This window comes from Pseudomonas sp. SG-MS2, assembly GCF_009933855.1.
GTDB classification, from domain to species: Bacteria; Pseudomonadota; Gammaproteobacteria; order Pseudomonadales; family Pseudomonadaceae; genus Aquipseudomonas; species Aquipseudomonas putida_E.
Genome location: NZ_MOMO01000244.1, coordinates 1 through 57671, shown reverse-complemented (window position 1 = coordinate 57671; position 57671 = coordinate 1). Strand labels below are relative to the sequence as shown.

Sequence of the window (57671 nt, the reverse complement as noted above, 5' to 3'; positions counted from 1 at the left end):
TGGATGCGTTTTTCCAGATAAGCCGCCTGGTGCCGCAGCCCGATGCGCTGTTCAAGGATGACTGGCAGGAACGCATCAATACCTTCCTGCACGCTTGGCTGAAGGAGCGCAACTTGTCGCTGCGAACGCTGAAGATGAAAGAAAAGCGCGCGTTGGTGGAGGCGCTGCATACCGAAGGGGCATTCGAGGGGCGCAGCGGGGCGGACTATGTCGCCAATGTGCTGAGCATGGGCCGAGCGACTGTTTACAAGTACCTCAAGGAACTGAGGGACCACCCCGCCTGAATGAATGGTCAGCGCTTGTCGTTTATGGATATTGAGTCTATTGTGGAACGCAAATCCACGAATGGACACTGCCACGATGCCTGCCGATGCCACGAACCTGTCTTCCCTCTACCAAGCGATCGCTGATGCACACCAGGCACTGCGCCCTGAGGTGAATGTCACCCCGCTCAATTTCAGCGTCGGGCTTTCGGCAATGACCGAATGCAGCGTGTATCTGAAATGCGAGCACCTGCAACACACAGGTTCGTTCAAATTCCGCGGTGCCAGTAACAAGCTTCGCCTGCTGCCAGCCGAGCAGCGCAAACTGGGCGTCATCACGGCCTCCTCCGGCAACCATGGGCAAGCGCTTGCGCTTGCTGGCAAGGTGATGGGAGTGCCAGTCACCGTTTACACCACCACTTCGGCGTCTGCCTACAAGCTGGGTGCAATTCGCGCGCTCGGCGCCGAAGTGGTAAGCCTCGACCTGGACCCTTTGGGTGTGGAACTGGAAGCGGCGCGCCAGGCTGCCCTCCAAGGCAAGCCTTTTGTATCGCCTTACAACGACCTTGAAGTGATCGCCGGCCAAGGCACCATCGGGATGGAGCTCTTTGAACAGGCACCGGACCTGGACGCAGTGTTCGTGGCGGTCGGCGGCGGCGGCATGGTTTCGGGTATCGGCGCGGCACTGCGGGCTCTCAACCCGGGCATCGAAATCATTGGCTGCTGGCCGGCGAATGCCCCTACCCTGCAGCGCTCGCTCGAAGCCGGGGAAATCATCGACATGCAAGAGCAAGACACGATCTCCGACGGTACAGCCGGTGGGGTCGAGCCAGGCTGCATCACCTTCCCCCTTTGCCAGACGCTGCTGTCGCGCACCGTGCTGGTCAGCGAAGAAGAGATAAAGGCGGCGATGCGCGATGTCGCCAACCATGAGCGCTGGATCATCGAGGGTGCTGCCGGTGTGGCGGTGGCCGGCATGCAGAAGATGGCCAAGGCATACCGCGGCAAGCGCGTCGCGGTCGTCATTTGCGGTCGCAACATCGTGCTCGATAAATTCCTCGAGGCTGTTCAATGAAAGTGTTCAGCAAGCAACAGATCACCGCCCGGCTCGATATGGAGCTGGCAGTGCAATGCCTGGAGCAAGGTTTCATCGCGTTCTCCCAAGGCAAGGTCCAGGTGCCACCGGTACAGGCATTCGCTTTCCCCCAGGCCAACGGTGACTGCTGTATCAAGTCAGCGCATGTCGAGGGTAGCGACACGTTCACGGTGAAGCTGTCGACCGGCTTTTACGACAATCCATCAAAGGGGCTGCCAAGCAACGATGGCTTGATGCTGGTGGCCTCGGCCAGTACCGGGCAACCCCTTGCCTTGTTGCAGGATGAGGGCTGGCTGACCTGCATCCGCACTGCGCTGGCCGGGCGCATCGCCGCCCGCCTGCTGGCCCCTGCCACCGTGAAAGCGATTGGTATTCTGGGCACCGGCACCCAGGCGCGCATGCAGCTGGAGCAACTGGGTGCAGTCACCCCCTGCCGCAGCGTGGTGGTGTGGGGGCGCGGTGATGCTGAACTGGCTGCCTACAAAGCCTTCGCCAACGGCCTGGGTTATGAGGTGCGGGTAACGCGTAACGCCGAAGAGGTTGCACGCGCCGCCAACCTGATCGTCTGCGCAACACCTTCACGTGAGCCGCTGTTGCAGCGTGAATGGCTGCAACCTGGCACCCATATCACCGCCGTTGGCGCCGATGCGCCTGGCAAGCAGGAGCTCGACCCCGCGCTGGTTGCACGGGCCGACCTTATCATCGTCGACTCCCTCTACCAGTGCAGCCAGTACGGCGAAGTCTCCCATGCGCTGAAGGCCGGCCTGATCAAGGAGCAGCAACTGGCCGAGCTTGGTGCCCTGCTTGAGGGCCGCGCCACCGGCCGTGAGCATGACGAACAGATCACGCTGGCCGACCTGACCGGGGTCGCCGTGCAGGACGCGCAGATCTCAAGCTGCGTGTTGGCGTCCCTCACCGCGGGTTGACGTACGTAGCCGATCCCGGTCAATCATGGCTCCGTCACCTGGGCCTTCCTGGAGGCCGGCTTGAGCGAGGATTTCTTCTCTTGCACCACGATGTAGAACTCCTCGCCGTGCTTGACGGCGCCGTACAGCACCGCCTTTTCGATCAGCTCGCTGCCGCGCAGGTGGCGTAGCATCATAGGGTCCTTGCGCAGGTCACGGTACAGCGCCAGGCACAGCAGCACCATGATCACCACAAACGGCAAGGCCACGACGATGGTCAGGTTCTGCAGGCCTGTAAGCGCCTCCCCGGGGTTACCGGGGTCACCCAGCGCGAGCATGATGGCCGCGACGGTGCCGGTCAGTGCCCCCCAGAAAATCACTGTCGCGCGGGACGGTTGCGTGGTGCCGTGTTCGGACAAGGTACCCATCACCAGCGATGCCGCATCTGCCCCAGAGACGAAGAAAATTGCCACCAGGATCATGACCAGCACCGAAGTGGCCCAAGCCCAGGGGTAGCTGTCGAGCAACTGATACAGGGCATGGTTGCTGTTCACTGCACCGTCGATGAGAGCGAAGCTGCCTTCGCGCAGTGCATCGATGCCGGCGCCGCCGAAAACGCTGAACCACACCAGGCTGACCAGGCCTGGCACCAGCAACACACCGCTGACGAACTGGCGGATGCTGCGCCCGCGGCTGATGCGAGCGATGAACATGCCGACAAAGGGCGTCCAGGAAATCCACCATGCCCAGTAGAACACGGTCCAGCCGGCCAGCCAGCTGTCCATCGCATCACCGCCACTGGCGCTGGTACGCGCCATCATCTCGGGCAGTAACTTGATGTAGACCCCGATCGATGTTGGCAACAGGTTGAGCATCAACAGCGTCGGCCCTACCAGGAAGACGAACAGCGCCAGTGCCAAGGCCAGCACCATGTTGGTATTGGACAGCCACTGAATACCTTTGCCGATGCCGGACACGGCCGAAGCGACGAAGGCAATGGTCAGCAAGGTGATGATGGCGATGTAGAACAGCTTGCCCGGGTGATCGATCCAGCCGTTGTATTCCAGCCCACCCGCAATCTGCAGGGCGCCGAGCCCCAGCGAAGCCGCTGAACCGAACAGGGTGGCGAAGATGGCCATCATGTCGATCACCCGCCCGACAGGGCCGTTGGCATGCTTGCCGATCAAGGGCCGGAACGCGGTGGAAATCAACTGCGAGCGGCCACGGCGGAACGTGCCATAAGCGATTGCCAGGCCGACGATGGCGTACATCGCCCAAGGGTGCAGCGACCAGTGGAACAGCGTGGTCGCCATCGCCACCTGCAGTGCCTCATCGGATTGGCCAGCGGCAGTGCCGGGCGGTGGTGAAACGTAGTGTGACAGCGGTTCGGCGACGCCGAAGAACATCAGGCCGATGCCCATGCCCGCGCTGAACATCATGGCAACCCAGGAGACCGTGCGAAATTCCGGTGCTTCGCCGTCGCGCCCCAGCGGGATTCTGCCGTAGCGGCTGGCAGCCAGCCACAGCACGAAGATGACGAACACGGTAGAGGTCAGGACGAAAAACCAGCCGAAGTTGACGATGACCCAGGATTGCGCAGAGGTAGCGCTCGCGGCGAGGCTGGCTTGGTTGACAACACCCCAGGTGATGAAGGCGATCGCCAGCAGGCTGGTGACGCCGAACACCGCCCAGTCGAGCTTGCCTTCAAGGTGGCGGTCCTGCCTGGCCTCAGCAGTCTTGGACGGGTCGGTGACGCCGAGCGGCGGTGTTTCAACGTTCTCTTGCGTTGCCATCGATGGGCCCTTTTCAGTTTTGCTGCAGGCTTTTGTTGTTGTAATTGCTAGCGATGCCTGCGCAATAACCGGGGCGGCCGCGCTGAAGGCCCCGTGATTATCCTGTGACCGAAACAGTAGCCCCTATTCCAGGACCGTCCTGGCACATCCTCTGAACGACCTGCCGGTCACATTGTGCCGGCCCCGATTGAACCGGCACAAAACCTGAATTGGCTCAGGCAGCCCCATCCAGCCCCATCTGCCAGAAGTCGGCCTCCAGCCGCGAAGCCTGGCCAAAAATTGCCGCCAGTTCCACGAACCGTTGCTCGGTCATGCTGCGCGCTGCCAGTTCATCAAGGTGCTTGCGTGCTGCGGATGCCACGCTCTGGTAACCCTCGCCGGCGTATTCGCCAATCCACTCACGGTAAGGGTGATCACTCAGGTCACCGATGTGCGCAGCCAGCGTGCGGCCGATTTCGGCGTAGCCGATCACGCAGGGCGCCAACGCCACATGCAGTTCGAGCAGGTCACCGGCGGCGCCGCAATCAAGCACGTAACGGGTGTAGGCGACCGTGGCCTGGTGCTCCGGCGCGGCCTCGATATCGGCCTGCGACAACCCCCAGCGGGCGCACAGGCGCAGGTGCAGTTCGGTTTCGTCGAGGATGGCAGCCAGGCCAGCCTGAGCCGCGCGGATGTCGGCCGGCAGCCTGCTTTTATAAGCGGCAAGCGCCCAGGCACGGGCGAACTGGATGAGGAACAGGTAGTCCTGCACCAGGTAAGTCCGGAACGCGTCTTCGCTCAAAGTGCCCTCACCCATCTGCCGAACGAAGGCGTGGTCTACATAGCTCGACCACTGGGGCGCAGTGGCGGCCTTCAGGCGCTCGAAGATATCCATGCTCAGGCCTCCTGATCGTAGATGGCGTCGAAGAAGGCCAGCTCAAGCGCCACGGTGCGCTGGTAGAAGTCACTGGCCAGTGCCGGCTCCTGCGGGCCGACGCGGTCCAGTTCGGCCTGGAGGAAGGCGACGAAGTCCTGGAATGCCGCGTTGTCATGCAGGGTGATCCACTCGGCGTGGACGAAGTTGTCCGGCATTGGTTTTGGTGCCTTCAGCGCCCAATCCAGATACAGGCCTTCGGCAACGTTGAGCACTGCCAGCGCCGCCGCATAGGAACGGGTCGCTGCGGCTTCGCGCAGGATGGCCTTGAAGCCTGCGGTCGGCACGGTGTCCTTGGGTTCGGCGCGCTGCTGCGGGCTTACATCCAGCGCCTGGAAGGCACGCAGGAAATAGGTGTTTTCATCGCTACTGATCATCCCGGCAAAACGGCCGAAACGCAGGCGTGCCTCGAAGGTATCGGCAGTGGCGATGGCGGCGCCGAGCAAGGTCAGGAAGCTGTCGAGAAAACGGTGGTCCTGTACCAGGTAGCGGACCATGACCGGGTCCGCCACACTGCCGTTGCACAGTTCAGTGACGAAGCGGTGGCCGACTGCAGCCGACCAGGTCGCCTCGTTCTGGCGGCGCAAAGTTTGGGAAAAACGTTCGGTCATGATGCTGCACTCCATAGGGTGACAGCGAGGCCGTTACGGTGGGGCATGGAGCGGCCTCGCAGTGAGGCCGGCAAAAAGGCAGGTCGGCAGTCCCATCCCTTCGCCGGCATGATCCGGATCAGGTTCTAAGGGTCACCGCGCTGCAATGCCAGCGGTTTCTCAGCCCGTTGCCGGGCTCCCCTTGGTGGTGAGCAGGTATACCGCACCTTCAAGGGCATTGTCACGAGGCAAAACGCCTGGGCTGGAGCCATTCTGGCTCGCACAGTCAGGCCGGATGGCTTGGCTGCAAACGCCAACGCGCAACAGGGAAAATCATAGAGGCCAATAGCCACCAGTCATTAGCCTGTCATTTTACTGTCGTATTTTCGGGCTTCACCCAGGGTCGGGAATACCAGTCGTGATACGCCGTTTTCTCTCGTCAGCAGGCCTTCTGCGCCTTTTGATCCTGATGCTCTGCGCAGCCACCCTGACCTTTCTCTGGGGGTTGCACTTCAGCCAGAAGACCGCCGCACGCCAGGATGCGCTGACGGCCAAGGCGGCCGAGCACCAGAACCTCGCCAACATTGTCGCTGAAAGCCTGCGCCAACTGGTCGATCGTGCCCAGGCCGTAGGCCGTGTCACCCAGGACGACATGAAAATGATGCGCCAAGGCAGCCTGAGCCTGGCCCGGGTGCTGGCCGAAGACCCGGTATTCAAACGGATGAGCCTGTATGACAGGCACGGTCAATTGTTGTCGGCGAGCCATACCGATGAAGCTCCCCACCTGCCGGAAGAGTGGTTGCAGCAGCTGAAGCTGCACGTCGCGCATTACGGCTTCAAACCCTTCCTGCCACGCGTCGAACCGGGCTTCACCCCGCCCGCCATGCCGAGCTGGCGCCTGCCCTTCCTCTTGCCGCTGCCCAATGTACCAGGCCGAGAAATCGACAACATTCTGGTAGTGCAGCTCGACATTGGCTATCTCGCCGTGCTGTTCCAGCACATCGACCTGGGCGATACCGGGCTGATGCGCCTGCAGCAGGACGATGGCCAGGAACGCTTGCGTATCGATACCAGCGGTGTGGTCGTGGCCGGCGACGATTTCGAACCCGGCCTGCCAGCACCGGGCAGCGAGACGGGCCGGCTGGTGCAATTTGCCGCAGGCCACTCGTATCAGAGCCTTTACCGCCGTATCGACGAGCGCGGTTTCAGCATCATCGTCAGCCAGCGCATCGACGAAATCCTCGCGGCCTCTGCCCTGGCGTATTCGCGCCAGTTCTGGCTGAACCTGAGCATGACCCTGATGATCCTTGCCAGCCTGGCCTGGACCTTGCGCCTGCTGCGCAAGCGCCAGGAAGCCTTCAGTGCCCTTGAGCACGCACAACAGGTCAACCAGCAACTGATCGGGCGCCTGGAAGACGAACACCGGCGTAGCAGCCATGCAGCCGCCACCGACCATCTCAGCGGGTTGCATAACCGCCGCCAGTTCGTCGAAATAGCAGGCCTTGCACTGACCCACCAACGTGGCAAGCGCCGGCTGATGGCGATCCTGTTCATCGACATGGACCGTTTCAAGTCGATCAACGATTCGCTCGGCCACAAGATCGGCGACTTGCTGCTGCAGGCCGTGGCCGGGCGCATCCAGCGCCTGCTTGAGCCTGGTGATGAGGCCTCGCGCTTCGGGGGAGACGAATTCGTGGTGCTGCTGGCCGGTGAGCGCAGCGAGGAGCAGATCAATGTTTGGGTACGCGAACTGGTGCTGAAACTGTCGGCTACCTACGCCCTCGATGGCCAGGAAGTCAATACCAGCCCCAGCGTGGGCGTCAGCATCTGCCCGCGCGACGGTCAGGACATCGACAGCCTGATCCGCTGTGCCGATGCGGCCATGTATTCGGCCAAGCAGGCCGGGCGCGCCCAGTACCGCTTCTTCGACCCATCGTTGAACCTCTCCGACATCCAGGCCTTTGCCCTGGAACAGGCTTTTGGCTGCGCCTTGACCGAGCGCCAGTTCGTGCTGCACTACCAGCCGCAGATTCGCCTGGATACCCAGCGCGTGCTGGGGTACGAAGCCTTGGTACGCTGGGAGCACCCGGAATTCGGCCTGCTCTACCCGGACCGTTTCATAGACCTGGCCGAGCGCAGTGGCTTCATCATCGAACTGGGCTGGGAAGTATTGCGCCTGGCCTGCGAAGAACTGGCGCGCTGGGATGCTCACGGTCGCGATAACCGCCTTGCGGTGAATGTGTCGGCATTGCAGTTGCGCCAAGCCGATTTCAGTACCCGCCTGCTGGCCAAGCTGAAGCTCTACGGCATCGCCCCGCAACAATTGGAGCTGGAGATAACCGAGACCACCATTCTCGACCCTGAAGGAACTGCTGTCGGTCACCTGCACCGTTTGCGCGCAGCAGGTCTGGGCATCAGCCTTGACGATTTTGGCCGCGGCTACGCCGGCTTCGCTCACCTGCAATCACTGCCACTGAGCAAGCTCAAGATAGACCGCTCGCTGATCGCACCGTTGTCCAACAGCTACGACGACAGCCCGTTCGTCTCATCAACCATCATTCTGGCCAAGCGCTTGGGCCTGGAGGTTGTCGCAGAAGGCGTAGAAACCCGCGAACAGGTGGTGTGCCTGAAACTCGCCGGCTGCGATATCGCCCAGGGCTACCACTTCAGCCGACCGTTGTCGCCGGCCCAACTGCGCGACTACCCACCCTTCAACAACAGGGAGGAAAAGCCATGCGTGCTCTGACGGCCCTCGCCGGCCTGTTGTTTGCCCAGTTGCTGGCAACCAGCGTGCTGGCCGACTGTACGCCCCACAGCTTGCGCCTGGCCGTCATTCCGATCAAAAGCAGCGAAGACATGATGCGCGAGCATCAAGTGTTGCTGCAACGACTGAGCCACGCAGCGGGGGTGCCGGTGGAACTGGTGATCGCCGCGTCCTACGAAAGCGTGGTCGATGCCATCGTTTCCGGCGGTGCCGACATCGCCCGCCTCGGTCCTGCGTCCTATTTGCTTGCCCAACGCCGCGACCCACGTATAGAACCCTTTGCCACCTTCACCTTGAGTGGCGGGCCTTACACCGCTGCAGGCAGCCATTACCAGGCACTGCTGCTGACCCGCGCCGGCAGCCTTGAGGGGATCGAGCCTTTGCGGGGCAAGCGCGTGGCCCTCAGCGACCCGGCCAGCACCTCAGGCAGCCTGGTGCCCAGCGTCGAATTTGCAGGCCAGGTGGGGGCGCCATTGCAACAGTTCTTTGGCTCGCTGGTGTATGCCGGTACTCATGACAAAGCGCTGGACGCGTTGCTGCAGGGCCGTGTCGATGCCGCGTTCGTTGCAAGCGAGCGGGCCGATGCCTATCTGGCCCGGCATGGGTTGGCACCAGACAGGCTCACGGTGCAGTGGCGGTCGCAGCCGATCTACTACGACCCATACGTGTTCAGGGCCCGCCTGTGCCCGGCCCTGAAAAGCCGAATCCGCAAGGCGATGCTGGATGACCCCGAAGCCCTGGCGGCCTTCGTTACCGCCCAGGGTGCCAGTGGGCTGGTGCCGGTGAGCCAGGCCCAGTACGCGCCGCTGCGCCAGATGATGGATGCCGCGATACCGCGCTGAGTCAGAGGACAGATCAGTCATTAGGGTTTATTGTGTCGGCAACACACGCTGACACCCCCTCACATGACCGACATCGAGCGCTACGTCCGCGCCGCCACCCGTGACAACACCCGGCGCAGTTATCAGGCTGCCATCGAGCATTTCGAAGCCCACTGGGGCGGGTTTCTCCCGGCCACTGCCGACAGCATTGCCCGCTACCTGGCCGATCACGCCGGGCAGCATGCGGTCAGCACCCTGCGCCAGCGCCTTGCGGCCCTCAGCCAATGGCACATCAGCCAAGGTTTTCCCGACCCGACCAAGGCACCGCTGGTACGCCAGGTACTGCGCGGTATCCGCACCTTGCACCCGACGCCGCCGAAACAGGCCGCACCGCTGCTGTTGCAGCACTTGCAGACGGCTGTCGAGCATTTTGAAGAAGAGGCCAGGCTGGCCCACGAGCAGCATGACCTGCCAGCACTGCGCCGCGCCCGGCGTGACACTGCACTGTTGCTGCTGGGCTTCTGGCGTGGGTTTCGCGGTGACGAACTGGCGCGCCTGCGCGTGGAGCACATCAAGGCCGAAGCCGGCGTGGGTATCAGCCTGTTCCTGCCGCGCAGCAAAGGTGACCGTGAAGCGCTCGGCGTACAGCACCGCACCCCGGCACTCAAGGCGCTGTGCCCGGTCGCAGCCTACCTGCAGTGGCTCGAAGTGGCGGGCATTGCCCACGGCCCGGTGTTTCGCAAGCTCGACCGCTGGGGCAACCTGAGCGACACAGCGCTCAACAGCAACAGCCTGGTCGGCCTGTTGCGGCGCATGCTCGAACGGGCCGGCGTGCCGGCGGCGCTGTACACCGGCCACTCCCTGCGCCGCGGTTTTGCCACCTGGGCCACGGCCAACGGCTGGGAGTTGAAGTCGCTGATGAGTTACGTGGGCTGGAAGGATGCCAAATCGGCGTTGCGCTATATCGACTCGGCTCAGCGTTTTGGCGAGCTGGCCGTATTACCGGCCAGCCAGGGGCAAGTGCTCATTCCTTGAACGCATAGCGGGGAATGCCGCCCACTTCCGGGCGAATCGCATACAGGTCGCCAGCGTCCGGGTAGTGGCGCAGTTCAGTCGGCGACATGCCGACCCGTGCGGTGGTGATGTACAGCGTACTCATACCATCGCCACCGAAACAGCAACTGGTAGGGCGCGGCACCGGCATCACCACCTGTTCGGTCAAATGGCCGTCGCGGTCATAGCGCAGCAGGCAGCTGCCATTGAACTGACACACCCATAACCCGCCTTCACGATCCAGCGCGATACCGTCAGGGCGCCCCAGTTCGGCAGGCGTCTCGGCGAACAGGCTGACCTGCTCCAGGCGCCCTTCGGGCAGATACTCGGCGCGGTAGATCGAGCGTGCAGCGGAGTCGACGAAGAACACGGTCTGGCCATCGGCCGACCAAGCAATGCCATTGGGCAGCGCCATGCCGTCATGGATCACCACATCGTGCAGTTCGCCGTCGAAACGCAGCAGCGCACCGGTCTTGCCACTTGGCCCCTCATCCATCAGCCCGGTGACGAAGCGCCCCTGCGGGTCGCAGGTACCGTCGTTGAAGCGGTAACTCGGGCGGTGATGCACCGGCGCCGAGTACTGGCGCACCTTGCAAGACGACATATCCAGAATGGCAACGCTGGCATCTTCGGTGAAGATCAGGTTGCCCTGGTCGGTCAGTGCCAAGGCACCGATACGTGCAGCGGATTCATAGAGGTTCTCGACCTCGCCATCCGGTAGCAGCCGGTGAATCCGCCCGCCGGTGATATCGACGAAATACAACGCGCCCGTGCGCGCATCCCACACAGGGCTTTCACCCAGGTCGGCACGGGTGTTGGCGACCTTGGTCGGCACGTAGTGACATTCCTTGATGAGGCTCCAGCGTTCGGCCACTTCGCCCAGGCTGGAAGCCTCTACCCGCGCCAGGTCACGCGGGTAGCTCACCCCGCTGTTCTCGCTGAAACGCGTGGCGGTGAACTGGCCATTGCTGGCACGCAGGATGTACCCGGTATCCCGGCAAAGCGGGCTGGCCAGGTACAGAACACCTGGTGTCACCCATTGCGGCTTGAGCTCTTCCGGCGGCTGGGTCACGCCCCACATCCGGGTTTTGGCCACCGGCGAGACCGCATTGACCAGGATGCCGTGTTCCAGCCCTTCCATGCTCAAGGCGTTCATGATGCCCACCTGGGCCATCTTGCCCGCCGAGTAGGCGACCAGGCCTGGCTGGGCATAGCGTTGATACATGGCGCGGTCCGAGGTGGTGAGGACTATGCGTGGTGCCTCGGCTTGCTTGAGGTGCTTCCAGGCATGCTTGGCGAGCCACACCGGGGCGTGCACGCTGATGCCCAGTGCGCGATCGAGAAACGCCTGTTCCTGTGTCTCGATGCCTTGGTAATCGACCCAACCGGCGTTGTGGATGAGAATATCCAGCGCGCCGAAATGCGCGATGGCCAGTTCCACCAGTTCGCGGCATTCTTCTTCGTTTTCCAGGTGGCCGACATGAGCGACCACATCGAAACCCTGGCCCCGCAGGGTTTCGAGTGCGACGCTGACCGCCGCCGGGTTCTGACCTTCGCCCGAGCGGTCAGTGCCCAGGTCGCTGATGACTACCCGCGCTCCCCGCGCGGCCAGCGCCATGGCGTAATCCAGGCCCAGGCCCTGGGCGGCACCGGTGACGATGGCGACTTTATCTTTGAATGGGTCTGTGCTTGGCATTGTAGAGCCCTTCCGATTCTCCTTTTTTACGATAACAATAAAAAAATCAATGACTTAATATTAAAAGCATGCAACTTTGATATCTGCTGGATATCACCTGAGACCCGCCACCTTCCGATGCACCCCGACCGGCAATGTCAAGCCCGGATGAGCCGTTTACAGCAGAGGCTTTGTCGCCGCGATGCCACGCACTATCATGGCCGCCTTGCAGGGTCGGCCGCCGGAGAACGCTTTCCCGGCCCCCGTTCGACTCGATGAAGGAACGTAGAATGATCGAGACACGTTTGCTCAGGCAGTTCATTGCCGTGGCCGAGGAGCTGCACTTTCACAAGGCAGCCATCCGCCTGCACATGGCACAGCCGCCCCTGAGCCAGGCGATCAACCGACTCGAAGAGAAGCTGGGCTTCAGCCTGTTCCTGCGCAACAAGCGCGGGGTCAAGCTCACTGCCGCAGGCATGGCCTTCCTGGAAACCGCCTACCGTACCCTCAAGGAGCTGGAACAAGGCATCGAATACGCCCGCAATGTGTCCGAGGGCATCTGCGGCAAGCTGACCATCACCGCCATTTCCATCGCTTACTACGAGTCGCTGCTCAATACCCTGAAGAAATTCCGCGAAATCTACCCAAACGTGCGGCTGACCATCCGCGAAATGCCTTCGGCCTCCCAGGCCAAGGCATTGATGGCCGGTGAAGCGGACATCGGTTTCATGCGCAAGCTGCCGATGCCCCCAGACACCATCGAATCGAGATTGCTGCTCAACGAGCAGATCGTCATGGCGCTGCCCGCCAGCCACGCCAAGGTGCATCAACCTGTGGTCGACCTGCGGGATTTTGCCGAAGAGGACTTCGTCTTCACCCCGCAAGCGCTTGGCAGCGGTTACCACAGCCAGTTGATTGCGCTGTGCGAATCGGCAGGCTTCTACCCCAAGGTGGTGCAGGAAGCGGCGCAGATCCATACCCTGATCGGGCTGGTGGCCTGCGGTTTCGGCGTTGCCCTGGTGCCTGAATCGATTGCCTACTCGACGCTGCGCGAGCGCGTGCAGTTTCGCCCTCTGCGGCCTATCAAGGACCAGCCCACGCCGACCATGGGGCTGTACATGAACTGGAACATACAGAACGCCTCCCCAGCCCTGGGCAGTTTCATATCCATGCTCGACCTGGGGGCGCCACGGCGGTTTGTCGATACCATCCAGCAACCGTTGATTCTGGATGGCAGCGACAAGCACGAACTACACCGCTAGGCGGTATTCGCGCAGCCAGGCATCCAGTGCCAGAGCGGTCTCCAGGTTGTTACGGCGCAACTGTGAATTGAAATACCCCTCGGGCTGGCGCAGCTCAGCGCCCAGCCGAACACGGTCGATCACCTGGAACACCGGGCTGCCCGCCTGCGCCAGCAGGTGCCGGGCCCGCTCACGCAGGAACCGTTCATAGGCAAGGTTCGCCGAAGTCGGATAAGGGCTCTTGCGTCGCTGCAGTACGGCCGCTGGCAGGATATCGGCGCAGGCCTGCTTGAGCAGCCACTTCTCCACACCATCCTTGCCCTTGATCGACCACGGCACGTTGTACACGTACTCGACCAGCTCATGGTCGGTGAACGGCACGCGCACTTCCAGGCTGGCGGCCATGCTCAGGCGGTCCTTGCGGTCGAGCAGAATCGGCAGCCAGCGCTGCAGGTGCATGTGGCAGATTTCACGCATGCGCCGCTCTTGCGGGCTGTCGCCCGGCAAGTGCTCGACGCTGTCCAGCGCCTGGTGATAGCAACCGTCCTGGTAACTGGCAAAGTCGCACAGCCTGTTAAAGTCCGGGTTGATCAGCTCGGGCTGCAGCAACTGCATGCGTGAAAGCCACGGGAAACGCGGCGCCGCCAGCGCCTGCGGGTCGCGGAACCAGGCGTAGCCGCCAAACACTTCATCTGCTGCCTCGCCGGAAATGGCCACTGTTGAATGGCGGCCGATGGCCTTGAACAGCAAGTACAACGAGGTGTCCACATCGCCGAAGGTGGCCGCCGAATCGTTGGCCCGGTACACCGCGCTGCGCGCAGGGTCGGCCACCAGTTCGCCGTTGTCGATAAGGATGGTCTGGTGGTGGCTGCCAATGTGTTCGGCAGCTGCCAGCGCGTAGGGCTGATCGCGTTCCGGGCGGAAGGTGTCGCTCTGGAACTGCTCGGCCTGGCCGACGAAATCCACCGAGAACGAATTGACCCTGCCCCCCTGCTCCGCCGTCAGGCGCTGTTGTGCCATGGCCGTGAGGATGGTCGAGTCCAGCCCGCCGGAGAGCAGCGAACAGACCGGCACATCGGCGTGCAACTGCTCGCCCAGCGCTTTGCCGAGTAGCGCTCGGGTGCGCGCCACGGTGTCGGGCAGGTCATCCTGGTGCTCGCGCCGCTGCAACTGCCAGTAGCGGCTGAGTTTGGGGCGCCCGTTTGGGCGCCAGGACAAGCGATGCCCCGGCGGCAGTTCGCTGACCCCACGCAAGGCCGTGCGCGCCGTGCCGCGAGAAAGGCTCAGCGCGTCCACCAGCCCGACCACATCCAGCGCACTGGCGAACTCCGGGTGCGCCAGGATTGCCTTGATTTCCGAACCGAACAGCAGCCCCTGCTGGTGGTGGGCGTAGTACAGCGGCTTGACCCCCAGCCGGTCACGCACCAGCAGGAAGTGGCCGTCGCGCCCGTCGAACACGGCGAAGGCGAACATGCCGCTCAGGTGCTCACAGCACTGTTCGCCCCATTCCAGGTAAGCGTGCAGCACCACTTCGGTGTCGCTGCGGGTATGGAACTGGTGGCCCGCCATGCGCAGGCGCTCACGCAGAGCGTCGTGGTTGTAGACCTCGCCGGTGTAGATCAGCGCGACTTCCTCGCCACTGGCGCAGCGGTAGGTCATCGGCTGTACGCCACCGCTGAGGTCGATGATCGCCAGCCGCCGGTGGCCCAGCAGGGCATTACGATGCTGCCAGCTGCCACTGGCATCCGGCCCGCGCAGTGCCAGCGTATCGGTCATGGCGCCGATAACCTCGCCAGCTTGGGTCAGGTTGCGGGTGTAGTCCACCCAGCCTGTGATTGCGCACATGCTGTGCTCCTTACACCTGAAGACGACGGGTTGGAAGCAGACCGGTCAGGGCCTGCAGGCGCTTGGCGATATCCAGCAACTGCCGCTCGCTGTCACGCCGGCCCATGATCTGCACGGCCAGTGGCGCCTTGCCGTCGGCACTCAGGCAAATCGGAACGGTAATGGCCGGCAGGCCGCTGAAACTGGCCAGCGGGGTGAAGCTGATCTTCTGCTCATAACCTTCGTCTGCGGGCGAAGGGATGGTCGAGTCCCCTGGCTGCGGGTTGCGCCGGTCGAATGGCCGGTTGGGGTCCATGGGGAATACCACGAAATCCACTTGGGCGTTGTCGAACCAGGCGTCGATACCCGAACGGATCTTGTCCATGCGCTGGTGGATGCGCCGGTAGTCAGCGTCGCTGACGCCCTCACCCACTTTCAGGGCGCTGAGTGTCGACCAATGCAGCTCGCAGTCGAAGCGCCGGGCCCAGGCAGCCGAGGCCAGCCACGCATCCCGTGCGCACAGCTGCCAGGCGTCGCCACGGCAGGCCCACAGGTCCGGCATGGCAACCTCAGCGGGCGCCATGCCCAGGCCTGCCAGTGCGCTGCGTGCCTGGCCCAGCATGTCGAGCATGGCCGCACTGGTCAGCGCCGGGTCCAGCGCGTGCTCCAGCATGGCGACCCGATAGTGCTCTTTGAGTGGCTGTTGCTGGCCGAGCAGTGGCTCCAGGCCCAGCAACGGGAACAGTAGGTCGAGGTCATCGGCGCTGCGGGCGACCCAGCCCAGTGCGTCCATGCGCGGTGATAACGGAAACACCCCGGCCAGGCTCTCGGCCTTCTGGGTCATGCGCAGACCGACCATGCCGCAGTGCGAGGCAGGCCAGCGCACCGAGCCGAGCACATCGGTGCCCAACGAGATATCGCACAGCCCCGCTGCCACCGACACCGCCGAACCTGTGCTGGAGCCAGACGGATCGATGGTCGGGAAATGTGGGTTACGACAGCCGGCGCCAAAGGCAATGTTCAGCTCGGTAGTGGCGACCTTGCAGGTCAGCGCGATGCGCGGGTCAAGGAAGGCCAGCGCCTCGGCGCTGCGCTGCGGGTAGTGGCGGTAGCTGCGCAGGCCCAGACGGGTCGGCAAACCTTGCACGTCGACAGTGTCCTTCACGCCCAGGCGGTACCACGGTGCCTCGACCTCACGGGTGCTGGTCAGGCAACGGTAGTGGCTGTCGGCATGCACGGACCATTGTGCGTACTGCGCTGCCCAGTCCGCTGCCAGGGCGGGGCTGCGCTGCAGCAGTTCATGGCGTTTGCGCAGGCTCAGACCGAGGTATTCGGGCTGCACACGGCCGTGGGTGGCGTTAGCGCCGCAGTTGCTGAGGTAATGGGCGATGGCATCTTGAGTGTCAACGTGGTTCATGGGTGTATTCCTTGACAGAAGTGGAAGCCGCCCACGGCAGAGGCTTGCCGGTGGCGGATAAAGGCAGCTCGGTGACACGGCGTACTGCAACCGGCCATGGATGGCCCGGCGATAGTTGGCGCAATGCCTCCAGTACCACGTGCTCGGTGAGGGTGTCGCAGCTGTACAACACCTCGAACGCTTCGCCGCGCAGCGCATCGGCCACAGCAACGCAGGCCAGCGCCGGGCAATCCAGGCGCTGAGCAAGGTCACTGGCCAGACGGGCCAGGTCGACGCGCAGCCCATTGACCTTGATCAGGCTGCTGGCCCTGCCCAGCCACTGGAAGCGCTGTGCGTCCAGCGCCAGTACCTGGTCATCGCAGCAATGCGTGGCTGCGGCGTGCGCCTGGCACGGCTGGCGGGCGATGCGCGGGCTGGCCACGTTCAGCGCACAGGGCTGGCCCGGGGGGCTGAGCAGTGTCACATCGCTCAGCAGCGTCCAGGGCTGCTCTGCATCACTGTGCGCATCCAGCTCGCGGTAAGCCATGGCGCCGGTTTCGGTGGAACCGAGCAGTTCGACGAAACGCACCTGTGGCCCGGCATGGCGCTGCACCGTGGCCAGAGCCCCCGGCGGCAGCAACGAGGCGCTGTGCACCACCAGTACCGCACGCTGGGCGCTCAGCCGGGCCAGCAGCGCCGGCAGCACGCGCCAGGTACTGGCAATGGCGAGAATCACGCACGGCCCGTCGCCATCGAGCGCTGGCAGGCGCTGCTGCTCCAGCGAACAAGGGTGCAGCTGCGCGTTCAAAACCCGCGCACCGACCTGGCCAAGGATCATGCCGTAGCTGTGGCTGACTGGCGCAAACGAGAATATCTCCCGTGCATCGGGCGCCCAACGGCCGAGAATCAGCGTTGCCTCGCGCTCCATCTGCACCTGGCTGCGCAGCCATTGCCGGGGCGCACCGGTTGAGCCGGAGGTGGTAAACAGATGCTCGGCGCTCACTCGGTGGCCTGCAGGGTCAGTTGGTCTTCCAGTTTTTGCCGGACGAATTGCTCCATCTTTTCCAGGGTTTCGAACCAGAAGCGCACATCATCGCTGAGGTAGTCCACTTCGATGTCGAAGCAGCCCTCGATGGCGGTGATCACTTCCACAGCCATGAGGCTGTCGAAGCGTTCGCCGAGAAAGTCACGAAAACTGTCGCGTTTATCGATGGCGTCGACGTGCTCGCCAAGCAGCTGGCCGAGGGTGTGGCGGATACGCTGTTCAATGCTGAGGTCGTTCACGAGCCGGTCTTTCCTTGTTGATGGGCAGCGTTGGTCAATTCCGCTCCGGCACTGAAGAACACGTGCTCGGGCAGGATCGGGTCGAAGTGCAGGTAGATGAAGGCATTCGGGTAATGCGTGCGCAGGCAGCCGTGCAGGCCTTCAGCCAGCGCCTGGTGAGCCTGCCGGTCGCGGGCCTGTGACAGGGTGATGCGCACATGGAACTGCGCCGGTGCACCGTCGCGGTCGGCAACGGGCATCGGCATGCCGGCGCTGAACACACTGGCCTCAGGTAACGGGTTGAAGAACACCATGCAATGGGCGGTGTCGGCGCCCAGTTGCTTGAGCTGGCGGGTAAAGGCCAGCGCCAGGCGCTTGCGCTCCAGCGCTTGCAGCGGTGCACAGCAAACAGTGAGGGTGGGCATGGCGGCTCCTTACGACAGCTGCAAGCTGGGCAGTTGCTGGCGCTGGCCTTGGGCGAAGGCGTCAAGCAGGCGGCCCAGGCAGGTGGACAGCGCATCGACCCCTTGCAGGAACAAAGGCGACCAGGCATGGCCGGCAGCGCCGCGCACCTTGTCGAGGAAAAAGCGCAGGTGGGCAAGGTCCACCGGCAGGCCCAGGTCGGCAGCCAGTGCCACGGCCTGGTAGGTGCTGAGCAGGTCAGGAATGCGCTGCCCCTGGTTGGCGAAGCCGCCCTGGCGCACTTTGTGCGCAGCCAGTAACCGGGCGGCAGCCTCAGTGACGTCGTTGCCGATATGGGCCAGGCAGGCCAGTGCCTGCAAACCGGCGCGCAGTGACACTTCGCCACGGGGGAACGATGCGTAGCCATGGGCCTGCCGGCAGCTGACGACATAGCGTTCGATGGCCGCGAGGTCTACGCCGCTGTCATCGCCCAATTGCCGCAAGATCGACACGGCCGATGCGGTGGACACCATGTCCGAGCCGCGCCCCTCCCAGAAACCGAAGCCGCCGTCAGGGTTCTGCAGCGAGGCCAGCCAGCGGCCGATCGCCTGGCGGGGCCCTGGCTGGCCAGCGAAGGCACCTGCTGCAAGGCCCCAATTGGTACAACGCACCTCGGCACCACGGCCTGGCATGTACATGATCCCAGGCTCGTTGGGCATCTGGCAGCCTTCGATCCAGCGCAGGGCCGCATCGCGCGGCTGCTGCGCCAGGCTATCGCCCAGCACGGCAGCCGCGGTGGTCAGCACGTCGGCGGCGGTATCGGCCCGGCGATACGAATAGCCGCCCTGGGGCATCGACAACGTGGCGATGAACGCTGCCACGCCATCGGCCAGGTGCGCCACCGGCTCTCCCAGTGCTTTTAGCGAACCCAGTGCGCAGAACGCCGCCCAGACATCCTCACCGTCATAACCCGCCCAGCGCACGAAGGCACCGGTCGGGCCGCGCAAGGCATCGATCCATTCAGCGCAGCGCTTACGGCCCAGCGGTTGCGCCTGCAATGCCGCAAGGCTGGCGGTGGCGCGATAGGTCGCCCACAGGCACGGCACAGCCGCCGCTTCGCTGAAGCGGAAGCCACCGCAATCCATCTGCTGTGCCTGCAGCCAGCCGATCAGGCGTGGCAGGTGCCATTGCGGCGCCGGCAAGCCCTGGCGCGCCAGCGCTCGCGCAGCCATCACGCCGTAGAAGCAGGCACGGGTGTCGGCCAGGTTGCGTCGGGCGAAATCCGCCGACCAGCTCAGGCCACCATTGGCACACTGCAACCCCTCGAGCCAGGCATACAGGGGCTCGGTGTCCCGCACCTGGCCATGGCACACTTCGATCAAGGTGCACAGCGCATAGTGGCTGGCCCACACGTCCGCCGTCTGGCCCGGGCACATGGCATAGGCGTCGCCATCGAACAGCGTAGCGATCCAGGCCGCTGTTTCGTCGCACTGTTCAACGCCAACGCCCAGGTCGTGCAGGGTTTCGGTGCAATAAAACGTGGCCCAGGCGTCGGAGGGCATCCCCTTGCTCCAGGCAAAGCCGCCATCGCGGTTGCGCCGAGACAGGATGTAGGCCTGTAATACCGGTACATCAACCTGCTCAAGGCGCCCAACCCAGGCCAGGCTGCGTATGGCCGCATAGGTGCACCACAAGTCCGGTTGGCCGTTGCCCAGGCCCTGCCCCAGAGGGAATCGTGGCGGCGTCATTGCTGGCCACCGACAAAGCGCAGGTTGGTCTTCTTCCAGCTCTTTTGCGACCCGCCACTCTTGTTCAGCGCCGACAGGTTGTTGACGAACAGTACGCGGCTCCAGCGCAGCCCCATGTGCTGCTCGCAGCGCTCCAGCAAATGCGCTTGCAGGCGCGCTTCCTGGCTGCTGTCCCAGACGACGTCACGCTCGAGGATAAGCGCGGCGCTGTCGGCCTGGCGGTCCACTTCGATGACATAACCTGTGGCATCGCAACTGCCGTAGACCACCTCCTCGACCGCGCGGATCTCAAGGCCTACGCCAGCCACGCGGACGCTATCGCTGTCACGCCCGTTGATCAGCAAGGCCGGGCTGACCTGGCCTGGCTGCCAAGGCGAGGTGATGGTCACGCTGTCACCGGTGTCCAGACGCAACAGCGGGCGTGCATACAGGTTGAGCGGCGTAACGACGAGGCGGCCCGTGAGCCCCTCGGCCGGGGTGACCAGCTTGCCGTCGGGCAACAGCAGTTCGAAATAGTTGGTGGCAGTGGCCAGGCGCATCTGCAGGTCCTGGCCCACTGCGGCCAACGTGCCGGTTTCGGTACTGCCGTAGCTGGCATCGAAAACATCGCATTGCCACCAGCGCGCCAGGCGTTCGCGCAACGGCTGGGTGTTGACCTCGCCAAGCAGCATGATCGAGCGCACCGACTCGGCGAAGCTGTGCAGCAATTCGCGCTGTTTCAGGTAGCGGGTCAGTTGCACCAGCACACCGGGGGCAATGAACAGGACCGTAGGCCGATACGTGTCGAAGGTGTTGCACACCCGCTCCCAGTCGGTAATACCGGTGGTGAAGGGATAGAGGCGCACGTGGGAAACGTCCAGGTACTCGCAGACGTTGGCGATCAGGTCACCTACCGGCACGATGTCCGATGGCATCAGGTTGGCCACCCGCGAACCCGAGCGCAGCACTGCCCGCCAATGGCTGGCGACACTGACAGCATTCCAGATGATGTCTTCTTTCAAACGCGGGGTCGGGGTCGGCTCGCCAGTCGTGCCGGTGGTGGCGTAATACTTGGCCGCCTCGCCCAGTTCCACCGTGCAGAACTCGAGTGGCTGGCCTTTGAGCAATGCCTTGGCGGTTACAGGCAACTGCTGGAAGGCCGGGAAACTGTAAGGACCTATGTTTGCGTAATGGGCACTGTGTTGTGCTCGCGTCCAAATTGCTTGCAACTTGCGTTCATAAAATGCGGCGTCGGGGACATGCCCCGCCTGCAGCTGAAGCTCGCGTTCCGCGGCCTTCAGCACGCCGTAATCCTGGTCGCTGTGAACTAACATCGACTCGCCCTCTCGAATAAACAGCGCAGAGAATTGGCGAGCGTCCGGCTCAAGTAAAATACTTATTTGAAACCGCCGGTGATAGTCACGAGGTATTATTCTGCAACTTCAGCGGGTAAAAACTGATCAGCAAGTGCGATTTTTCCGAGCGCTATTCATTCCTCGCGCCGTGGATCCGGTGGGATATCAGACAAAGATGTTTTGGGTATTTCCGGGGCATGCCACGGGCTTTTTTCAGCAACCTTGAGACCGAGCGCCGCACACGCGGCGCATCGCCATGGGTTTGCCGCAGACGCTTCAGCGCCCGTTGGCGCAACGCCATACCCGCGCAATATCACTGGCCCGGGCCCGCAACAAGTGCGCGGCATCGGCGCAGGCCTGCTCCAGGGTCATCGGCCCGCTGGCCAGGGCGAATGCCGCATCGATACCGTGCGCATACAGCTGCTGATAGCCTTCACCCAAGGTGCCCGCCAGCACCACCACCGGCACCCCATGGCGCTTGGCGACACGCGCCACCCCCATCGGCGTCTTGCCCCGCAGGGTCTGGGCATCGAAGCGGCCCTCACCGGTAATCACAAGGTCGGCACCTTTCACCAACGCATCGAGGCCGGCCAACTCCGCCACCACTTCCACGCCCGGGCGGAACTGCGCCCCCATGAAGGCTTTGGCCGCGAACCCCATGCCGCCGGCCGCACCACACCCTGGCTGTTCCCGAACATCTTGGCCCAGCACCTGCGCACAATGGTCGGCAAAGTGGCCCAGCGCTTTGTCCAGGGCCTGGACCTGCTCGGGGCTGGCACCCTTTTGTGGCCCGAAGATCGCCGAAGCACCATTGGGCCCACACAGGGGATTGTCGACGTCGGCCGCCACTTCGACCTGAACCTGCGCCAGGCGCGGGTCAAGGCCGCTGGCATCGATACGTGCCAGCCCGGCCAGGGCCAGGCCGCCCTCTTCCAGTGGCTGGCCATCGGCGGCCAGCAAACGCAGGCCAAGGGCACGCAGCATGCCGCTGCCGCCATCGTTGGTAGCACTGCCGCCGATTGCCAGGACGATGCGCTGTGCCCCTGCGCTGAGCGCGGCGTCGATCAGTTCGCCGGTGCCCCAGGTGCTGCTGCGGCAGGCATCACGCTGCGCACTTGGCACCAGTTGGATACCACTGGCCTGGGCCATCTCGATGATCGCTGTGCGGCTTTCGGCCAGCCAGCCCCAACCGGCCTGCACCCACTGGCCGAGCGGCCCGCGAACGGTCTGCCGGCGCAGTTCGCCGTGGCTGGCAGCGACAATCGCCTGCATGGTGCCTTCGCCACCATCGGCCATGGGGCACTCGAGCAGCTCAGCGGTCGGCAGCGCCTCTGCCAGGCCGGCGGCGATGGCACGGGCGACACCGGCAGCATCAAGGCTGTCCTTGAACGAATCGGGGGCGATGACGATTTTCATGGGGATTCTCCTGTCCAGATGGCCGCATGCTGACAGTTGTCCGGCGTCGGGGCCTCGGTCGGATGCACAAACCGGCCGACAGGTTGTTTGGGCAAATGCCTTTTTGCCCAGGTCAATCCGCTGGCAACAGCTGCAACCCCAGATACAGGCTCAACATGCCCTCCAGGCGCAACGGGTCGACCTCGCCCAGCTCGGCAATGCGCTCCAGGCGGTAGCGCAGGCTGTTGCGGTGAATACCCAGGGCATCGGCGCAGGCCTGGCTCTGGCCATCATGCGCGCACCAGGCACGCAGGGTGGCGAGCAACTGCCCGCTGGCATCCTTGGCACGCACGCGGTGCAGCGGCTCAAGCAGCTCATCCAGCGCATCTTCATTGCGGTGGCGCCACAACAACGCGGGCAGACGGTAACGCGCAAGGCTCAACAACTGCTCGCCTGGCAACACTTCGCGGCCATAGGCGAGCAGGTCACGAACCCGCCGGTAACCGCGGCGCAACTGCTCAAGGCTCTGCGCCGGGCTACCCAGCGCCATGCGCTGGATCTGCCAGCCGCTGCGCTGCACGCGCTCGAGCAGGCGCTCCTCATCCAGCACCACCCCGGCCGGGCGGCACCACAGCAAGGAATCGCGTGCCGGGCTCACGCACCAACTGTCCGGGTAACGGCTCATCAACCAGCCAGCCAAGGCCTCGGCCGCCGGGCCGGCACGCAGTTCGAACAAACACGGCACCCGTGGCAACTGCGGCTTCAGGCCCAGTTGCTGCGCTTCGTCCAGCAGCCGCGGCGAGTCGCCCGTACCACCGAGCAGCAACGCCAGCAGGTCATCACAACGCTGGCGCCGCCATTGCTGTTCAACCTGCAAATGGCGCTGGGCCAGCAGCATTTCAGCGGTCATGCGCACCAGTTCGCCGTAGGTGCGCAGTTGCTGCGGGTCACCCGTCAGCCCCAGCACGCCGATCAGCCGCCCATCGAGCATCAGCGGCAGGTTGACCCCCGGCTGCACGCCTTTGAGGCACTTGGCGGCGTCTGCATCCAGCTCGACGATCCGGCCATTGGCCAATACCAGCTGCGCACCTTCGTGGCGGGTGTTGATGCGCCCTGGCTCACCACTGCCCAGGATCAGCCCCTGGCTGTCCATGACATTGACATTGCACGGCAGAATGGCCATTGCCCGATCGACAATATCCTGCGCCAGGTCATGGTCCAGTTCGAACATTCGGTGGTCCTTGAGGGTATTGGGTTGGTCGCGAGCAGGCGCGACACAGGCGACCTTGGCGCAAGAAGCCCGATCATGGCACACGGCTCTATCGCTGACCAAGGCCGAACACGCCCCTCATGAAGCATGGCGCTCCTTCCGGCCGTCAGATCACTGCATCACCCTGTCATCCCAGGCGTCAAATGGTTCCAAGGCCCCCTTTGGAGAATATTCATGACTCAGCACGCCGTGGCTCGCCTCGAGCAACTCGACCCCAAGCGCCCCCTTCGCGTACAAGCCGGCAGCGAAGAAGTGATCCTGATTCGCAGCGCCGGGCAGGTACGCGCCTATCAGGCCAATTGCCCGCACGCCGGAGCGCCGCTGGAAGAGGGCGTGGTATGCAACGGCCTGCTGGTCTGCCCCTGGCACAAGGCCGCTTTCGCCGTTGACGAAGGCGTGGTCTGCGAGCCGCCGGCCCTGGCAGACCTGCGCCGTTACCGCGCATGGGTCAAGGATGGCGAAATCTGGGTCGATGACCAGCCTCTGCCGCACCCCGAGCCACCGCGTCACAGCGATGCGCGCTGCTTCGTCGTCATCGGCGCCGGTGCCGCAGGCTCGGCGGCGGTTGCCACGCTGCTGGCCCATGGGTTCGGCGGTCGCCTGGTGTGGCTCGACCAGGAGCGGCAACCGGCGTATGACCGTACTGCGCTGAGCAAATTCGTGATTGCCGGCGAAATGCCGCCTGACGAAGTGCCAGCGCTGCTTGACGCTGACCAGTTGCGCACAGGCCAACTGGAACGGCGCTCGGGCAAGGTGCGCCTGCTGGATGCCAAAAAGCGCCAGATCACCCTCGCCGACGGCCAGCGTATCGATTATGACGCAGCCTTATTGGCCACTGGCGGCAAGCCGCAACGCCCTGACCTGCCCGGTGCAAGCCTGGCAGGCATCGTGACGCTGCGCTCGCGCGAAGATGCGGCGCGCCTGCTCGATGCCGCCGAACCCGGCCAGCCCGTGGTGATCGTCGGTGACGGGTTCATCGGCCTGGAGGCCGCATCGGCATTGCACACGTACGGCGCACAGGTCCACGTGGTGACCCGCCACGAGGTTCCGTTACGCATGCAGTTGGGTGAACGCATTGGCCGCTCGATTCGTGCGCTGCATGAGCGCGAGGGCGTGATGTTCCATGGCCCGACCGACGTCGAGCGGTTCATCGGTGCGCAACACGTCGAAGCCGTGCTGCTGAGCAATGGCGATAAGATCGAAACATCACTGGTCTTGCTCGGCACCGGCGTCACGCCGGCCACTGCCTTCGTGCAGGGCGTGCAATTGGCCGAGGACCACTCCATAGCGGTCGACGCCGAGCTGCAGGCCGCCGACCGGCTGTGGGCGGCCGGTGATATCGCGACCTTCCCCCTCACCGGCCGCCCGGTGCGCATCGAGCACTGGCGCCTGGCCCAGCAACACGGTGTCATAGCTGCCGCCAACATGCTGGGCGAGCAACGCCGGTATGAAGACGTGCCGTTCTTCTGGACTTATCAGCATGGGCGTACCTATGAAGTACTGGGGCATGCGCGCGACTGGGACCGCATCGAGTTTGTCGGGGCGCCGGAGCAAGGCGATTTCATTGCCTTGCAATGTGCAGGTGAGCGGGTGGAGGCTGTGATCGCCAAAGGCTATTCGGATGCCATGGCGCAGTTGTCGCAGCGTATGAAGCGGTCACTGAGCCTGGCTCAGGCGCTTGAGTTGATCGGCTGAACGCATTCACCCCGCACCAGGCCGGCTGCCGATCATGCAAAAATCAGCTATGGTTTTCCCCACCTCAAATAACAAGAATTTCGTGGAGCGCCCATGGCCGCGCACACCGCCTCACCCCATGCCAGTGAGCTGGCCGCATTCGTCGATTGCCATTTCGCCGAACGTGGCCTGATGCCCGAGCCTGTGATCGCCGAATCCTGGTACCGCAGCATCAACCAGCATCACCTGGACCCTGAACTGCGCCACGTCGACAATATCCTCAGCGCCGCCGAAATCCGCCAGCACCAGGCCCAGCATGAGGCCTACCTGGCCATCGCCAGCCAGGGTGTCAGCGGCCTGGCGCGGCGCGTTGTGGATGCAGGCTTCGCCGTGCTGCTCAGTGACGCCGAGGGTATTACCCTCGATTCCCGCTTGCCGGCCGACCCGCAACGCTATACCCGTTCCGGGCTGATCGTTGGCGCGCGCTGGGACGAGTCGGTGGCCGGCACCAACGGCATCGGCACCGCTCTGGCTAGCCGGCAGGCCCTGACCATCCACCGTCAGGAGCACTTCCTGGCAGCCAACGCCCGCCTGAGCTGCTCGGTGTCGCCGATCTTCGATGCCCACAATCAACTGCTCGGTTGCCTGAATGCCACCTGCCTGTACAACGACGGTCCCAAGCAAGCACAGCACCTGACCTTGCAGTTGGTGACCCTGTACGCACGGCTGATCGAGAACAGCCATTTTCGCGAGCGCTTTCGCGACCGCCTGACCCTGGCGCTGAAACCGCGTGACGAGTTCTCGGACCTGGCGGCCGAGCAGTTGCTTGCGCTGGATGAAGGTGGCCGGGTGATCGGTGCCAATCGGGCGGCCTTCCTTGCGCACAGCGGCAAGTTGCTGGGGGCGCCTGTCGAGCAACTGCTGCACGCCGATATCGACCAACTGCTCGACCTCACCCGTGGCGGCGCCCGCGGTACCCAGTTGCGCGCCCATGCTCAAGCGCTTTTGCTGGACGTCGGCCTGCGCGTCCCCGCCGGCTATCGCCCGCTGCCGGCTGTACCGCCGATGCCCGCACGGGCTCGCCACCCCGGCCTCGAACAATTGGCAGGCCAGGACGCGCAACTGCAACAGGGCGTGCGTCGGCTACGCAAGGTGCTGGACAAGGACATCGCCATCCTCCTCGACGGCGAAACCGGTACCGGCAAGGAAGCTTTCGCCCGCGCCCTGCACCAGGCCAGCCAGCGCCATGCCAAGCCGTTCGTGGCGCTCAATTGCGCAGCGATACCCGAGTCTTTGATCGAAAGCGAACTGTTCGGCTACCGCGCCGGCAGTTTCACGGGTGCCAGCCGCAAAGGCATGAAGGGCAAGCTGGAGCACGCCAATGGCGGCACGCTGTTTCTCGATGAAATCGGTGATATGCCTGCACACCTGCAAACGCGCCTGCTACGGGTGCTGGCCGAACGTGAACTGGTGCCACTGGGTGCAGAAACGCCAGTGGCGCTTGATATCCAGGTGATATCGGCGACGCACCAGGACCTGCAGGCCATGATTGGCGAAAAGCGTTTTCGCGAAGACCTTTACTATCGCCTGTGCGGGATGCGCATGAGGTTACCGGCCCTGCGTGAGCGCAGCGACCGCCGCGAGCTGATCGATGCGCTGCTCTCTGGCTTGTCGGCCGGGTCGGGGTTGCGTTTGAGCGCCGAGGCGCATCGTTGCCTGCTGGGCCATGCGTGGCCGGGGAATGTGCGCCAACTGCTCAACGCCCTGCGCCAGGCGGTAGCGCTGGCCGAGGGCGGTGTGATCGAACTGGCCGACTTGCCCCAGGAGTTGCTGGACGGTGCAGCGCCTGCACAGCCTGCAGCGCTCGAGCAACAGGTGGAAGACCTTCAGGCGCGGCATTTGCTGGAGGTCTTGAAGCGTGAGCACTGGAACATGAGCGCAGCGGCGCAGGCGTTGGGCATTTCGCGCTCGACGCTGTACCGCAAGATGAAGCGGTACGCGATCGTGCAGCCAAACCTGTTGGGGTGACCGGTGCGCCCCTATCGCCGGCAGGCCGGTGCCATGCACCCCAGCGTCTGCATCGCCGGCAAGACAGGGACGCTGGGGTGAAGACTTACCCCTGGATGTACACCACCTGGGTGCGCGTGTACTCATACAACCCATGCTTGCCATCCGCCCCGCCGATGCCGGACTTGCGCGCACCGGCGTGGAAGCCCTGCATGGCTTCGAAGTTCTCGCGGTTGATGTAGGTCTCGCCAAAGTCGATCTCGCGGCAAGCCTTCAGCGCTGCATTCAGGTCACGGGTATAGAGCGATGAGGTCAGCCCATACTCACTGTCATTGGCCAAGGCAATCGCTTCGTCCAGATCGTCGACCACCTGGATCGGCAATACCGGTCCGAAGATCTCCTTGCGCATGATCTCCATGTCCGCAGCACAGCCGGCGAGCACAGTCGGCTGATAATGGAACCCGGCGCCGAGGTCGGCGACCTGCCCCCCGGTCACCAACTGGGCGCCCTGCCCTACGGCCGTGCGCACCATCTGCGCCACCTTGTCGAGGCCGGCCTGGTTGATCAGCGGCCCCATGTCCAGATCGGCCTGGCGCGAGGGGTCGCCATAGCGGATGGCCGCCATGGCCTGGCCTACCTTGTCGACGAAGGCGTCGGCCACCTTGCGCTCCACATACACCCGTTCGGCACAGTTGCAGACCTGGCCGGTGTTGATCACGCGCGAGGCGACGATGGCTTTCACCGCAAGGTCCAGGTCGGCGTCAGCCAGCACGATCGCCGGGGCCTTGCCGCCCAGTTCGAGGTTGAGCTTGGTAATGTTCGGTGCGGCCGCGGCCATGATCCGCGCGCCGGTAGCCACGCTGCCGGTGAAGCTCACCAGGTCGACACCAGCATGGCTCGACAGCCCGTGACCGACGCTCGCCCCTTTGCCACCCACCACGTTGAACACGCCTGCGGGCAAGTCTGTCTCGGCCACCAACTGGGCGAACGCGTAGCAATTGATGGGGGTTTCCTCACTGGGCTTGATCACGATGGTATTGCCGGTGAGCAGCGCCGGCGCCATCTTGCGTGCGATGAGGAAGAACGGGAAGTTCCACGGCAGAATCCCCGCCACCACGCCCAGTGGCTTGCGCATCAGGAAGATGTGTTCGTGGGCGCGGTCGCTGCTGAGTACCTCGCCCTCCAGGCGGCGCGCCCATTCGGCCATATAGTCAAGGTAGTCAGCGGTAAAGTTGACCTCGACCTGGGCCAGCGCCGGCACCTTGCCGCCCTCCTGGGTAATGATCCGCGCCAGGCGGTCGGCATTGGCCCGCACCTTGGCGGCGATCTGGCGCAAGTAGCCTGCCCGTTCAATGGCTGTCTTCGCCGCCCAGCCCTTTTGCGCCTTGCGTGCTGCTGCGATGGCGCGCTCCACCTGTTCGGCCGGTGTTTCTGGCACCCGCCCCAGCAACTGGGCGTTGGCCGGGTTGTAGACCTCGATCAGTGCCTCGCTGGGTACAAACGCGTTGTCGATGAAGTTCTGGTAGGTCGTGTCTGTCATGCTCGTGTCACTCCTGTGGTGTGTTGTCGGCCAGGGGCGGTTGGGCGACGGGCTTGGCGCTGAACCGCTGCCACGCATCGCCTTCGGCCTTCAAGTCATGGGCGCGCTTGATCAGGTACTGGTGCACCTGCTCGACCTGCTCGGGTTTGAGGTTGTCGGCGAACGAAGGCATGCCATCGGGTACCCTGCCGCCATAGAGGATGCCGAGGAACATCTGGTGCTTTTCGGCAGTGAGCTTGCGCAGGTCGGGCAGCACACCACCACTGACGGCGTGGATACCGTGGCATTGCGAGCAGTTGCCGTCATACAGGGCGGCCCCGGCAGCGACCGTTTGCGCATCGGCGGTCAACGCGGGCGGCTCCGGTGCGTCGGCCGGTGGCGCCGGCTCACGCAACTTGGCGGTACCGCCGATCTTGTAGGTCAGCACCTGGGCGAACGGCTGCACCCCGGCGCGCAGCGACAACGCGCCGGCGAAGGTGGAAAACGCCCCGCCCCAGCCGGCCATGAACGTCACGTACTGCTCGCCGTCCACCGAATAGGTGATCGGGGCAGCCATCACGCCGCTGGCGGCGGGCGACTCCCAGAGCTTTTTGCCCGAATCGGCGGCATAGGCGATCACCCGGCCATCGGCGCTGCCTTCGAACACCAGGTTGCCGCCAGTGCTCAGGGTGCCGCCGTTGAAGATGGTGATGTACGGCACCTCCCACGCCGGCGCCTGCTTGACCGGGTCCCAGGCGATCAGCTTGCCCGACCAGCTCTTGGCCATGTCCAGCAGGCCTTCGGCGCCGTCAGGCATCATGCCGGTGCGCAGCCCCAACTGGTAAACGCTCTTGAACGGGTTGCGCTTGGGCGCCTCGGGGATGTGCTCGTAGTAGGCCGACATGATATGCGCCGGGATGTACACCAGGCCCGTGTCGGGGTTGTAGGACATTGGGTGCCAATCATGGGCGCCCCAGAAAGCCGGGGTCACCAGCTTGCGCTTGCCGTCCTTCCAGTAGGCCGCCGCCTCATCGTCGATGATCGGCCGCCCGGTCTTCATGTCGATGCCTTTGGCCCAGTTGACCGGCACGATGTTCTTCGCCGACAGCAGCTCACCGGTGGCACGGTCCAGCACATAGAAGAAGCCGTTTTTCGGCGCCTGCATCAGCACTTTGCGCGGTTTGCCGTCAATGGGCAGCTCGGCCAGGATCATGTGCTGGGTGGCGGTGAAGTCCCAGGCATCGCCTGGCGTGGTCTGGTAGTGCCAGGCGTATTCGCCGGTGTCGGCATTGACCGCGACGATCGAGGAAAGGAACAGGTTGTCGCCCTTGGCCTGGCTGCGCCATTTCGGGTCCCACATCGAGCCATTGCCCACGCCGATATACAACAGGTTGAGTTCCGGGTCGTAGGCGAACGAATCCCAGGCCGTACCGCCGCCACCCCACTCGACATACGCGTCGCCGTGCCAGGTCTTGCTGGCGATCTCCATGGCTTTGTTCTCGGGCGGCAGCTTGGGGTCGCCCGGCACGGTGAAGAAGCGCCAGGCCTGTTTGCCGGTTTCGGCGTCATATGCGGTCACGTAGCCGCGCACACCGAATTCGGCACCGCCATTGCCGATGATCACCTTGCCGTTGACCACCCGCGGCGCCCCGGTGATGGTATAGCTGCGTTTGTCGTCATCGCGGGTGTCCACCGACCACACGCGCTTGCCGGTCTTGGCATCGATCGCCTCCAGGCGGCCATCGAGCACACCCACGTAGACCTTGCCCTGCCACACCGCCACCCCTCGGTTGACCGCGTCACAACAGGCCTCACCGGCGCGGTGGCGGTCAGACTGCGGGTCGTACTTCCACAGCAGCGTGCCATTGCGCGCGTCCAGGGCGTACACCACCGAAAACGGCCCGGTGGTGTACATCACCCCGTCAACCACGATCGGTGTAGCCTCCACGCCACGGTCAAGGTCGAGCTTGTAGCTCCAGGCAAGGCCGAGCTGGTTGACGTTGCCCTGGTTGATCGCCTTGAGCGGGCTGTAGCGCTGCTCGTCATAGGTACGGCCGTGGCTCATCCAGTTGCCGGGTTCCTTGTCGGCGTCGATGATGCGCTGGCCGTCGACTTCGGCGGCGAAGGCAGGTGCGCTGCACGCCAGGCTCAAGGCCAGGCAGCTCAGCAAGTGCGGCAGAGGCCGACGGTGCGGGCCTGTTCGATTCATGCTCGGTTCTCCGTTCTTGTTATGGACACCGCGTCAGGCGTCGGTAACACACAGAGCAACGGCTGTGCCATTGGCACAATGAGCTTGCCAAACCTCCATGCCAGAGCGGTTCGACACTGCACTGCCGGCACCGGCAAGGCAACACGGATTGGCGCAGCAATGAAACAGCTGCTGCAGACATGACACAGGTGTGCCAGCCGCTTGCTCGGCCAAAAAGTGTGTAGACCTGCGTGAACAAAGCCATTGGGGAGCCCGCCGCCGGGGTGCCGGTCCTCCCATTCCCGAATCATCCCGGTATCGTGCGCGCCATTGGTTCTTTCACCTTCGGAGCGGCAATGAAACTCTTCCAACCCTTGCAGATCGGCCCATTGACGTTGCCCAACCGCGTGTTCATGGCGCCCCTCACCCGCCTGCGCAGCCTGGAGCCCGGCGATGTACCCACCCCGATGATGGCCGAGTACTACGCCCAGCGTGCTAGTGCAGGCCTGATCATTACCGAGGCTACGCAAATCTCCTTCCAGGCCAAGGGCTACTCGGGTTCACCAGGCATTCACACCGCCGAGCAGATTGCCGCGTGGCGCCTGGTAAACGAAGGCATTCATGCTGCAGGCGGCCACAGCGCCGTGCAGGTCTGGCACACCGGCCGTGTTTCGCACACGACCTTGCAGCCTGGTGGCCAGGCGCCAGTGGCGCCCTCCGCCCTACCTGCCAATGCCCGTACCACGTTGCGTGACGAGCAAGGCAACCTGCTGCGCACTGAGACCTCCGTACCGCGCGCCCTGAGCGAGGAAGAGATCGCCGGCATCGTCGCCGATTTCGGCCAGGCAGCGGTCAATGCTCGTGAGGCCGACTTCGACTTCATCGAGTTGCATGCCGCTCACGGCTATCTTTTGCACCAGTTCCTTACCCCCAGCGCCAACCAGCGTGAGGACCGTTATGGCGGCAGTGTCGAGAACCGCGCCCGTATAGTGCTCGAAGCGGTGGATGCCGCCATTGCCGGTTGGAGTGCCGAGCGCGTGGGTATCCGCATTTTCCCTTTAGGTGGTTTCAATGGCGTGGACAATGGCGAAGATCAAGAGGCAGCAGGGCTGTACCTGATCAAGGAGCTGGCCAAGCGCAACCTGGCCTACCTGCACCTGTCCGAGCCGGACTGGGCTGGTGGCAAGCCGCTGCGCGATACGTTCCGTGAGGCTATTCGGGCGGCTTACCCAGGGGTCATCATTGCCGCAGGTGCCTATACCGCAGAGAAAGGCGAAGACCTGATCGGGCGTGGGTTGATCGATGCCGTGGCGTTCGGGCGCAGCTTCATCGCCAACCCGGACCTGGTGGAACGCCTGCGGGTTCAGGCGCCACTGAATGAGCATCGGGCGCAGTTCGACTATGCAAACGGGGCTGAGGGGTATACGGATTATCCGTTCCTGAAACAGGCTTGATGGCATGACGGGCCCCGCGCCTGCGGACCAGACGCTGTAGGTGTGCCGGGAATGAACCCGGCATCAGGGGCCTGACATTCGCGATCACTGCTCCCAAGGCACTCCCTGCTCCCAACTCGCCACCAGCAGGTCGATGAACCCCCGTACTCGCGGAGACAGGTGGCGTTTGCTCGGGTACACCACGCGAATAGGGTCCGCCGGTGGCCTGTAGGCGTGCAACACTTCCACCAGCGTGCCCGCGCGAAGGTCCTCCCCGGTGATGTAGGTGGGCAGGTGAATCAGCCCGAACCCTGCCCGTGCGCCATCGAGCATGGCTTCGGAGCTGTCGATATTGAGCCGCCCGGGCTCCTCGCACAGGTGCAGGCCCTCTGGCGTGTGAAAGCGCCAGGGCATGGATTTTTCCCCTGTCAGGAAGGCAATCTTGTCATGCCCGTAAAGGTCTGCCGGCACCTGCGGCACCCCGTGCTGGCGCAAATAATCGGGCGAAGCACAGGTGACGAACTGCTGCCAGGCCACAGTGCGAGTGAGCAACTGTGAGTCTTCCTTGGGTGCGCCGATCCGTACGGCCACGTCCACGCCCTCCTCGACCAGATCGACGAAACGGTCGGTAAAACGAATGTCAGCGCGCAGTTCCGGCCACTGCTTGAGGTAAGCATCGAGGACCGGCAGCACATGCCGCTGGCCCAACGACAGCGGGGCGGTCAGGCGCAGCGTGCCGGTGGGCTTGCCACGCCGCTGGGCCATGGTGCTTTCCACCTCGTCCAGGTCATCGAGAATCTGCCGCCAGCGCTCATACGCCACCAAACCCTCATCGGTCAGGCTCAATTTGCGCGTGGTACGGTTGAGCAGGCGTACCGCCATACGCGCCTCCAGGCGCGCGATGCTCTTGCCCACGGCTGAACGGGTCAGCCCCAGGCTCGCCGCTGCAGCGGTAAAACTGCCCGCCTTCGCCGCACTGACGAAAGCGGTGATGTCGCCGAAGCGGTTGGGTTCCATGTCAGGTTCCTGCGGATACTGAAGACCCGCTTAAATGGGTGCGTATTGCAGTATTGCAAGGGCCTCGTTACAGCATCCACTGCAGTGCCTTGATGACCAGCAAGTGCAACGGGTAGAACAGATACCCCCAGCGCCCCACCGCAGGCACAGGCCAGTGGTCGTGGCGCAGCAACATGCACCCGACAGGTATGGCCAGGGCCGCAGCGGCCATGGTCAGCAAAGTGACCGGTGCCAGCAGGTGCTCGAACAACCAGCTGTTGGTCAGGTTGCCCGCCACAGCCAACAGGCACGGCAGCAGCCAGGCCACTCCCCCTCGGCTGCGAGCCATCAGCCAGGCCGCAGGCAGCAGTACGCCGGGCAACCCGTACATCAGTTGCGCGCTGCACCCGGTTGCAATCAGTACGGCGCCAAGGCCGATTAGCCGCGCTGACGCCGAGGGGTGGTGCACAGCCCAGGCCACCAGCAGCCCCAAGGTCAGAGTGGGGATCACGCTGAAGGTCTGGGTAGCAGGGTCCAGCCAACGATAGGGCCCTTCAGACAGCACCATAAAAGCCAGCATCCAGCCCAGGTAGCGCAGGTTGGCACGGGTAAACAGCCGGCCCGGTGTGCTGCGCCCGACATTCACTGCGATCGCCAGGCAGAACAATGGGAAGGCCAGGCGACCGACAATGAACAGCCCCTCGGCAGCCGGCCAGAGGAAACGTACGTGGTCGGCAACCATGGTTACGATGGCCGTCCACTTGACCAGGTCCAACCCCGCTGAGCGCACGCCTCAGCGCCCGGGGCCGTCGGCCTGATGCAGGTATTGGGTGGTCCAGGCGGCCAATGGCAACGGTGGTTGCTGGTCGAGGATGCGGCGCCAGATCAGCGTCAGATCGTGGCGGTTGAACATCCCACCGACCCCGCTGCCCCGCCACACGCTTGGCGTGTGGGCAATCCAGTGACCCTGCCCATCGCGATGGGCCATGTTGAAGCGGAAGGTGTAGTTGCCGGGGATACCCATGCGCAGGTCGGTCACGACAAGCGCGCCGTCCACCTCGTCATAGCGTAACCAGTCATCGGTAAACCAGCGCAGGCGCTGCAGCAGGGGGGCATCGACCAATGCGGTGGCAAGCTGCAGGTTACGCGGCAGGCGCTGCATTTCCGGTGGCGCACGGTCGAAAACACTACTGACGCCTTCGTAATAATCGCCATCCGGGGTCTTGGCCAGCACGCGCCAGACCAGGCTGTTGAACGCGATCGGTACCGCGCGCACCTCGTTTGCGACAATCCCCTGCTGCTCGAGGGCAGCCTGGAAACGCTGCTCGGCGGCCATGCGGCCGGCCAGGCCGAACCCCAGGTAAGCCGTGCTGAACACCAGGGCCAGGCTCATCAGGCGCAACGCCTTGCCGCTCACGCCCCTGATAGCGGCGTAGAGCACGGCCGCCAGCAGCGGCACGGTGTACACCGGGTCAATGATGAACACGCTGGCCCAGCTTTGCGGGGTGAACTGCAACGGCCAGAACAGCTGCGTGCCGTATACCGTGAATGAATCGAGGATCGGGTGGGTCACCAGTACCAGCCAGAACGCCAGGAACAGCCTGGGCAAGGTGTAGCCTTTGTCAGGCCAGCGCGTGCGGCCCAGCCGGTTGACCAGCCAGGCGAGCAACAGGGCCAGGCCGGTCAGCACGAAGATCGAGTGGGAGAAGCCGCGGTGGTAGGTCATTTGCGACACCGGGTCGGCGTAGCGGATGACCACGTCCAGGTCCGGCACGGTGCCCAGTGCGGCGCCGTAGATCAACGAGCGGCGGCCCTGGATACGGCCAAGCACTGTGCCTTGCAGCGCGGCGCCGAGTACGGCTTGGGTAATGGAGTCCAAGGGAAGGTTTCCTGAGTGGGCAATACAGGAAACCTAACCCTGCGAACCCCGGTGATGCAATTGCTGCTGTGTGACAACGCGTGGCCGGTACGGGCTTAGAACAGCTGCCAGGTGTACACCAGGATCAACCGGTTTTCATCGATATCGCTACGGTAATTGGACCGCGCCATGGCATTCCTCACCCTAATCCCCAGCCCTTTGAATACACCGCTCTGCACCGCATAACCCAGATCGATATCACGTTCGCGATCCTTGCCCTCGTACCCTTGGCCGGTATCGACGTTGTTACCGGTGAGGTAGCGCACCGTCGCCGTCAGCCCCGGGATGCCCATGGCTGCGAAGTTGTAGTCATAGCGCAGCTGATAGGAGCGCTCATCGGTGTAGGCAAACTCATACGTCGGCACCTCATTGCCCAGCGGCGAAATGTTGGCGAACACCCGAGGGAACGGGCTGTCGCCGTACATCGCCTGGTACCCCGCGTGGAAGCTGTGCCCCCCTCGCCTAGCAGTGAGCAGCGAAAAGAATGCCTGGTTGTCGATGGTGCCCAGCAACGCATCACCTTGCTCACGGGCGGTGAAATAGCCCAGGTTGGCACTGAGCACCCAGTCCCCTAGCGGCTTGCTGTGCTTGAACCCGACAAAGCCCTGGGCATAGACGTCTTCCAGTTGCCCGTACCAGAGGCTGGCGCTGCTCTGGTTGCCGTTGAACGCGTAGTCGCCCCCGACATAGTTGAATGCGTCGCTCTCGACCTGGCGCTGGGGCACATGGCCGAGCATGGCGTTCATCTTGCCGTCGCCGCCTTCGTTACGCAGGTGCGAGCCGGTGAGATGCCCGGCCTGCACCGTCAGGCCGTCCAGTTCGGACGTGCTGAGGCTGACGCCCTGGTAAGTGGGCGGCAACAGCCGGATATCGCTAAAGGTCAGCACCGGCAGGTTGGGCTGCAGTTCACCGACGCGCAATTCGGTTTTGGATACCCGTGCCTTGAACGTAGGAGCCAGGCGGCTGTATTCGTCGCCGGCCCTGCCATCACCGTGCACTGGCAGCAGCCCTGTATTGGCCCGGTCAGGGCTGCTGTCGAGCTTGATGCCCAGCACGCCCAGCGCGTCGACCCCTACGCCTACGGTGCCTTGCGTGTAGCCGGACTTGAAGTCAAGGATGAAGCCCTGCGCCCACTCCTGGGCCTTGGACTGCTGATTGGCGCCGACGATGTCGGAAAAGTCACGGCTGAAGTAGTAGTTGCGGGCGCTGAGGCTGGCTTTGGCATCCTCGAAGAAACCGCCTTCGGCGGCGGATAACGGTTGGCTGAGCAGGGTCAGCCCGATGGCGACGCAAGGGGTTTGGTTCATTCCGAAGCTCTCTTGATCTTGTTGTTATGGGTAAAGCGTTGGTAATACGAGTTTCAAGGTGAACGGCGCAGGGCCTCCTGGGCATGCGGGCGACGCAGCCTGAGCAGCGCGTGTGCCAGCAGGCCGAACAGCAGCCCCCAGAACGCTGCCGAAAGGCCAAGGAAAGACACCCCCGAAGCGGTGACCAGGAAGGTGAACAAGCCGGCGTCGCGCTCTTGCGGCTCAGCCAGGCTGCGGGCCAAGGCGTCGCTGATCGCGCCATACAGCGCAAGCCCGGCCAGCGCGGCTATCAAAGCAGCAGGAAAGGCGGCGAACAGCGACATCAGCGTCGCCCCGGCGATGCCCAGCAACAGGTACAGCGCACTGCCGGCGACCGCCGCGACATAGCGCCGGCGCGGGTTGTCATGGGCCTCGTGGCCCGTGCACAGGCTGGCGGTGACGGCAGCGAGGTTCAGGCCATGGCAACCGAACGGCGCCAACAAGGCTCCGCCGATGGCACTGGCGCTGATCAACGGGCTGGCGGGCGTTGCATAGCCTGCGTTGCGCAGCACCGCCATGCCCGGCATGAATTGACCGGTCAGCGCCACCAGCACCATCGGCAGTGCCAGGCTGAACAGCGCCGCAAGGCTGAACTGCGGTGTGATCCACTGCGCCGAGGCCAGTTCCAACACCAGTGCCTCGCTGCGCAGTGCGCCACTGGCAAAGGTGACAACGGCACCCACACACAACACCGCGGCCACGGCGTAGCGCGGTTGCAGCCTGCGCATCAGCACATAGGCAACGAACATCGCCAGCACCAGCCCCGGCTGCACCGGCAATGCCCGGAACACCTCGGTGCCGAAGCTGAACAGAATGCCGGCCTGCATGCCGGCGGCGATCGAGCCCGGCAGGCGCGCGATGATGCGGTCGAAGGCCCCGCTGATGCCGATCAGCAGCAGGACCAGGTTGGCCACCAGATATGCCCCTACTGCCTGCTCCAGTCCCAGTTGGGGTAAGGCCGTGACCAACAGTGCCGAGCCCGGGATGGACCAGGCGATCACTATGGGTACCCGGTAGTACAGGCTCAACAAACCGCCGAGTACAGCGCTGCCCATGGAGATGGACCAAACCCAGGAAGACAGCAGGCCCGGGGCCAAGCCGGCGGCTTCGGCGGCGTGAAAGATGATCACCAGCGGGCCGGCGTAGGAAATCATCGTCGCAAGGCACCCTGCGACGATGGCGGAAAGGGAGCAGTCCTTGATCAGGTTTTTCATGGGCCTCTCGCTGCAGTAGTGGGTTGCAAGGGCTTTGCGCTTGATCGCCGGCAAGCCGCTCCCCAGACACCGCTGAGTTCAGTGCCTGCGCTGTTCCTGCAGGCGCCGGCGTGCCCGCGATCCAGACTTAGCCTTCCTGCAAGGCCCGAGGCCGCCCGCTGCGCTGCTCATCCGCGCCTTGCAGCGCCTTCTGCAACTGGAAGTCGAACTTGAGTTCGGCATAGCGCCCGTCGGCCCCCTCACGGAACACCACCTCACCGACCAGCCCATCGCGCGTGGCATAGGCAAAGTCATCCCACAGGTACTTGTCGCCAGACAGGTTGATCTGTGTGGTCAGGTGCCGGTGCCCCGGCGCCGAGATGAAGAAGTGCACATGCGCCGGGCGCTGGCCATGGCGGCCCAGCAGGTCCAGGCATTCCTGGGTCGGCCCCTGCGGGTCGCAGCCATAGCCCGAGGGCACGATGGAGCGCGCGCGGTAGCGGCCTTCGGCGTCGGTGACGATGCGTCGGCGCAGGTTGTACTCGGACTGGCTCGAGTCGAAGAACGAGTAGGTACCACGGGTGTTGGCATGCCACAGGTCAACGGTGGCACCGGCCAGCGGCTGGCCGTGGGGGTCGAGCACCTGGCCTTCGAGGAACATGACCGTGGCCACGCCCTCCTCGCTGCCGTCATCCATACGCACCTCGCCTTGGGCGATGGGCGCGCCGGCAACGTACAGCGGGCCTTCGATGGTGCGCGGGGTGCCACCGCTCAGGCCTGCCTCGGCATCCTTGGCATCCTGCAGCAGGTCGAGGAAGTGCTCGATCCCCAGCCCCGCTACCAGCAGCCCGGCCTCGCCACGGCCGCCGAGGCGGTTGAGGTAGTCCACACCCAGCCAGAACTCGTCTTCGCTGATTTCCAGGTCTTCAATCAGGCGGGCGGTGTCCTGCAGCACACGCTGAACGATGCGTTTAAGGCGTGGGCTGCCATTGTCGTTACCAAAGCCTGCTGCTTCTTCGAAGAACTTCTGGGCGTCGGCAGTGTGGGAAATTTTCACGGTCATGATGGTTATCTCGTCTTGTTCTTGTGCGAAAGGCGTGTTTCAGCGGTCGTCGGCGTGGATCGATGACGGGTGACGGCACAGGCCGTCGACCTCGATATCCATGTACGGAAACAGCGGCAGCAACATCAGCGTGTCGTGCAGCGCCTCGACGCTGGGCACGTCGAACACGCTGTAGTTGGCGTAGTGCCCGGCGATGCGCCACAGGTGACGCCAGGTGCCCTCGCGCTGCAGGCGCTGGGCAAGTTCCTTCTCGTCGGCCTTCAGTTGCCTGGCCTTGGCCGGGTCCATGTCGACCGGCAGCTTCACGGTCATCTTCACGTGGAACAGCATGGGGTTTCTCCTTTGATGTCAGCGGCGGGCGAAGCGCGCCAGGCGGTGTTCGTCGAGGGTCAGGCCCAGGCCTGGGGTACGGGGCACGTGCAGCTGGAAGTCGTGGTACTGCGGCGGCTCGTTGACGATCTCTTCGGTCAGCAGCAGCGGCCCGAACAGCTCGGTACCCCAGGTCAACTGGCGTACCGTGAGGAAGGCGTGTGCCGAAGCCAGGGTGCCGATAGAGCCTTCGAGCATGGTGCCGCCGTACAGGGCGATGCCGGCCGCTTCGGCAATCTGTGCGGTGCGCAGCACGGCACGCGGGCCGCCGTTCTTGGCGATTTTCAGGGCGAAGATGCTGGCGGCACCGTCCGCAGCCAGGCTGAACGCGTCCTCCACGCTTTCGATGGACTCGTCGGCCATGATCGGCGCAGGGCTGCGCTGGTTCAGGCGCACCTGGCCGCTGCGGTTGATGCGTGAGATCGGCTGTTCGATGAGGTCGATACCGTTGTCACCCAACACCTGGCAGGCGCGAATGGCCTGGGATTCGTCCCAGTACTGGTTGACGTCGACCCGCACACTGGCGCGCTCGCCCAGCTCACGCTTGATCGCCACCACATGTTTCAGGTCCTGTGCCAGGGGGTTGGCGCCGATCTTCAGCTTGAACACCCGGTGGCGGCGAACCTCCAGCATGTGCTCGGCCTCGGCGATGTCACATGCCGTGTCCCCGCTGGCCAGGGTCCAGGCCACCTCAAGGCTGTCGCGCACGCGCCCGCCCAGCAGCTCACTGACCGGCAGCCCCAGGCGTTTGCCCTGGGCATCGAGCAAGGCGCTCTCGATACCGGATTTGGCGAAGGTGTTGCCCTTGGCCAGCTTGTCGAGCTTGAGCATGGCGGCATTGATGTTGTCGGCAGCCATGCCCACCAACGCCGGCGCCAGATGCGCGTCGATATTGGCCTTGATGCCCTCGGGGCTTTCGTAGCCGTAAGCCAGGCCGCCGATGGTGGTGGCCTCGCCGATACCTTCCACACCGTCGCTGCAACGCAGGCGCAGGACCACCAGGGTTTGCTGCTGCATGGTGTGCATGGCCAGCTTGTGCGGGCGGATGGTGGGCAGGTCGACGATGATCGCCTCCAGCCGTTCAATGGTTGGGCTTGTCATGAAAAGCTCCCGTTCAGTCAGTAGTAAGGTCAGGCCGTCGCGGCCAGGGCGTGACGCCGGCTGCTGGCCAGGTGCACGGCCATGGCCAGCGCGGCGATTGCACCAGGGATGGCGAAGGCGATGAAATTGAGTTGCAGCGGCAGGTTGATCCCCATCAGCGCACCGCCGAGCAGCGGCCCGACGATGGCGCCATTGCGGCCGATGCCCGAGGCCCAGCCCAGGCCGGTGGAGCGCACCGCAAGGCCGTAAAGCTGCGCAGCACCGGCGTACAGCAGGATCTGCGTGCCGATGGTGGTGGCGCCGGCGATGAAGATCAGCAGGTACAGCACCGGCATCGGGCTGTTGACCCCGAGCAGGCTGATCGACACGGCAGCTGCCAGGAAGAACGCGACTTTCACTTTCACCAGGTTGTAGCGATCGCCCAGCCAGCCACCCAGAATTGCCCCGGCCATGCCGCCGAAGTTCAGTGCCAGCAGGAAGGACAGGCTCGAGCCCAGGCTGTAGCCGGCGTTGGCCATCAGTTTCGGCAGCCACGAGCTGAGCGCATAGACCATCAACAGGCAGCAGAAGAACGCCAGCCACAGGGCCAGGGTGCGGGTGGCCAGGCCATTGCGGAACAGGTCCAGCACTGAACCGCCGTTACCTTTGCGGTCAGTCGCCTGCAATTGGTCGTCAGCCTGCACATCGCAGTGCGGGTCCAGGCGCTTGAGCAACGTGCGCGCCTCCTCGGTGCGGCCCTTGCGCACCAGAAAGCCGATCGACTCGGGCAGGTAATACAGGATCACCGGCAACAGCAGCAGCGGCACTGCGGCGGCGAAGAACATCGACTCCCAACCGAAGCGTGGCAGCATGAAGATACCCACGCCCGCCGAAAGCATGCCGCCCAGCGAATAACCGCTGAACATGATTGCCACCAGCGTGCTGCGCAGGCGCTTGGGCGCGTATTCGTTCATCAGCGCCACGGCATTGGGCATCAAACCGCCGCAGCCAAGGCCGGCGATGAAGCGATAGATGCCGAACTCGCTGGGGCTGCTGGCAAAGCCGTTGAGGATGGTCGCCCCCGAGAACAGGGCGAAACAGATGGCAATCCCTTTCTTGCGCCCGATCCGGTCGGCCAGGCTGCCGAAAGCCAGGGCACCGAACATCATGCCGAACAGCGCATAGCTGCCCAGGGCACCGGCCTGCAAAGGGGTCAGGCCCCATTCTTTCATGATCACCGGCAGTACCACGCCGTAGATGAACAGGTCGTAGCCGTCAAAGACCAGCAGCAGGCCGCACCAGGCCATGACCATCCAGTGGAAGGCGGTGAAACGGGCGTTGTCGATGATCGGGTGAACGTCAAGGGTTCGCATGGCATCTGTCTCTGTTGCTTTTTTTGTGGAGTAAAACTGCCTTTGGGGTGCTGCTCAGCCGAGGTCGCCGCCCCCCACCGGCAGGGTCACGCCGGTGATGTAGGACGCCTCGTCGCTGGCCAGGAAAAGGATCGCGCCAACCTGTTCGTCAATGCTGCCGTAGCGGTGCATCAGGCTGCTGTCCAAGGTCTGGTCGACGATCTGCTGATACCAGCGCTTGTCTTGTTCGCTCTGCTCGGCCTCATTGCGTGGCACCCGCCGGGGTGGTGCCTCGGTGCCGCCGGGCGCGGTAGCGTTGACCCGGATGCCGCGGCCGGCGGTTTCGAAGGCAAGGCACGCGGTCAGTGCATTGACCCCGCCTTTGGCCGCGCCATAGGGCACGCGGTTGACGCCGCGGGTGGCAATCGAGGAGACGTTGACGATGGCGCCGCTGCCGCGTTCGAGCATGTACGGGAGCGCCGCGTGGCAGCACCACAGGGTGGGGAACAGCGAGCGGCGAACTTCGGCCTCGATCTGCGCCACTTCATAGTGTTCGAACGGCTTGGCCCAGATGGTGCCGCCAACGTTGTTGACCAGAATGTCGATGCGACCGAACGTTTCTACCGCCGAGGCCATGACGCGGGCACAGTCGGTGTATTGCTCAAGGTCGGCGATCAGCGTCAGCACGCCCTCCCCGGCCAGTTCGTGGACCAGTTCGGAGCGGTCCACGGCCACCACCTGCGCGCCTTCGGCCTTGAGCCGCCAGCACACACCACGGCCGATGCCTTGAGCGGCGCCGGTGACCAGGGCTACTTTGTTATGGAATCGGTTGTTCATCTGCTACTTCCTTATCCTGTTATCAGGCACAACCTTGCCTGGCCTGCACTGGACCCATCGCCGGCAAGCCGGCTTCCACAGGTACAGCGGTGCTCTCAGGCCCAACTGCCGGCTTTGGAAGAAAAGGAGGCCACCTTCACCCGCACGATGGGGCGGCCCCAAGGAAACTCAGGCCGCCGCTGCCGCGAACTTCTCGTAGTAGAAGTTGGCCGGGGTGATGCCCTGCTCGCGGATGTACTGGCTGACCGCCTCGACCATCGGTGGCGGGCCGCACAGGTACACGTCGACATCGCCATCATTGAGGTGGCGCGGCTCGATGTGCTGGGTGACGTAACCCTTTTGCGGGTAATGGCTTTCGGGGTTGGCCACACAGGCGCTGAAGGTGAAGTTGGGGATGCGCGCAGCCAGGGCGTGCAAACGGTCCAGCTCGACCAGGTCGAAGTCGTTGGTCACCCCATAGATCAGGTGCAGGGGGTGCTCGCTACCCTGTTCGGCGACTTTCTCCAGCATCGCCGTGAACGGGGCCAGGCCCGTGCCACCAGCCAGCAGCAGCAAGGGGCGCTGGATCGGGCGCAGGTAGAAGCTGCCCAAGGGCCCGGCCAGGCTCATGTTGTCGCCGGCCTTGGCCAGGCTGGTGAGGAAGCTGCTCATCAGCCCGCCCGGCACGTTGCGAATCAGGAAGCTGACTTCACCGTCCTTCTGCAACGAACTGAAGGAGTAGGCGCGGCTCTGGTCGCTGCCGGGCACCGTGAGGTTGACGTACTGCCCCGGCAAGAAAGCCAGCCTGTTGAGCGATTCACCCTTGATCGACAGGGCGATGGTACTGGCCGACAACTGGCGCACATCACTGATGGCGGCCTGGAAGCTGGCCTGTTCGGTCTTGCACAGTTGCGAAGACGCCGGGATGCGTACCACGCAGTCGCTTTCGGCGCGCATCTGGCAGGTCAGTACATAGCCTTCGGCGATTTCGTCTTCACTGAGGGCGTCTTCGATGAAGTTGTCGCCCAGGTCATAACGGCCGGATTCAGCCTTGCACTTGCAGGTGCCGCAGGCGCCATCGCGGCAGTCCAGCGGGATATTGATGCCCTGGCGGTAGGCGGCGTCGGCGACGGTTTCATGGCCGCTGGCCTCGATGAAGCGGGTTACCCCGTCTTCGAAATTAAGCGCGATCTGGAAGCTCATGTTGCACCTCGCGGGCGAACCTGGCCACGGCGCACCATGGGGCACACCGGGCCGTTCGCGTAACCTCGGTTCAGATGTGGTAGATGTCGATGACCTGGCGCACGTAGTCGTTCTTCAGCACCACCTTCTTGGCCTTGATAAGCGGCTGTTCGCCGCGCAGGTCCAGGGTGTAGAAGCTCGTACCGAAGTAGCTGTCGGTGGTCTTGTAGCGAAAACTCAGCGTGTGCCAGTTGAAGCGCACCTGGCAGTAGCCTTCGCCCTGCTCGACGATCTCGATGTTGCTGATGTTGTGCGAGGTGCGGGTGTCGGGCACGGTCGCACTGGAACGCTCGGTCTTTATGCGGAACACCCGGTCTTCGAGGCCGCCACGGTTGCCGTACCAGATCAGCGAGATCTCGCTTTGCGGGTCGGTGGTGAGGCGGTCGTCGTCATCCCACGCGGGCATCCAGAAGCTTGCATCGCTGGCATACAGTTCCAGCCACTGGTCCCACTGTGCATCGTCCAGGTAGCGCGCTTCGCGGTACAGGAAGTCGCGCACGGTCTCATGAAGGCTCATTGCACGGCCTCCACAGGGATCAGTTGCTGCTCGTCCTCAAGGGCCTTGAGCATGGTGTCCTGCCAGTACTTGTGCTGCAGCACGAACAGGCCCTCGTCCTCGGTGCGCACGCCAGACAGCAGCGGGCTGAGCTCGATTTCGCGAGCGGCTTCGTCGGCCCCCTCGACCCAGTGCGCCGCGCCGCGCGACATGTCGTTCCAGCCGGTACCACCGCCGTAACCGGTCTGGCAGGAGCGAAACTCCTCGAGATCGTCGGGGGTGGCCATGCCACTGACGTTGAAGAAGTCTTCGTACTGACGAATGCGCCTGGCACGGGCCTCGGCGCTCTCGCCCTTGGGCGCGATGCAGTAGATGGTGATCTCGGTCTTGTTCACCGATATCGGCCGAGCGATGCGGATCTGCGAGCTGAACTGGTCCATCAGGTAGACGTTGGGGTACAGGCACAGGTTGCGCGAGTTCTCGATCATCCAGTCGGCACGAGCCTGGCCGAAGTCTGCGGCGAGTTGTTCGCGGCGTTCGAAGGCCGGGCGGTCTTCGGGGTTGGCCCAGCGGGTCCAGAGCAGCAGGTGGCCGTGGTCGAAGGAGTAGAACCCACCCCCCTGCTTGGCCCATGCACCAGCGCTCATGGTCTTGATCTCTTCACCCGCGTCGCGCTGCTTGCGCTGGTTCTGGGTGGCGGCGTAGTTCCAGTGCACGGAGCTGACATGGTAGCCGTCGGCGCCGTTCTCGGCGGTCAGCTTCCAGTTGCCTTCGTAGATGTACGAACTGGCCCCGCGCAGTACCTCCAGGCCCTCGGGGGACTGGTCAACGATCATGTCGATGATCTTGGCCGATTCGCCCAGGTGTTCGGCCAGCGGCTTGACATCGGCGTTGAGGCTGCCGAACAGGAAGCCGCGGTAGGATTCGAACCGGGCAACCTTGGTCAGGTCATGGGAGCCGTCGCAGTTGAAACTGTCGGGGTAGCCGGCGTTGCCCGGATCTTTGACCTTGAGCAGCTTGCCGCTGTTGTTGAAGGTCCAGCCATGGAACGGGCAGGTATAGCTCGCGCGGTTTCCGCGCTTGTGCCGGCAGAGCATGGCGCCGCGGTGGCTGCAGGCATTGAGGAAGGCATTGAGCTCACCGTCCTTGTTGCGCGCGATGAAGATCGGCTGGCGCCCCATGGTCAGGGTGAGGAAGTCGTTTTTCTCGGGGATCTGGCTTTCGTGGGCCAGGTAGATCCAGTTGCCCTCGAAGATGTGTTTCATCTCCAGGTCGAACAGGCGTGGGTCGGTGAACATCTCGCGCTTGCAGCGGTAGATGCCCTTTTCACGGTCGTCCTCGAGCATGGCATTGAGGTAGTCGAATCCCAGGGACATGGCCAGGGTCTCCATTGTTATTGTTCAGACCGGCTCAGGTTAGGGCGTGCCGGCGGGCGGCAATATCCGCTGGGTGCAAAGCGCTATCCGTTTTCTGCAAGGCAAAAGAAATTGATCAGGTGCATGGCAAATTATTCATTGAACGGTGCCTGCCACCTGAAGTAAGCTCGGGCTCATCAACTGGAGAGCAACATGCCGAAACACACCCGCAACCACGCCAACCACACCGGTCGCAACCTGCGCCCTGTGCTGGCCGTTGCCGGCTGCAAGGCTGCTGCCTGCTTTTATTTTGGGTATTGGTTTAGCCACTAGGCGCCGCTGATACCTACACGGCGCCCACCTTCGAGGGGCCGCCGAACATGAGAATACTCAAACCCCCGGTCGGCTCCCCGACCGGGGGTTTTGCTTTTCAGGCCTTTGAACATTCCCGATTCACACTGAGGACACTTTCATGAACTACGCCACCTATTACTACGCAAGCACCTACGCCTGGCGATTTAGCCAATCCCGCTCGGGCCAGCCTGCCGCCTCCGACCGGTCCGTCCACGGTGGCAATGCTGCAGCCAATCTGAATTCAACGATCAGTCGAACACCTCGATAGGGGCCGACTGCGCGGGTCAGAACCCGCCGTCCGCCCAGGGAACCTACGCCATGCAAGCCTCGAACCTCGCTCTGCCCCTGACCCAGCCAAACGCTGCCAACACCACTGTCAGCCGTCGCCTGCCCAGCCCGCACCTGCTCAAGCAGCAGATGCCGCTTTCAATCGAACACGCCCAGCAAGTCCAGGCCCAGCGCCAGGCCATTCGCGCCATCCTCGAAGGCCGCGATCCGCGCCTGCTGGTGGTCGTCGGCCCCTGCTCGATCCACGACCCACGCTCGGCCCTTGAATATGCCGACCGCCTGGCGGCCCTGAGCCGCGAAGTCGACGACAAGTTGCTGTTGGTGATGCGCGCCTACGTGGAGAAACCGCGCACCACGGTGGGCTGGAAAGGCCTGGCATACGATCCGCACCTCGATGGCAGCGACGACATGCATGGCGGCATCGCCCTGTCCCGTGGCTTGATGCTGAACATGATCGAACGCGGCCTGCCGATCGCCACAGAGCTGCTGCAGCCGATGGTCGCCGGTTACTTCGATGACCTGCTGGGCTGGGCGGCGATTGGCGCGCGTACCACTGAATCGCAGGTTCACCGTGAGATGGTCAGCGGCCTGGAGTTACCGGTCGGGTTCAAGAACGGTACCGATGGCGGTGTCGCCATCGCGTGCGACGCGATGCGCAGCGCCGCCGCCGCGCACCGCCATTTCGGTATGGATGCGCAAGGCTACCCGGCGATCATCGAGACCTTGGGCAACCCGGATACTCACCTGGTGCTGCGCGGCGGCCACAAGGGCCCGAACCACGACAGCACCAGCATTGCCCAAGCCCGCCAAGGGCTGGCCAAGGCGGGCCTGCAGGCGCGGATCATGGTCGATTGCAGCCATGCCAACAGCGGCAAGGACCCGGCACGGCAGCCCGCAGTGTTCGAGGACGTGCTGGCTCAGCGCCTGGCCGGCGACACATCGATTGTCGGGGTGATGCTTGAAGGCCACCTGTTCGACGGTTGCCAGGCCTTGGGCAAGGGCCCGCTGAAGTACGGCGTGTCGATCACCGATGGCTGCCTGGGCTGGGAAGCGACACAAACCCTGCTGCGTGAGGCCGCAGCGCGTATGTAGGAAGCGTACAGCAAGCCTTGCGAGACATTTCCCAAGCAAGTGCGCTAGGCTTGCCCTTTTCACCCAAGGAGTAGTACCCATGGCACGCGCCACTGCCCGCCACATCCTCGTCAGCAGCGAAGACAAGTGCAACGAACTCAAAGCCCAGATCGAAGCCGGTGCCGACTTCGCTGAAATCGCCAAAGCCAACTCCACCTGCCCGTCCAGCCGCCAGGGCGGTGACCTGGGCTCGTTCGGCCCAGGCCAGATGGTCAAGGAATTCGATACCGTTGTGTTCAGCGCCCCGATCAACACCGTGCAGGGCCCGGTCAAGACCCAGTTCGGCTACCACCTGCTGGAAGTGACCAGCCGCCAGGACTAAGTCCACGCTGACCATGACCACCTCTGTGGGAGCGGCTTTGCCCGCGAATGCGCCCGTGCAGGCAACGCCGTTGCCTGGCCGGGCCTCTTCGCGGGCAAGCCCGCTCCCACAGATGTTTCTGGGGATCGTGCTGGCCTGCATGGGTTTTACCGCCCTCGCCGAACCGACCCACGCCCTCACCGTTTACGGTGAAGCCCCGCGCTACGCCCAAACGTTCCGCCACTTCGACTACGTCAACCCCGATGCCCCCAAGGGCGGTATCCTGCGCCGCTCGGCCACCGAAATCGGTCAGTTCGACCACATCCTGCCGTACATCGACAAAGGTATCGGCGTCAGCCAGGTCGATGGCTGGCTGTACGCCCCTCTGGCCGTGCGTTCATTCGATGAGCCCTACACCGTCTATGGCCTGATCGCCCGGCGCATGGAACGCGGCCCGCAAGACGCCTGGCTACGTTTTTACATCGACCCCAGGGCCACCTTTGCCGATGGCAAACCCGTGCGTGCCGAGGATGTGCGCTTCAGTTACGACAAGCTGATGAGCGAGGGCAGCCTCAAATACCGGACCCAGTTCGCCGATGTGGCGGGTGTCACTGTCGAAGGCCCGCACCGCGTGCGTTTCGATTTCAAGCAACCCCACGGCCGCACCCTGCCCCTGGACCTTGCCAGTTTGCCGGTCCTGCCCGAACACGACTGGAACAGCCGCAACTTCGCCAACGGCGCCGGCTTCGACACACCGGTCGGCAGCGGCCCCTACCGCATCGGGCGGATCGACAATGGCCGCAGCGTCACCTTCGAGCGTGACCGGCACTGGTGGGCCAAGGACTTGCCCGTCAGCCGCGGCCGTTTCAACTTCGAACGCATTCGCGTCGAGTACTTTGGTGATACCGAGGTGGCGCGCCAGGTACTCAAGGGCGGTGGCTACGACTACAACCGTGAGTTCTCGGCCACAGCCTTCACCCTCGGTTACAACGGTGCACAACTGGATGACGGCCGCCTGCAACGCGCCCACCTGGGCCCGGCCAAGCCACAGACCGCCCAGGGGTTCGTGTTCAACCTCGACCGGCCGCAGTTCAAGGACCGCCGCGTGCGCCAGGCGCTGGCCATGCTATGGGACTTCGAGTGGAGCAACCGCCAGATGATGCGCAACCTGTACATCCGCCAGCAGAGTATTTTTTCCAACACCCCGCTGGCGGCGCGCGAATTGCCGGATGCCGATGAACTGAAACTGCTTGAGCCGCTGCGCGGCAAGGTACCGGGCGAAGTCTTCAGCCAGGTGTTCACAGCCCCCACAACCGACGGTTCGGGGATTATCCGCACGCAGCAACTGCAGGCCCTGGCCCTGCTGCAGCAGGCGGGTTGGCACCCTAAGGGTGATCACCTGGTCAACGCCGAGGGCCAGCCGCTGACATTTACCTTCCTCAACGGCCAGGCCGGCCTTGAGCGTTTGCTGCTGCCGTGGAAACGTAACCTGGCACAGATCGGCGTTACCCTGAACATCCGCAATGTCGACTCGGCCCAGTACGTCAATCGTCTGATGGCCCGCGACTACGACATGCTCGTCACCGGCTACCCGGCCACCCTCTCACCGGGTGCCGAACTCTACAATTACTTCGGGTCTGCAGCAGCCAACGACCCAGGCTCGAACAACCTGATGGTGCTCAAGGACCCTGCGGTGGACAGCCTGATCGACGGGCTGGTGCGCGCCGACACCCAGGCTGACATGCTGCGCCACGCCCATGCGCTGGACCGTGTGCTGCAGTGGAACTACTACTGGATCCCCAACTACTACCCGCCAGGCAGTTCGACCGTGTGGTGGAACCGCTTCGGCCTGCCCAAGGCCCAGCCTGCTTATGACGAAGGGCTGGACAGCTGGTGGGAAATCAGCCCGAACGCCCTGACCAGCGCGCAGATGGCCGAGCGCCAGAAGGCTGCGCCATGACGTCCTATATCCTGCGCCGCCTGCTGCTGATCATCCCCACGCTGCTGGCGATCCTGCTGGTCAACTTCGCTATCGTCCAGGCGGCCCCCGGTGGCCCGGTGGAGCAGGCGGTGGCCAGGCTGCAGGGCATCGGCGGCGGGGCACCGGGCGCCCGGGCCGACGTGGTTCATGGCGAATCCCGCGCCACCCGGGGCCTGGACCCGAAACTGATCGAGGAGATCAAGCGCCAGTACGGCTTCGACAAGTCGGCCCCTGAGCGCCTGTGGCTGATGCTCGGCCAGTATGCACGGCTGGATTTCGGCCAGAGCTTCTTCCGCGGCGCCAAGGTCACCGACCTGATTCTGGACAAGCTGCCGGTGACCCTTTCACTGGGGTTCTGGGCCACGTTGATTACCTACCTGGTGTCGATCCCGCTGGGCATCCGCAAGGCGGTGCGCCACGGCAGCCGCTTCGATGCCTGGAGCAGTGCGCTGATCGTGATCGGTTACGCCCTGCCCTCCTTCCTGTTCGCCTTGCTGCTGATCGTGCTGTTCGCCGGTGGCACCTCGCTGAACTGGTTCCCGGTACGCGGCCTGGTCTCGGAGAACTTCGACCAGCTCAGCCTGCTGGGCAAGGTCGCCGACTACTTCTGGCACCTGGTGCTGCCGGTGGGGGCACTGGTGGTCGGCGGCTTCGCCACACTGACATTGCTGACCAAGAACGCCTTCCTCGATGAAATCTCCCGTCAGTACGTGGTCACGGCCCGCGCCAAGGGCCTGAGCGAGCGTCGCGTCCTGTATGGCCACGTGCTGCGCAATGCCATGCTGGTGGTGCTGGCAGGCTTGCCGCAGGCGCTGATCACGGTGTTCTTCGCAGGATCCCTGCTGATCGAGGTGATTTTTTCACTCGATGGCCTCGGGCGCATGAGCTACGAGGCAGCGGTGTCGCGTGACTACCCGGTAGTGTTTGGCACACTGTTCATCTTCACCCTGGCCGGCCTGCTGATACGCCTGATCGGCGACTTGTCGTATACCTTGCTCGATCCGCGCATCGACTTTGACGCGAGGGCGCACTGATGCTCTCGCCGGTTTCGCGTCGCCGCCTGCAACGCTTTCGCCGCAACCGCCGTGGCTGGGTGTCGTTGTGGCTGTTCGCAGGCCTGCTGCTGCTCAGCCTTGGTGCAGAGCTCGTCGCCAACGACAAACCCTTGCTGCTTGGCTACAAGGGCGAGCTGTACATGCCTGCGCTCAAACGCTACAGCGAGCAGCAGTTCGGCGGCCAACTGCCGTTTCAGCCGGACTACCGTAGCGCGTATGTCCGCCAGCTGATCGAGGGCCAGGGCGGCTGGATGCTGTTCGCACCGATTCCGTTCAGTGCCGACACACCCAACTACGACCTGCAAGTACCCACCCCAAGCCCACCGAGCAGCAGCAACTGGCTGGGTACCGACGACCAAGGCCGCGACGTGCTCGCGCGGGTGTTGTACGGCACCCGGGTATCGCTGCTGTTCGCCTTTGCCCTGACGGTGGTCAGCGTGCTGATCGGCGTGATCGCCGGGGCCTTGCAGGGCTACCACGGTGGTTGGGTGGACCTGCTCGGGCAACGCGTGCTGGAGGTGTGGTCGGGGTTGCCGGTGCTGTACCTGCTGATCATCCTCAGCGGTTTCGTCGAGCCGGACTTCTGGTGGCTGCTGGGGATCATGGCGCTGTTCTCGTGGTTGACCCTGGTGGATGTGGTGCGGGCCGAGTTCCTGCGTGGGCGCAACCTGGAGTACGTGAAGGCCGCCCGCGCGCTGGGCCTGCCTGACAGCCAGGTGATGCTGCGGCACATCCTGCCCAATGCGATGAACGCCACGCTGACCTACGTGCCGTTCATGCTCACCGGGGCCATCACTACACTGACCGCGCTGGACTTTCTGGGCTTTGGCATGCCGGCCGGGAGTGCCTCGCTGGGTGAGCTGGTCACCCAGGGCAAGCAGCACCTGGAGGCCCCTTGGCTGGGCTTCACAGCGTTCTTTGCGCTGGCGGTGGTGCTGTCATTGCTGGTGTTTATCGGGGATGCCTTGCGCGAGGCCTTCGACCCGAGAGTTTAGGCTGGTACTGCCATCACAGGTTTCAGGGAACTGCCATGCAAGAAAGCAATACCCTCAAGGACTATCCTCAGGTACGGCAACTGGCGATCCGCTCGCTGTTCGAAATCATCGAGCAGTCCAGCGAGGGCACGGTGATCGTCGACCGCGAGGCGCGAATCGTGTGGATGAACGAACGCTATGCCCGCCGTTTTGGCCTGGCCGATGCCGCCAGTGCCATCGGCCAGCCATGCGAAACGGTGATCCCAGGCAGCCTGATGCGCGAGGTGGTGAGTAACGGCCGGCCGATCCTGCTAGACATGCTCGACACCGCCAAGGAGCCACTGGTGGTCATGCGCCTGCCGATCCACGATGCCCAGGGGGCGCTGATCGGTGCCATCGGCTTTGCCCTGTTCGACGAATTGCGCAGCCTGTCGCCACTGCTCAAGCGCTATTCGAGCATGCAGCAGGAACTGGCCACGACACGCTCGCAACTGCGCGCGCGCCAAGCCAAATACAGTTTTGCCCAGTTCGTCGGCAGCAGCGCGGCGAGCCTTGAGGCCAAACGCCGTGCCAGGCGTGGCGCGGCCAGCGAGTCGCCGGTGTTGTTGCTCGGCGAAACCGGTACCGGCAAGGAGCTGCTGGCCCATGCCATTCACGCAGCCTCGGCACGTGCGCACAAAGCCTTTGTCAGCATCAACAGTGCAGCGATCCCCGAGGCGCTGCTGGAAGCCGAGTTCTTTGGCACGGCCCCGGGCGCCTTTACCGGCGCTGACCGTAAGGGGCGCAGCGGCAAGTTGCAGTTGGCCGAGGGTGGCACCTTGTTCCTCGACGAAATCGGCGACATGCCCCTGGCCCTGCAAAGCAAACTGCTGCGCGTACTGCAGGAGAAGGAATACGAACCGGTGGGCTCGAACCAGATGCTGCGCAGCGACGTGCGCATCATCGCTGCCACGTCAATCGATTTGCAGGCGGCCATGGCCCGCGGGGCGTTTCGCGCCGATCTGTATTACCGCCTGAATGTGCTGCCAATCCAGGCACCGCCGCTGCGCGAGCGCCTCGAAGACCTGCCCGCGTTATGCGAGGCGATCCTGGCCGAACTGGGCAGCCAGTTCGAGCTGGAGCCCGATGCGCTGCAATTGCTGGCACGCCATGCCTGGCCAGGGAACATCCGTGAGCTGCGCAACGTGCTGGAACGGGCAACCCTGCTGGCAGACCAGCCGCGCCTTACCGCCTTGGACTTGCGCGAGGCACTAGGGCCGGTGGCGCCGCTTGCCACGACTACCGGTAGGCAAAGCTACCGCGATGCCTGTGCGCAATTCGAGCGCAAACTGATTGCCGACACGTTGGCCGAACACGCCGGCAATGTGGTGGAAGCAGCCAAAGCATTGGGTTTGGGCCGTTCGACGTTCTACAAGAAGAAAGTGGCATTGGGAGTATGAGTCTCTTATTGGAGACTGATGTTTCAAAATAGAGACTGCTGCGAGCGCTTTGCCCTGAAACGTAGTTGGGAGCAATAGCTACCGCAGCTAATCTCAAATAAGAGACACAGCAATCTTAAATTCAAGAAAATTCATTAAGAATCAATAAGTTAACTGTTGGCACGATTCCCGCTATCTCCCGGTCACCGATAACAAAAAGACCTACCCAGGAGATCTACCCGATGACCGTGCTCATCGCCCTCGCCGCTTTGGCCCTGCTGATGCTGGCCGCCTACCGCGGTTACAGCGTGATCCTCTTCGCTCCCATCGCCGCTCTCGGCGCGGTGCTGCTGACCGACCCCGCCGCCGTGGCGCCCGCCTTTACCGGGGTGTTCATGGAAAAGATGGTCGGCTTCATCAAGCTGTACTTCCCGGTGTTCCTGCTTGGCGCGGTGTTCGGCAAGCTCATCGAACTGTCCGGTTTCTCGCGCTCGATCGTCGCCGCAGCCATCCGCCTGCTCGGCACCCGCCAGGCCATGCTGGTGATCGTGCTCGTTTGCGCTTTGCTCACTTATGGTGGGGTATCGCTGTTTGTGGTGGTGTTCGCGGTGTACCCGTTCGCCGCCGAAATGTTCCGCCAAAGTGATATTCCCAAGCGCCTGATCCCGGCAACCATCGCCTTGGGCGCCTTCTCGTTCACCATGGACGCCCTGCCCGGCACCCCGCAGATCCAGAACATCATCCCCAGCACCTTCTTCAACACCACCGCCTGGGCCGCGCCCTGGTTGGGGCTGATTGGCACGGTGTTCGTGTTCTGCAGCGGCATGCTTTACCTGCAACGCCAGCGTAACAAGGCCCAGCGCGCCGGCGAGGGCTATGGCAGCAACCTGCGCAACGAACCGGAAACCGCCGCCGATCTGACCTTGCCCAACCCATGGCTGGCGCTTTCGCCGCTGGTACTGGTAGGTGTGATGAACCTGCTGTTCACCCACTGGATCCCGCAGTGGTATGGGGCCAGCCATAGCCTGCAACTGCCGGGCATGAGTGCACCGGTGAACAGCGACGTGGCCAAGCTCACGGCGATCTGGGCAGTGCAGGCCGCGCTGCTGGTGGGCATCCTGATGGTGCTGGTGTGCGCCTTCGGCGCCATTCGTGAGCGCCTGGCCGAAGGCACCAAAAGTGCCGTCGGGGGCGCCTTGCTGGCCGCCATGAACACGGCCTCCGAGTACGGTTTTGGTGCTGTGATCGCTTCGCTGCCAGGCTTTCTGGTACTGGCCGACGCCCTGCGCGGCATCCCCAACCCACTGGTCAATGAAGCGATCACCGTGACCTTGCTGGCCGGCATCACCGGCTCCGCCTCTGGCGGCATGAGCATTGCCCTGGCGGCCATGGGCGACAGCTTCATCGCCGCGGCAAACGCCGCCAACATACCGCTCGAGGTGCTGCACCGGGTGGCCGCGATGGCCAGTGGCGGCATGGACACCCTGCCGCACAACGGTGCGGTGATCACCTTACTGGCCGTCACCGGCTTGACCCACCGCGAGGCCTACAAGGACATTTTCGGTATTACCCTGATCAAGACCCTGGCGGTCTTCGTGGTCATCGCCACGTTCTACGCCACCGGCATCGTCTAAGGAGCTTTTGCATGACCCTCAAAGGCAAGACTGCACTCGTCACCGGTTCCACCAGCGGCATCGGCCTGGGCATCGCCCAGGTGCTGGCCCGCGCTGGCGCCAACATCCTGCTCAACGGTTTCGGCGACCCGGCACCGGCTCTGGCCGAGGTTACGCAGCATGGGGTGAAGGCTGCGCACCATCCGGCCGACCTTGGCGAGGTGGCCCAGATAGAAGCATTGTTCGCGTTCGCCGAGCAGACCTTCGGCGGCGTCGACATCCTGGTCAATAATGCGGGCATCCAGCATGTGGCGCCGGTCGAGCAGTTTCCGCTGGAAAGCTGGGACAAGATCATCGCCCTGAACCTGTCGGCGGTGTTCCATGGCACGCGGCTGGCCCTGCCCGGCATGCGTGAGCGCAACTGGGGGCGTATCGTCAATATCGCCTCGGTGCACGGGTTGGTTGGTTCTACCGGCAAAGCCGCCTATGTGGCGGCCAAGCACGGCGTGGTCGGCCTGACCAAGGTGGTGGGGCTGGAAACAGCGACTGGCAATGTCACCTGCAACGCCATCTGCCCGGGCTGGGTGCTGACCCCGCTGGTGCAAAAGCAGATCGACGAACGCGCCGCCAAGGGTGTCGACCCGCAGCAGGCGCAAGCGGACCTGCTGGCCGAGAAGCAACCTTCATTGGCCTTCGTCACTCCTGAACACCTGGGCGAGCTGGTACTATTCCTGTGCAGCGAGGCCGCAAGCCAGGTCCGCGGCGCCGCCTGGAATGTCGATGGTGGCTGGCTGGCCCAGTGATGGGCGGCCTGGGCCTGGTGCGGGTCTTGCCATCGTTCAACTGCAAGGAGGCCCTATGCGCCCAACCCCCCTGTCCGCGATCCTGGCCCTGACCCTGGCGGCCACTGCCCCAGCGATGGCCGCCAGCCTGAAGGACATCGCGCCTTACCCCGAGGCTGAAAAAGGCTTTACCCGGCAGGTCATCCACCTGCCCGCACAACCCGACGAGCAAGCCTACAAGCTGGAAATTCTGGCTGGCAAAACGCTGCAGGTGGACTGTAACCGCCAGCGCCTGGCCGGCAGCCTGGAGGAACACACCCTCCAAGGCTGGGGTTACAGCTATTACCGCCTAGACAAGGTCGGCGGGCCGGCCAGTACCCTGATGGCCTGCCCGGATGGCAAAAAGACCGAGGCGTTCGTGCCGGTGGTCGGTGAAGGCTTCCTGCTGCGCTACAACAGCAAGTTGCCTGTCGTGGTGTATGTGCCTGATGGCGTGCAAGTGCGTTACCGCGTGTGGTCGGCATCGCAGGACGTGCAAGAGGCCAAGGTGGAGTAAATTGAAGCGTAGCGGTGCTTGATCGCCGGCAAGCAGGCGATCAAGCGCGTCTTGGCAATGGGAGGTATGGCATGAATGATGTGCTTTGGTGTCCTGCTGCGGCGCAAATCGAGGCCAGCCGAATGGATGCCTTTCGCCGCTGGATCAACCTGCGCTACAACCTGCAGCTCAATGATTACGCAGCACTGCACAGCTGGAGCATCGAGCAGCGCGCCGCTTTTTGGGAATCCATTGCCGACTATTTCCAGGTGTTGTGGCATAGCCCACCCAGCCAGGTACTGAGCGAAGGTGCACAGATGCCCGATGCTCGGTGGTTCGCCAAGGCCACCCTCAACTTCGCCGAACACCTGCTACGCCGGCGTGACGATCACACTGCGGTGACGGCCGTGCGCGAAGACGGCGAGCGCCGCTCACTGAGCCACGCGCAACTGGCCGCTGAGGTAGCCGGGCTGCAGAAGGCCTTCAAAAATGCCGGTATCGAGCCAGGTGACCGCATTGGCGCAGTGATGCCCAACACCTGGGAAACCCTCGTGGCCATGCTCGCCTGCACCAGCCTCGGCGCCGTCTGGTCGACGTCATCGCCGGAGTTTGGCCTGCACGGCATCATCGACCGTTTCGGCCAGATCGAGCCCAAGCTGCTGATCGTCTGTGCCGGTTACCAGTACGCCGGCAAGCAGATCGACCAGGTCGACAAGATCAACCAGGTCTGCGCGCAGTTGCCCGGGCTGCAGCAACTGATCGTGGTGCCCTACACGCGGCCGGACACCCAGGCCGACGAATTCACTACCCCTGCCAAGGTCAGCCTGTGGGGCGACTTCTACCAGGCAGGAGGTGAGCCAGGCTTCACCCCCTTACCGTTCGATCACCCGCTGTACATCCTCTATTCCAGCGGCACCACGGGCGTGCCCAAGTGCATCGTCCACAGCGCCGGCGGTGTCCTGCTGCAACACCTCAAGGAACACGGCCTGCACAATGACCTCAAGGCCGATGACGTGCTGTTCTACTACACCACCTGCGGCTGGATGATGTGGAACTGGCTGGCCAGTGGCCTGGCAGTCGGGGCCACTCTGGTGCTGTATGACGGCTCCCCCTTCCACCCGGGGCCTGAGCGCCTGCTCGACCTGATCGACGCCGAAGGCATCCAGGCCTTCGGTACCAGCGCCAAGTACCTGGCCGCACTTGAACAGGAAGGCCTGGAGCCGGCACGCAGTCATCGACTGGCCAGCCTGCGCCTGATCCTCTCCACCGGCTCACCGCTGTCGCCGCACAGTTACGACTACGTTTACCGCAAGATAAAGGCCGACCTGTGCCTGGCGTCCATGTCCGGTGGTACCGATATCGTGTCCTGCTTCGTGCTGGGCAACCCGACGCTGCCGGTACGCCGTGGCGAAATTGCCTGCAAGGGCCTGGGCATGGCGGTGCAAG

The 57671-nt window shown here is 63.8% G+C and carries 48 protein-coding genes, 1 pseudogene and 1 riboswitch (1 of these 50 running past the window's edge); of the genes and pseudogenes, 20 read left to right on the top strand and 29 right to left on the bottom strand.

The annotated features are described in order from the left end of the window. The 3 genes from BLX42_RS23080 to BLX42_RS23070 form a co-directional block, all read left to right on the top strand. On the top strand, nt 1-284 hold the 3' portion of the coding sequence (locus BLX42_RS23080; RefSeq protein WP_046786185.1) for a transcriptional regulator. Its footprint begins 331 nt before the window's first position; the window shows 284 of its 615 coding nt (coding positions 332-615); its start codon lies beyond the left edge, outside the window; its stop codon occupies nt 282-284. Between the two features lie 61 nt (nt 285-345). Further along, on the top strand, nt 346-1338 hold the full coding sequence (locus BLX42_RS23075) for a threonine/serine dehydratase (protein WP_223255109.1): 993 nt from the start codon (nt 346-348) through the stop codon (nt 1336-1338). Further along, nucleotides 1335-2285 carry an ornithine cyclodeaminase family protein gene (locus tag BLX42_RS23070; protein WP_161872743.1) on the top strand — a complete coding sequence of 317 codons (951 nt, stop codon included), beginning with the start codon at nt 1335-1337 and terminating at the stop codon, nt 2283-2285. Before BLX42_RS23075 ends, BLX42_RS23070 begins: the two co-directional genes overlap by 4 nt. Before the next feature lie 23 nt (nt 2286-2308). On the opposite strand, the gene BLX42_RS23065 is transcribed toward BLX42_RS23070, so the two are convergent. The 3 genes from BLX42_RS23065 to BLX42_RS23055 all read right to left on the bottom strand — a co-directional run bounded on the left by BLX42_RS23065 (nt 2309) and on the right by BLX42_RS23055 (nt 5581). Continuing rightward, nucleotides 2309-4057, bottom strand: coding sequence for a BCCT family transporter (locus BLX42_RS23065; RefSeq protein WP_115274773.1), 1749 nt, complete (start codon nt 4055-4057; stop codon nt 2309-2311). Nucleotides 4058-4271: 214 nt separating this feature from the next. Next, a complete protein-coding gene (gene tenA, locus BLX42_RS23060; protein WP_046786182.1) occupies nt 4272-4931 on the bottom strand; it encodes a thiaminase II in 660 nt (219 codons plus the stop codon). 2 nt (nt 4932-4933) lie between these two features. Next, nucleotides 4934-5581, bottom strand: a complete 648-nt coding sequence (locus BLX42_RS23055; protein WP_161872742.1) for a TenA family protein — start codon at nt 5579-5581, stop codon at nt 4934-4936. Between the two features lie 78 nt (nt 5582-5659). Further along, a riboswitch (TPP riboswitch) is annotated at nt 5660-5773 on the bottom strand. Nucleotides 5774-5978: 205 nt separating this feature from the next. Between BLX42_RS23055 and BLX42_RS23050 the strand changes: the two genes are divergently transcribed. From BLX42_RS23050 to BLX42_RS23040, 3 genes are all read left to right on the top strand, one after another. Beyond that, on the top strand, nt 5979-8306 hold the full coding sequence (locus BLX42_RS23050) for an EAL domain-containing protein (protein ID WP_161872741.1): 2328 nt from the start codon (nt 5979-5981) through the stop codon (nt 8304-8306). After that, nucleotides 8294-9166 (top strand): phosphate/phosphite/phosphonate ABC transporter substrate-binding protein, encoded by an 873-nt coding sequence (locus BLX42_RS23045; RefSeq protein WP_161872740.1) that lies wholly within the window; start codon nt 8294-8296, stop codon nt 9164-9166. Before BLX42_RS23050 ends, BLX42_RS23045 begins: the two co-directional genes overlap by 13 nt. Before the next feature lie 63 nt (nt 9167-9229). Then, nucleotides 9230-10180 carry a site-specific integrase gene (locus BLX42_RS23040; protein WP_161872739.1) on the top strand — a complete coding sequence of 317 codons (951 nt, stop codon included), beginning with the start codon at nt 9230-9232 and terminating at the stop codon, nt 10178-10180. On the opposite strand, the gene BLX42_RS27000 is transcribed toward BLX42_RS23040, so the two are convergent. Together BLX42_RS27000 and BLX42_RS26995 are read right to left on the bottom strand one after the other, a co-directional pair. Continuing rightward, nucleotides 10170-11279 carry an SMP-30/gluconolactonase/LRE family protein gene (locus BLX42_RS27000; RefSeq protein ID WP_371316877.1) on the bottom strand — a complete coding sequence of 370 codons (1110 nt, stop codon included), beginning with the start codon at nt 11277-11279 and terminating at the stop codon, nt 10170-10172. The two genes, BLX42_RS23040 and BLX42_RS27000, sit on opposite strands and share 11 nt — an antisense overlap. After that, nucleotides 11274-11894, bottom strand: a pseudogene (locus tag BLX42_RS26995) (SDR family NAD(P)-dependent oxidoreductase); the annotation flags it as partial. The gene BLX42_RS27000 and the pseudogene BLX42_RS26995, both read right to left, overlap by 6 nt. A gap of 269 nt (nt 11895-12163) precedes the next feature. On the opposite strand from BLX42_RS26995, the gene BLX42_RS23030 reads away from it, so the two are divergent. Beyond that, nucleotides 12164-13135, top strand: coding sequence for a LysR family transcriptional regulator (locus tag BLX42_RS23030; RefSeq protein ID WP_046786177.1), 972 nt, complete (start codon nt 12164-12166; stop codon nt 13133-13135). On the opposite strand, the gene asnB is transcribed toward BLX42_RS23030, so the two are convergent. From asnB to BLX42_RS22985, 9 genes are all read right to left on the bottom strand, one after another. After that, entirely contained in the window at nt 13124-14959 is a 1836-nt protein-coding gene (asnB, locus tag BLX42_RS23025) for an asparagine synthase (glutamine-hydrolyzing) (RefSeq protein WP_161872738.1), read from the bottom strand. The genes BLX42_RS23030 and asnB overlap by 12 nt on opposite strands. Nucleotides 14960-14969: 10 nt before the next feature. Continuing rightward, on the bottom strand, nt 14970-16355 hold the full coding sequence (locus BLX42_RS23020; protein WP_161872737.1) for an amidase: 1386 nt from the start codon (nt 16353-16355) through the stop codon (nt 14970-14972). Beyond that, entirely contained in the window at nt 16342-17337 is a 996-nt protein-coding gene (locus BLX42_RS23015) for a long-chain fatty acid--CoA ligase (protein WP_161872736.1), read from the bottom strand. Before BLX42_RS23015 ends, BLX42_RS23020 begins: the two co-directional genes overlap by 14 nt. Next, a complete protein-coding gene (locus tag BLX42_RS23010) occupies nt 17334-17618 on the bottom strand; it encodes an acyl carrier protein (RefSeq protein WP_119687048.1) in 285 nt (94 codons plus the stop codon). Before BLX42_RS23010 ends, BLX42_RS23015 begins: the two co-directional genes overlap by 4 nt. Next, nucleotides 17615-18022: a hypothetical protein gene (locus BLX42_RS23005; protein ID WP_046786173.1), complete on the bottom strand. Its 408-nt coding sequence runs from the start codon at nt 18020-18022 to the stop codon at nt 17615-17617. Before BLX42_RS23005 ends, BLX42_RS23010 begins: the two co-directional genes overlap by 4 nt. A 9-nt stretch (nt 18023-18031) precedes the next feature. Then, on the bottom strand, nt 18032-19747 hold the full coding sequence (locus BLX42_RS23000) for a prenyltransferase/squalene oxidase repeat-containing protein (protein ID WP_161872735.1): 1716 nt from the start codon (nt 19745-19747) through the stop codon (nt 18032-18034). After that, nucleotides 19744-21060 (bottom strand): AMP-binding protein, encoded by a 1317-nt coding sequence (locus BLX42_RS22995; protein ID WP_161872734.1) that lies wholly within the window; start codon nt 21058-21060, stop codon nt 19744-19746. The genes BLX42_RS23000 and BLX42_RS22995 overlap by 4 nt, the downstream gene beginning before the upstream one ends. Before the next feature lie 297 nt (nt 21061-21357). Then, complete coding sequence (locus BLX42_RS22990; protein WP_161872733.1) at nt 21358-22497, bottom strand: glycerate kinase; 1140 nt, start codon at nt 22495-22497, stop codon at nt 21358-21360. A 112-nt stretch (nt 22498-22609) separates the two neighbouring features. Then, nucleotides 22610-23707: a sugar diacid recognition domain-containing protein gene (locus tag BLX42_RS22985; RefSeq protein WP_161872732.1), complete on the bottom strand. Its 1098-nt coding sequence runs from the start codon at nt 23705-23707 to the stop codon at nt 22610-22612. Between the two features lie 213 nt (nt 23708-23920). Between BLX42_RS22985 and BLX42_RS22980 the strand changes: the two genes are divergently transcribed. Together BLX42_RS22980 and BLX42_RS22975 are read left to right on the top strand one after the other, a co-directional pair. After that, nucleotides 23921-25441 carry an apoptosis inducing factor family protein gene (locus tag BLX42_RS22980; RefSeq protein WP_119687053.1) on the top strand — a complete coding sequence of 507 codons (1521 nt, stop codon included), beginning with the start codon at nt 23921-23923 and terminating at the stop codon, nt 25439-25441. Between the two features lie 93 nt (nt 25442-25534). Then, nucleotides 25535-27448, top strand: coding sequence for a sigma-54-dependent Fis family transcriptional regulator (locus tag BLX42_RS22975; RefSeq protein ID WP_161872731.1), 1914 nt, complete (start codon nt 25535-25537; stop codon nt 27446-27448). Between the two features lie 85 nt (nt 27449-27533). Here BLX42_RS22975 and aldA read toward each other — a convergent pair whose 3' ends face one another. Together aldA and BLX42_RS22965 are read right to left on the bottom strand one after the other, a co-directional pair. Then, the gene (aldA, locus tag BLX42_RS22970; RefSeq protein ID WP_046786167.1) at nt 27534-28967 is read right to left on the bottom strand and encodes an aldehyde dehydrogenase; all 1434 of its coding nucleotides are present in this window, start codon (nt 28965-28967) and stop codon (nt 27534-27536) included. 7 nt (nt 28968-28974) lie between these two features. Continuing rightward, a complete protein-coding gene (locus BLX42_RS22965) occupies nt 28975-31155 on the bottom strand; it encodes a PQQ-dependent dehydrogenase, methanol/ethanol family (RefSeq protein WP_161872730.1) in 2181 nt (726 codons plus the stop codon). A 335-nt stretch (nt 31156-31490) separates the two neighbouring features. Between BLX42_RS22965 and BLX42_RS22960 the strand changes: the two genes are divergently transcribed. Continuing rightward, nucleotides 31491-32588, top strand: a complete 1098-nt coding sequence (locus tag BLX42_RS22960; RefSeq protein ID WP_161872729.1) for an alkene reductase — start codon at nt 31491-31493, stop codon at nt 32586-32588. An 84-nt stretch (nt 32589-32672) separates the two neighbouring features. On the opposite strand, the gene BLX42_RS22955 is transcribed toward BLX42_RS22960, so the two are convergent. From BLX42_RS22955 to benA, 13 genes are all read right to left on the bottom strand, one after another. Beyond that, nucleotides 32673-33584, bottom strand: coding sequence for a LysR family transcriptional regulator (locus BLX42_RS22955; protein ID WP_115274755.1), 912 nt, complete (start codon nt 33582-33584; stop codon nt 32673-32675). Between the two features lie 67 nt (nt 33585-33651). Continuing rightward, a complete protein-coding gene (locus BLX42_RS22950) occupies nt 33652-34353 on the bottom strand; it encodes a TraX family protein (protein WP_161872728.1) in 702 nt (233 codons plus the stop codon). A gap of 3 nt (nt 34354-34356) precedes the next feature. Beyond that, nucleotides 34357-35442, bottom strand: a complete 1086-nt coding sequence (locus tag BLX42_RS22945; protein ID WP_115274754.1) for a metal-dependent hydrolase — start codon at nt 35440-35442, stop codon at nt 34357-34359. A gap of 95 nt (nt 35443-35537) precedes the next feature. Further along, nucleotides 35538-36788 carry an OprD family porin gene (locus BLX42_RS22940; protein ID WP_046786161.1) on the bottom strand — a complete coding sequence of 417 codons (1251 nt, stop codon included), beginning with the start codon at nt 36786-36788 and terminating at the stop codon, nt 35538-35540. Between the two features lie 53 nt (nt 36789-36841). Then, nucleotides 36842-38041, bottom strand: coding sequence for a benzoate/H(+) symporter BenE family transporter (locus tag BLX42_RS22935; protein ID WP_046786160.1), 1200 nt, complete (start codon nt 38039-38041; stop codon nt 36842-36844). A gap of 127 nt (nt 38042-38168) precedes the next feature. Next, nucleotides 38169-39083, bottom strand: coding sequence for a catechol 1,2-dioxygenase (gene catA, locus BLX42_RS22930; protein WP_161872727.1), 915 nt, complete (start codon nt 39081-39083; stop codon nt 38169-38171). Nucleotides 39084-39122: 39 nt separating this feature from the next. Beyond that, nucleotides 39123-39413, bottom strand: a complete 291-nt coding sequence (catC, locus tag BLX42_RS22925) for a muconolactone Delta-isomerase (protein ID WP_046786158.1) — start codon at nt 39411-39413, stop codon at nt 39123-39125. Nucleotides 39414-39431: 18 nt separating this feature from the next. After that, nucleotides 39432-40553 carry a muconate cycloisomerase family protein gene (locus BLX42_RS22920; RefSeq protein ID WP_046786157.1) on the bottom strand — a complete coding sequence of 374 codons (1122 nt, stop codon included), beginning with the start codon at nt 40551-40553 and terminating at the stop codon, nt 39432-39434. 29 nt (nt 40554-40582) lie between these two features. Continuing rightward, complete coding sequence (locus BLX42_RS22915; protein WP_115274749.1) at nt 40583-41905, bottom strand: aromatic acid/H+ symport family MFS transporter; 1323 nt, start codon at nt 41903-41905, stop codon at nt 40583-40585. A gap of 54 nt (nt 41906-41959) precedes the next feature. After that, nucleotides 41960-42721 carry a 1,6-dihydroxycyclohexa-2,4-diene-1-carboxylate dehydrogenase gene (locus BLX42_RS22910; protein WP_161872726.1) on the bottom strand — a complete coding sequence of 254 codons (762 nt, stop codon included), beginning with the start codon at nt 42719-42721 and terminating at the stop codon, nt 41960-41962. Nucleotides 42722-42889: 168 nt separating this feature from the next. Then, a complete protein-coding gene (gene benC, locus BLX42_RS22905) occupies nt 42890-43903 on the bottom strand; it encodes a benzoate 1,2-dioxygenase electron transfer component BenC (RefSeq protein ID WP_161872725.1) in 1014 nt (337 codons plus the stop codon). Nucleotides 43904-43973: 70 nt separating this feature from the next. Continuing rightward, nucleotides 43974-44459: a benzoate 1,2-dioxygenase small subunit gene (benB, locus tag BLX42_RS22900; protein ID WP_012314560.1), complete on the bottom strand. Its 486-nt coding sequence runs from the start codon at nt 44457-44459 to the stop codon at nt 43974-43976. After that, nucleotides 44456-45814, bottom strand: coding sequence for a benzoate 1,2-dioxygenase large subunit (gene benA / locus BLX42_RS22895; RefSeq protein ID WP_161872724.1), 1359 nt, complete (start codon nt 45812-45814; stop codon nt 44456-44458). The genes benB and benA overlap by 4 nt, the downstream gene beginning before the upstream one ends. A gap of 651 nt (nt 45815-46465) precedes the next feature. Here benA and BLX42_RS22890 point away from each other — a divergent pair. From BLX42_RS22890 to BLX42_RS22845, 10 genes are all read left to right on the top strand, one after another. Continuing rightward, nucleotides 46466-47527, top strand: coding sequence for a 3-deoxy-7-phosphoheptulonate synthase (locus BLX42_RS22890; RefSeq protein WP_046786152.1), 1062 nt, complete (start codon nt 46466-46468; stop codon nt 47525-47527). A gap of 79 nt (nt 47528-47606) precedes the next feature. Further along, the gene (locus BLX42_RS22885; RefSeq protein ID WP_039602126.1) at nt 47607-47888 is read left to right on the top strand and encodes a peptidylprolyl isomerase; all 282 of its coding nucleotides are present in this window, start codon (nt 47607-47609) and stop codon (nt 47886-47888) included. 13 nt (nt 47889-47901) lie between these two features. Further along, nucleotides 47902-49827 carry an extracellular solute-binding protein gene (locus BLX42_RS22880; RefSeq protein WP_161872723.1) on the top strand — a complete coding sequence of 642 codons (1926 nt, stop codon included), beginning with the start codon at nt 47902-47904 and terminating at the stop codon, nt 49825-49827. Further along, complete coding sequence (locus BLX42_RS22875) at nt 49824-50882, top strand: microcin C ABC transporter permease YejB (protein WP_039602125.1); 1059 nt, start codon at nt 49824-49826, stop codon at nt 50880-50882. Before BLX42_RS22880 ends, BLX42_RS22875 begins: the two co-directional genes overlap by 4 nt. Next, the gene (locus BLX42_RS22870) at nt 50882-51898 is read left to right on the top strand and encodes an ABC transporter permease (RefSeq protein ID WP_046786151.1); all 1017 of its coding nucleotides are present in this window, start codon (nt 50882-50884) and stop codon (nt 51896-51898) included. Before BLX42_RS22875 ends, BLX42_RS22870 begins: the two co-directional genes overlap by 1 nt. A gap of 35 nt (nt 51899-51933) precedes the next feature. Then, nucleotides 51934-53316: a sigma-54-dependent Fis family transcriptional regulator gene (locus BLX42_RS22865; protein WP_046786150.1), complete on the top strand. Its 1383-nt coding sequence runs from the start codon at nt 51934-51936 to the stop codon at nt 53314-53316. A gap of 221 nt (nt 53317-53537) precedes the next feature. After that, entirely contained in the window at nt 53538-54929 is a 1392-nt protein-coding gene (locus tag BLX42_RS22860) for a GntP family permease (RefSeq protein WP_125924104.1), read from the top strand. An 11-nt stretch (nt 54930-54940) separates the two neighbouring features. After that, the gene (hbdH, locus tag BLX42_RS22855) at nt 54941-55711 is read left to right on the top strand and encodes a 3-hydroxybutyrate dehydrogenase (protein ID WP_161872722.1); all 771 of its coding nucleotides are present in this window, start codon (nt 54941-54943) and stop codon (nt 55709-55711) included. A 55-nt stretch (nt 55712-55766) separates the two neighbouring features. Further along, nucleotides 55767-56246: a serine protease inhibitor ecotin gene (gene eco, locus BLX42_RS22850; RefSeq protein WP_161872721.1), complete on the top strand. Its 480-nt coding sequence runs from the start codon at nt 55767-55769 to the stop codon at nt 56244-56246. A gap of 71 nt (nt 56247-56317) precedes the next feature. Beyond that, on the top strand, nt 56318-57671 hold a 1354-nt coding region (locus BLX42_RS22845), incomplete at its 3' end, for an acetoacetate--CoA ligase (protein WP_161872720.1).

Bases quoted from the DNA above. Each gene is read 5' to 3' on its own strand.
- BLX42_RS23070 (WP_161872743.1), top strand. From the start codon at position 1,335: ATGAAAGTGTTCAGCAAGCAACAGATCACCGCCCGGCTCGATATGGAG.
- BLX42_RS22870 (WP_046786151.1), top strand. From the start codon at position 50,882: ATGCTCTCGCCGGTTTCGCGTCGCCGCCTGCAACGCTTTCGCCGCAAC.
- catC (WP_046786158.1), bottom strand. From the start codon at position 39,413: ATGCTGTTCCACGTGAAGATGACCGTGAAGCTGCCGGTCGACATGGAC.
- BLX42_RS22990 (WP_161872733.1), bottom strand. From the start codon at position 22,497: ATGAAAATCGTCATCGCCCCCGATTCGTTCAAGGACAGCCTTGATGCT.
- BLX42_RS22985 (WP_161872732.1), bottom strand. From the start codon at position 23,707: ATGTTCGAACTGGACCATGACCTGGCGCAGGATATTGTCGATCGGGCA.
- BLX42_RS22915 (WP_115274749.1), bottom strand. From the start codon at position 41,905: ATGCGAACCCTTGACGTTCACCCGATCATCGACAACGCCCGTTTCACC.
- asnB (WP_161872738.1), bottom strand. From the start codon at position 14,959: ATGTGCGCAATCACAGGCTGGGTGGACTACACCCGCAACCTGACCCAA.
- BLX42_RS22875 (WP_039602125.1), top strand. From the start codon at position 49,824: ATGACGTCCTATATCCTGCGCCGCCTGCTGCTGATCATCCCCACGCTG.
- benA (WP_161872724.1), bottom strand. From the start codon at position 45,814: ATGTCCCTGGGATTCGACTACCTCAATGCCATGCTCGAGGACGACCGT.
- BLX42_RS22995 (WP_161872734.1), bottom strand. From the start codon at position 21,060: ATGTTAGTTCACAGCGACCAGGATTACGGCGTGCTGAAGGCCGCGGAA.
- BLX42_RS22865 (WP_046786150.1), top strand. From the start codon at position 51,934: ATGCAAGAAAGCAATACCCTCAAGGACTATCCTCAGGTACGGCAACTG.
- BLX42_RS23040 (WP_161872739.1), top strand. From the start codon at position 9,230: ATGACCGACATCGAGCGCTACGTCCGCGCCGCCACCCGTGACAACACC.
- eco (WP_161872721.1), top strand. From the start codon at position 55,767: ATGCGCCCAACCCCCCTGTCCGCGATCCTGGCCCTGACCCTGGCGGCC.
- BLX42_RS22935 (WP_046786160.1), bottom strand. From the start codon at position 38,041: ATGAAAAACCTGATCAAGGACTGCTCCCTTTCCGCCATCGTCGCAGGG.
- BLX42_RS22965 (WP_161872730.1), bottom strand. From the start codon at position 31,155: ATGAATCGAACAGGCCCGCACCGTCGGCCTCTGCCGCACTTGCTGAGC.
- BLX42_RS23030 (WP_046786177.1), top strand. From the start codon at position 12,164: ATGATCGAGACACGTTTGCTCAGGCAGTTCATTGCCGTGGCCGAGGAG.
- tenA (WP_046786182.1), bottom strand. From the start codon at position 4,931: ATGGATATCTTCGAGCGCCTGAAGGCCGCCACTGCGCCCCAGTGGTCG.
- hbdH (WP_161872722.1), top strand. From the start codon at position 54,941: ATGACCCTCAAAGGCAAGACTGCACTCGTCACCGGTTCCACCAGCGGC.
- benC (WP_161872725.1), bottom strand. From the start codon at position 43,903: ATGAGCTTCCAGATCGCGCTTAATTTCGAAGACGGGGTAACCCGCTTC.
- BLX42_RS23055 (WP_161872742.1), bottom strand. From the start codon at position 5,581: ATGACCGAACGTTTTTCCCAAACTTTGCGCCGCCAGAACGAGGCGACC.
- BLX42_RS23045 (WP_161872740.1), top strand. From the start codon at position 8,294: ATGCGTGCTCTGACGGCCCTCGCCGGCCTGTTGTTTGCCCAGTTGCTG.
- BLX42_RS22920 (WP_046786157.1), bottom strand. From the start codon at position 40,553: ATGACAAGCCCAACCATTGAACGGCTGGAGGCGATCATCGTCGACCTG.
- BLX42_RS23065 (WP_115274773.1), bottom strand. From the start codon at position 4,057: ATGGCAACGCAAGAGAACGTTGAAACACCGCCGCTCGGCGTCACCGAC.
- BLX42_RS22860 (WP_125924104.1), top strand. From the start codon at position 53,538: ATGACCGTGCTCATCGCCCTCGCCGCTTTGGCCCTGCTGATGCTGGCC.
- BLX42_RS27000 (WP_371316877.1), bottom strand. From the start codon at position 11,279: ATGTGGGGCGTGACCCAGCCGCCGGAAGAGCTCAAGCCGCAATGGGTG.
- BLX42_RS23000 (WP_161872735.1), bottom strand. From the start codon at position 19,747: ATGACGCCGCCACGATTCCCTCTGGGGCAGGGCCTGGGCAACGGCCAA.
- benB (WP_012314560.1), bottom strand. From the start codon at position 44,459: ATGAGCCTTCATGAGACCGTGCGCGACTTCCTGTACCGCGAAGCGCGC.
- BLX42_RS22975 (WP_161872731.1), top strand. From the start codon at position 25,535: ATGGCCGCGCACACCGCCTCACCCCATGCCAGTGAGCTGGCCGCATTC.
- BLX42_RS22940 (WP_046786161.1), bottom strand. From the start codon at position 36,788: ATGAACCAAACCCCTTGCGTCGCCATCGGGCTGACCCTGCTCAGCCAA.
- BLX42_RS22955 (WP_115274755.1), bottom strand. From the start codon at position 33,584: ATGGAACCCAACCGCTTCGGCGACATCACCGCTTTCGTCAGTGCGGCG.
- BLX42_RS22880 (WP_161872723.1), top strand. From the start codon at position 47,902: ATGACCACCTCTGTGGGAGCGGCTTTGCCCGCGAATGCGCCCGTGCAG.
- BLX42_RS22980 (WP_119687053.1), top strand. From the start codon at position 23,921: ATGACTCAGCACGCCGTGGCTCGCCTCGAGCAACTCGACCCCAAGCGC.
- BLX42_RS22910 (WP_161872726.1), bottom strand. From the start codon at position 42,721: ATGAACAACCGATTCCATAACAAAGTAGCCCTGGTCACCGGCGCCGCT.
- BLX42_RS23020 (WP_161872737.1), bottom strand. From the start codon at position 16,355: ATGAACCACGTTGACACTCAAGATGCCATCGCCCATTACCTCAGCAAC.
- BLX42_RS22960 (WP_161872729.1), top strand. From the start codon at position 31,491: ATGAAACTCTTCCAACCCTTGCAGATCGGCCCATTGACGTTGCCCAAC.
- BLX42_RS22890 (WP_046786152.1), top strand. From the start codon at position 46,466: ATGCAAGCCTCGAACCTCGCTCTGCCCCTGACCCAGCCAAACGCTGCC.
- BLX42_RS22885 (WP_039602126.1), top strand. From the start codon at position 47,607: ATGGCACGCGCCACTGCCCGCCACATCCTCGTCAGCAGCGAAGACAAG.
- catA (WP_161872727.1), bottom strand. From the start codon at position 39,083: ATGACCGTGAAAATTTCCCACACTGCCGACGCCCAGAAGTTCTTCGAA.
- BLX42_RS23075 (WP_223255109.1), top strand. From the start codon at position 346: ATGGACACTGCCACGATGCCTGCCGATGCCACGAACCTGTCTTCCCTC.
- aldA (WP_046786167.1), bottom strand. From the start codon at position 28,967: ATGACAGACACGACCTACCAGAACTTCATCGACAACGCGTTTGTACCC.
- BLX42_RS23005 (WP_046786173.1), bottom strand. From the start codon at position 18,022: ATGCCCACCCTCACTGTTTGCTGTGCACCGCTGCAAGCGCTGGAGCGC.